The 57,671-nt window shown below is 70.9% G+C and carries 44 protein-coding genes and 7 pseudogenes (1 of these 51 running past the window's edge); 36 read left to right on the forward strand and 15 right to left on the reverse strand.

The window, feature by feature from the left end:
- Positions 1–205 precede the first annotated feature (205 nt).
- The 7 genes and pseudogenes from FU658_RS16120 to FU658_RS13075 form a co-directional block, all read left to right on the forward strand.
- A pseudogene (locus FU658_RS16120) lies at positions 206–574 on the forward strand (ABC transporter transmembrane domain-containing protein); the annotation flags it as partial.
- 314 nt (positions 575–888) lie between these two features.
- On the forward strand, positions 889–1,440 hold the full coding sequence (locus FU658_RS15605; RefSeq protein WP_255505618.1) for an ATP-binding cassette domain-containing protein: 552 nt from the start codon (positions 889–891) through the stop codon (positions 1,438–1,440).
- Entirely contained in the window at positions 1,427–3,037 is a 1,611-nt protein-coding gene (locus tag FU658_RS15610; protein ID WP_147892481.1) for an amino acid ABC transporter ATP-binding/permease protein, read from the forward strand. The genes FU658_RS15605 and FU658_RS15610 overlap by 14 nt, the downstream gene beginning before the upstream one ends.
- An 82-nt stretch (positions 3,038–3,119) precedes the next feature.
- A complete protein-coding gene (locus tag FU658_RS13060) occupies positions 3,120–4,934 on the forward strand; it encodes a S41 family peptidase (protein ID WP_187266122.1) in 1,815 nt (604 codons plus the stop codon).
- Positions 4,859–6,400 carry a PDZ domain-containing protein gene (locus FU658_RS13065; protein WP_147892483.1) on the forward strand — a complete coding sequence of 514 codons (1,542 nt, stop codon included), beginning with the start codon at positions 4,859–4,861 and terminating at the stop codon, positions 6,398–6,400. The genes FU658_RS13060 and FU658_RS13065 overlap by 76 nt, the downstream gene beginning before the upstream one ends.
- A 127-nt stretch (positions 6,401–6,527) precedes the next feature.
- Entirely contained in the window at positions 6,528–6,785 is a 258-nt protein-coding gene (locus tag FU658_RS13070; protein ID WP_147892484.1) for a YcgL domain-containing protein, read from the forward strand.
- Positions 6,772–10,107: an ankyrin repeat domain-containing protein gene (locus FU658_RS13075; protein WP_147892485.1), complete on the forward strand. Its 3,336-nt coding sequence runs from the start codon at positions 6,772–6,774 to the stop codon at positions 10,105–10,107. Before FU658_RS13070 ends, FU658_RS13075 begins: the two co-directional genes overlap by 14 nt.
- Positions 10,108–10,173: 66 nt before the next feature.
- Here FU658_RS13075 and FU658_RS13080 read toward each other — a convergent pair whose 3' ends face one another.
- Positions 10,174–12,909, reverse strand: a complete 2,736-nt coding sequence (locus FU658_RS13080; protein WP_147892486.1) for a M36 family metallopeptidase — start codon at positions 12,907–12,909, stop codon at positions 10,174–10,176.
- A gap of 224 nt (positions 12,910–13,133) precedes the next feature.
- Between FU658_RS13080 and FU658_RS13085 the strand changes: the two genes are divergently transcribed.
- Positions 13,134–13,949, forward strand: a complete 816-nt coding sequence (locus FU658_RS13085; RefSeq protein ID WP_187266123.1) for a TonB family protein — start codon at positions 13,134–13,136, stop codon at positions 13,947–13,949.
- A 721-nt stretch (positions 13,950–14,670) separates the two neighbouring features.
- Entirely contained in the window at positions 14,671–14,817 is a 147-nt protein-coding gene (locus FU658_RS14580; protein ID WP_187266124.1) for a hypothetical protein, read from the forward strand.
- Between the two features lie 77 nt (positions 14,818–14,894).
- On the opposite strand, the gene rho is transcribed toward FU658_RS14580, so the two are convergent.
- Complete coding sequence (gene rho, locus FU658_RS13090) at positions 14,895–16,706, reverse strand: transcription termination factor Rho (protein WP_425477619.1); 1,812 nt, start codon at positions 16,704–16,706, stop codon at positions 14,895–14,897.
- Positions 16,707–16,835: 129 nt separating this feature from the next.
- Positions 16,836–17,162: a thioredoxin TrxA gene (trxA, locus tag FU658_RS13095; protein WP_147892489.1), complete on the reverse strand. Its 327-nt coding sequence runs from the start codon at positions 17,160–17,162 to the stop codon at positions 16,836–16,838.
- Between the two features lie 197 nt (positions 17,163–17,359).
- Here trxA and FU658_RS16125 point away from each other — a divergent pair, with 197 nt between their 5' ends.
- The 14 genes and pseudogenes from FU658_RS16125 (at position 17,360) to rpoH (ending at position 30,921) form a co-directional block, all read left to right on the forward strand.
- A complete protein-coding gene (locus FU658_RS16125; RefSeq protein WP_425477620.1) occupies positions 17,360–18,001 on the forward strand; it encodes a DEAD/DEAH box helicase in 642 nt (213 codons plus the stop codon).
- Entirely contained in the window at positions 17,923–19,167 is a 1,245-nt protein-coding gene (rhlB, locus tag FU658_RS13100) for an ATP-dependent RNA helicase RhlB (RefSeq protein ID WP_425477621.1), read from the forward strand. The genes FU658_RS16125 and rhlB overlap by 79 nt, the downstream gene beginning before the upstream one ends.
- 143 nt (positions 19,168–19,310) lie before the next feature.
- A pseudogene (locus tag FU658_RS13110) lies at positions 19,311–20,203 on the forward strand (type II secretion system protein N).
- An 18-nt stretch (positions 20,204–20,221) separates the two neighbouring features.
- Complete coding sequence (gene gspD, locus FU658_RS13115) at positions 20,222–22,219, forward strand: type II secretion system secretin GspD (protein WP_147892492.1); 1,998 nt, start codon at positions 20,222–20,224, stop codon at positions 22,217–22,219.
- Positions 22,212–23,701: pseudogene (gene gspE / locus FU658_RS13120) on the forward strand (type II secretion system ATPase GspE). The gene gspD and the pseudogene gspE overlap by 8 nt, the downstream one beginning before the upstream one ends.
- Positions 23,702–23,758: 57 nt before the next feature.
- A complete protein-coding gene (locus FU658_RS13125; RefSeq protein WP_147892493.1) occupies positions 23,759–24,448 on the forward strand; it encodes a hypothetical protein in 690 nt (229 codons plus the stop codon).
- 89 nt (positions 24,449–24,537) lie between these two features.
- Positions 24,538–24,999: a hypothetical protein gene (locus FU658_RS13130; RefSeq protein ID WP_147892494.1), complete on the forward strand. Its 462-nt coding sequence runs from the start codon at positions 24,538–24,540 to the stop codon at positions 24,997–24,999.
- Positions 24,993–25,409, forward strand: coding sequence for a hypothetical protein (locus tag FU658_RS13135; RefSeq protein ID WP_147892495.1), 417 nt, complete (start codon positions 24,993–24,995; stop codon positions 25,407–25,409). The genes FU658_RS13130 and FU658_RS13135 overlap by 7 nt, the downstream gene beginning before the upstream one ends.
- Before the next feature lie 201 nt (positions 25,410–25,610).
- The gene (locus FU658_RS13140; protein WP_255505623.1) at positions 25,611–26,603 is read left to right on the forward strand and encodes a type II secretion system F family protein; all 993 of its coding nucleotides are present in this window, start codon (positions 25,611–25,613) and stop codon (positions 26,601–26,603) included.
- A gap of 13 nt (positions 26,604–26,616) precedes the next feature.
- Positions 26,617–27,303 carry a cell division ATP-binding protein FtsE gene (gene ftsE / locus FU658_RS13145; protein WP_147892496.1) on the forward strand — a complete coding sequence of 229 codons (687 nt, stop codon included), beginning with the start codon at positions 26,617–26,619 and terminating at the stop codon, positions 27,301–27,303.
- Positions 27,300–28,301, forward strand: coding sequence for a permease-like cell division protein FtsX (gene ftsX, locus FU658_RS13150; RefSeq protein WP_147892497.1), 1,002 nt, complete (start codon positions 27,300–27,302; stop codon positions 28,299–28,301). Before ftsE ends, ftsX begins: the two co-directional genes overlap by 4 nt.
- 14 nt (positions 28,302–28,315) lie before the next feature.
- Positions 28,316–29,164 carry a response regulator gene (locus FU658_RS13155; protein WP_147892498.1) on the forward strand — a complete coding sequence of 283 codons (849 nt, stop codon included), beginning with the start codon at positions 28,316–28,318 and terminating at the stop codon, positions 29,162–29,164.
- Position 29,165: 1 nt separating this feature from the next.
- On the forward strand, positions 29,166–29,891 hold the full coding sequence (gene ung, locus FU658_RS13160; protein ID WP_147892499.1) for a uracil-DNA glycosylase: 726 nt from the start codon (positions 29,166–29,168) through the stop codon (positions 29,889–29,891).
- A 154-nt stretch (positions 29,892–30,045) separates the two neighbouring features.
- Complete coding sequence (gene rpoH / locus FU658_RS13165) at positions 30,046–30,921, forward strand: RNA polymerase sigma factor RpoH (protein ID WP_147892500.1); 876 nt, start codon at positions 30,046–30,048, stop codon at positions 30,919–30,921.
- A 57-nt stretch (positions 30,922–30,978) separates the two neighbouring features.
- Here the strand turns inward: rpoH and FU658_RS13170 are convergent, their stop codons facing one another.
- Positions 30,979–31,602, reverse strand: coding sequence for a response regulator transcription factor (locus FU658_RS13170; protein WP_147892501.1), 624 nt, complete (start codon positions 31,600–31,602; stop codon positions 30,979–30,981).
- Positions 31,603–31,686: 84 nt separating this feature from the next.
- Between FU658_RS13170 and FU658_RS13175 the strand changes: the two genes are divergently transcribed.
- On the forward strand, positions 31,687–33,282 hold the full coding sequence (locus FU658_RS13175) for an MASE1 domain-containing protein (RefSeq protein WP_147892502.1): 1,596 nt from the start codon (positions 31,687–31,689) through the stop codon (positions 33,280–33,282).
- A 1-nt stretch (position 33,283) separates the two neighbouring features.
- Here the strand turns inward: FU658_RS13175 and FU658_RS13180 are convergent, their stop codons facing one another.
- Positions 33,284–35,509 (reverse strand): primosomal protein N', encoded by a 2,226-nt coding sequence (locus FU658_RS13180; protein ID WP_147892503.1) that lies wholly within the window; start codon positions 35,507–35,509, stop codon positions 33,284–33,286.
- Between the two features lie 457 nt (positions 35,510–35,966).
- Here FU658_RS13180 and FU658_RS13185 point away from each other — a divergent pair, with 457 nt between their 5' ends.
- The 3 genes and pseudogenes from FU658_RS13185 (at position 35,967) to FU658_RS15615 (ending at position 37,429) form a co-directional block, all read left to right on the forward strand.
- Positions 35,967–36,806, forward strand: a complete 840-nt coding sequence (locus tag FU658_RS13185; RefSeq protein WP_147892504.1) for a sigma factor-like helix-turn-helix DNA-binding protein — start codon at positions 35,967–35,969, stop codon at positions 36,804–36,806.
- 40 nt (positions 36,807–36,846) lie between these two features.
- Positions 36,847–37,086, forward strand: a pseudogene (locus tag FU658_RS16130) (DUF3106 domain-containing protein); the annotation flags it as partial.
- Between the two features lie 34 nt (positions 37,087–37,120).
- Positions 37,121–37,429 (forward strand): hypothetical protein, encoded by a 309-nt coding sequence (locus FU658_RS15615; protein ID WP_255505619.1) that lies wholly within the window; start codon positions 37,121–37,123, stop codon positions 37,427–37,429.
- 57 nt (positions 37,430–37,486) lie between these two features.
- Here FU658_RS15615 and FU658_RS13195 read toward each other — a convergent pair whose 3' ends face one another.
- Positions 37,487–37,807, reverse strand: a complete 321-nt coding sequence (locus FU658_RS13195) for a DUF4286 family protein (RefSeq protein WP_187266127.1) — start codon at positions 37,805–37,807, stop codon at positions 37,487–37,489.
- Positions 37,808–37,862: 55 nt separating this feature from the next.
- Here FU658_RS13195 and FU658_RS13200 point away from each other — a divergent pair, with 55 nt between their 5' ends.
- From FU658_RS13200 to FU658_RS13210, 3 genes are all read left to right on the forward strand, one after another.
- Complete coding sequence (locus FU658_RS13200) at positions 37,863–39,233, forward strand: MATE family efflux transporter (protein ID WP_255505620.1); 1,371 nt, start codon at positions 37,863–37,865, stop codon at positions 39,231–39,233.
- A gap of 65 nt (positions 39,234–39,298) precedes the next feature.
- Positions 39,299–41,155 (forward strand): signal peptide peptidase SppA, encoded by a 1,857-nt coding sequence (sppA, locus tag FU658_RS13205; protein WP_147892508.1) that lies wholly within the window; start codon positions 39,299–39,301, stop codon positions 41,153–41,155.
- Between the two features lie 110 nt (positions 41,156–41,265).
- The gene (locus FU658_RS13210) at positions 41,266–42,042 is read left to right on the forward strand and encodes an SDR family oxidoreductase (RefSeq protein ID WP_147892509.1); all 777 of its coding nucleotides are present in this window, start codon (positions 41,266–41,268) and stop codon (positions 42,040–42,042) included.
- A gap of 9 nt (positions 42,043–42,051) precedes the next feature.
- On the opposite strand, the gene FU658_RS13215 is transcribed toward FU658_RS13210, so the two are convergent.
- The 8 genes and pseudogenes from FU658_RS13215 to FU658_RS15635 form a co-directional block, all read right to left on the reverse strand.
- Positions 42,052–42,645 (reverse strand): DUF4124 domain-containing protein, encoded by a 594-nt coding sequence (locus FU658_RS13215; RefSeq protein WP_147892510.1) that lies wholly within the window; start codon positions 42,643–42,645, stop codon positions 42,052–42,054.
- Positions 42,646–42,701: 56 nt separating this feature from the next.
- Positions 42,702–44,462, reverse strand: a complete 1,761-nt coding sequence (locus FU658_RS13220) for a hypothetical protein (RefSeq protein WP_147892511.1) — start codon at positions 44,460–44,462, stop codon at positions 42,702–42,704.
- A 57-nt stretch (positions 44,463–44,519) separates the two neighbouring features.
- Entirely contained in the window at positions 44,520–45,095 is a 576-nt protein-coding gene (tsaC, locus tag FU658_RS13225) for an L-threonylcarbamoyladenylate synthase type 1 TsaC (protein WP_147892512.1), read from the reverse strand.
- Between the two features lie 7 nt (positions 45,096–45,102).
- Positions 45,103–47,616 (reverse strand): DNA topoisomerase I, encoded by a 2,514-nt coding sequence (locus FU658_RS13230; protein WP_147892513.1) that lies wholly within the window; start codon positions 47,614–47,616, stop codon positions 45,103–45,105.
- A gap of 160 nt (positions 47,617–47,776) precedes the next feature.
- The gene (locus tag FU658_RS13235; protein ID WP_147892514.1) at positions 47,777–48,253 is read right to left on the reverse strand and encodes a DUF494 family protein; all 477 of its coding nucleotides are present in this window, start codon (positions 48,251–48,253) and stop codon (positions 47,777–47,779) included.
- Between the two features lie 39 nt (positions 48,254–48,292).
- Positions 48,293–49,433, reverse strand: a pseudogene (gene dprA / locus FU658_RS15680) (DNA-processing protein DprA).
- An 89-nt stretch (positions 49,434–49,522) separates the two neighbouring features.
- A complete protein-coding gene (locus FU658_RS13245) occupies positions 49,523–50,677 on the reverse strand; it encodes a LysM peptidoglycan-binding domain-containing protein (protein WP_147892526.1) in 1,155 nt (384 codons plus the stop codon).
- A 78-nt stretch (positions 50,678–50,755) separates the two neighbouring features.
- Positions 50,756–50,980 carry a hypothetical protein gene (locus FU658_RS15635; protein ID WP_255505626.1) on the reverse strand — a complete coding sequence of 75 codons (225 nt, stop codon included), beginning with the start codon at positions 50,978–50,980 and terminating at the stop codon, positions 50,756–50,758.
- On the opposite strand from FU658_RS15635, the pseudogene def reads away from it, so the two are divergent.
- The 6 genes and pseudogenes from def (at position 50,876) to FU658_RS14875 (ending at position 57,535) form a co-directional block, all read left to right on the forward strand.
- Positions 50,876–51,321, forward strand: a pseudogene (gene def, locus FU658_RS13250) (peptide deformylase). The gene FU658_RS15635 and the pseudogene def sit on opposite strands and share 105 nt — an antisense overlap.
- Before the next feature lie 11 nt (positions 51,322–51,332).
- A complete protein-coding gene (gene fmt / locus FU658_RS13255; RefSeq protein WP_147892527.1) occupies positions 51,333–52,253 on the forward strand; it encodes a methionyl-tRNA formyltransferase in 921 nt (306 codons plus the stop codon).
- Complete coding sequence (gene rsmB, locus FU658_RS13260; RefSeq protein ID WP_147892515.1) at positions 52,250–53,563, forward strand: 16S rRNA (cytosine(967)-C(5))-methyltransferase RsmB; 1,314 nt, start codon at positions 52,250–52,252, stop codon at positions 53,561–53,563. The genes fmt and rsmB overlap by 4 nt, the downstream gene beginning before the upstream one ends.
- 1 nt (position 53,564) lies before the next feature.
- Positions 53,565–54,599, forward strand: coding sequence for a glycosyltransferase family 4 protein (locus FU658_RS13265; protein ID WP_147892516.1), 1,035 nt, complete (start codon positions 53,565–53,567; stop codon positions 54,597–54,599).
- A 106-nt stretch (positions 54,600–54,705) separates the two neighbouring features.
- Positions 54,706–56,085 (forward strand): Trk system potassium transporter TrkA, encoded by a 1,380-nt coding sequence (trkA, locus tag FU658_RS13270; protein WP_147892517.1) that lies wholly within the window; start codon positions 54,706–54,708, stop codon positions 56,083–56,085.
- A 152-nt stretch (positions 56,086–56,237) separates the two neighbouring features.
- Positions 56,238–57,535 (forward strand): annotated as a pseudogene (locus tag FU658_RS14875) (TrkH family potassium uptake protein).
- Here FU658_RS14875 and FU658_RS15640 read toward each other — a convergent pair.
- Positions 57,510–57,671: the 3' end of a PH domain-containing protein gene (locus tag FU658_RS15640; RefSeq protein WP_255505621.1), read on the reverse strand. Its footprint extends 228 nt past the window's final position; only the last 162 of its 390 coding nucleotides appear in the window; its start codon lies beyond the right edge, outside the window — the gene reads right to left on this strand; its stop codon occupies positions 57,510–57,512. The pseudogene FU658_RS14875 and the gene FU658_RS15640 sit on opposite strands and share 26 nt — an antisense overlap.

The following is a 57,671-nucleotide window of genomic DNA, read 5'->3' on the forward strand; positions in this document are numbered from 1 at the left end:
GGGCCGCGACGCGTGCGGGCGCGCCTGGCACAGGGCGGTGGCGCGGCGGCGTGCGCGCGGCCTGCGCGACGGGCTGGCGTCGGCGGGGCCGCATGGCCTGGACCGGTTCGGCGGCGGAGCGGCGTGGGCCAGCCGCTACCAGGCCGATGCCGATGCCCTCGGCGCCTGGTTCACCCGCTATCTCCCGGCCCGCGACGCGGTGCTGGTGGTACCGGTGCTGGTGCTGGCCGCGGTGGCCTGGCTGGACTGGCTGGCAGCCGCATTGCTGTTGTTCGCCGCGCCGCTGATCCCGCTGTTCATGGCGCTGGTGGGCATGGGCAGCCAGCAGGTGCAGGCGCGGCAACAGGCCGAGCAGCACCGCATGGCCTCGCACTTCCTCGACCGCCTGCGGGCGCTGGACCTGATCCGCCGCAGTGGCGCGCTGGGCCGGGCGGCGCGCGAGGTGGGCGCCGCCGCGGAGCGCTACCGCGTGCTGGGCATGCGCGTGCTGCGCGTCGCCTTCGTGTCCTCGGCGGTCATGGAGTTCTTCTCCGCGGTGGCCATCGGCATGGTGGCGATCTACATCGGCTTCGGCCTGCTGGGGTCGATCGACTTCGGTCCGGCGCCGGGCCTGACGCTGTTCAGCGGCCTGTTCGTGCTGCTGCTGGCGCCGGAATTCTTCCTGCCGTTGCGGCAGCTGTCGCTGGCCTGGCACGACCGGGCCGGCGCCCTGGCGGCAGCGCGGGGGTTGCAACCGCTGGTCGGGCATGGCGCCGGTGCGTCGCTGCGGATGCAGCCGCAAGCGCCTGGCGACGATGCGGTGCTGAGGCTGCGCGGGGTTCGGGTGGCCCCAGCCCAGGGCTCGCCGGACGTGCTCGAGGCCGTCGACCTCGTCGTGTCCCCGGGGAGGTGGTCGGGCTGCGGGGTTCCAGCGGTAGCGGCAAGTCCACGCTGCTGGCGCTGTGCGCTGGATTCATCACGCCGCGGGCGGGCCAGGTCGAGCGGGTGGCCGGCCTGGCCTGGCTGGGCCAGGCCGGCCACCTGTTCCACGGCAGCCTGCGCGAGAACCTGCAGTTGGCGGCCGCCGGGGAGGCCGACGACGCGCTGCTGGCCGACGCGATGGCGCTGGCGGGGCTGGGGGTGGACGACCCGGCCTTGCCGGACGGTCTGGACACCCGGATCGGTGAAGGCCGTCGCGGCCTGTCGGGTGGGCAGGCGCAGCGCGTGGCACTGGCGCGCGCGTGGTTGTCCGGGGCCCGGCTGTGGCTGCTCGACGAGCCGACCCGGGGCCTGGATCCGGACACTGCGAAGGCGGTCTGGCAGCGCGTGCGGGCGATGGCCACGGATCGCGGCGCCGGGGTCCTCGTGGCGACGCACGACCCGCTGGTGCTGGCCGGCGCGGAGCGCGTGCTCCACCTCGTCGCCAAGCGACTGCAGGAGGTCGACGATGCGGCGGCGTGAACTGGCGGCCGACCTGATGGGCGGTGGTCGCGGCTGGCTGCTGGCAACGGCCCTGCTGCTGACCCTGACCTGGATGGCCGGCGTGGCCCTGCTGGCCGTGTCGGGCTGGTTCATCACCGCCACCGCGCTGGCCGGCGCGGGATTGCTGCTTGGCCTGGACATCTTCACGCCTTCGGCCCTGATCCGGGGCGCCGCCCTGCTGCGCACCGTGGCCCGCTACGGCGAGCGGGTTGTCGGGCACGAGGCGGTGCTGAGACGGCTGGCGGCGCTGCGGCGCGACACCTTCGAGCGCATCGCCGCGCTGCCCCTGGCTGCGCAGCGCGCGCTGCGCAGCGGCGAATGGCAGTCGCGCTTGGGTGCCGACATCGACACGCTCGACGCGCTGCCGCTGCGGGTGGCCTCTCCGGTGCTTGCGGCCCTGTCCACCGTGCTGGCTGCGGTCGCGCTGGTCTCCTGGCTGGCGCCGTGGCCGGCGGCGCTTCTCGTGCTGGGCACCAGCGTCGTGGTGCTGGTGCTGTCGGCGCTGGCCGCGCGGACGGGTCGGCGCCACGGCCAGGCGCTGGTCGCCGGACGCAACCGCGAGCGCATCGCGTTGCTCGACCATGCCGGCGGACTGGCCGAGCTCCACGCGTATGGGCGATTGGCCAGCAGCGAAGCGGCCCTGGCCGCAGACGAGCAGCGTCAATCGCGACGCTTGCGCCGCCAGGAGGCGGTGGCCGGGCACGCCGAGCAGGCGGTGCAGGCTCTGGTGTGGTTCGCCGCGCTGGCGATGCTGGCGATGAGCCTTCGCTGGTTCGGCGACAGCCGCGTCGGCGCGCCGGTGGCGGTGCTGCTGCCGCTGCTGGTGCTGGGCTTGAACGAAGTGCTGTCCAGCCTGCCGGGGGCTGGCTGGCGATGGGGCGAGGCCCTGGCGGCGCTGGGACGGCTCGCCCTGCCGCGCGGGGACGTGGCCGACATCCCCGAGGCGGTAGCGGCGCAGCCCTCGGAGGCGGTGCGCATCAGCGGGCTGCAGGTCGGGTTCGATCCGGCCCGCCCGCTCCACGCGCCCTTCGACCTGCTGCTCGAGCCCGGGCTGCCGCTGGTCGTGCATGGTCCCAGCGGCTGCGGGAAATCGGCCTTGCTTGCGACGCTGGCGGGGGAGCTGCCGGCTTTGTCGGGCGCGGTAGGCCGCGGCCCGGGAATGGCCCGCCCGAAGGCCACGCTCTTGCCCCAGGAGACGGTGCTGCTCGATGCCAGCGTGTTGGCGAACCTGCGTCTGGCGCGCCGCGACATGGACGAAGCCGGGGCCGGGCAGGTCCTGCGGGCATTCGGTCTCGATGGCTTCGCGCCCGGAGGCGTGCGCGGCCCGCGTGCCCGTGTCGGCGAGGCCGCGGGGAATCTGTCGGGTGGCCAGGCACGACGGCTGCTGCTGGCGTGGCTGTCGTTGCGGGAGCCGGAACTGGCGTTGCTGGACGAGCCGTTCAGCGGGCTCGACGAGGCGGGCATGCAGCAGGCGCTGGAGGCGCTGGCGCCGTGGCTGGCGCGGCGTTGCGTCGTCATCGCCACGCACGCCCCGCAGCAGTTCCCTGCCCATTGGCCGCGCCTGCGCCTGGGCTGAGCACGGGGCGATCCCAACCGATGGCACTCCCGGTGTCCTCCAGCGCCCCCATACTGGTGCGCTGGCCCACCGTGGAATGCCCATGATCCGTCCCTGCCTGATCGCCGCCGCCCTGCTGCTGGCACCCACCCTGCACGCGCAGGCCGTCGATGCGACGAGCCCCAGCAAGCTGCTGCGCTTCCCGGACATTCATGGCGAGCGCATCGCGTTCGTGCACGCCGGCGACATCCACGTGGTGTCCGCGCGTGGCGGCACCGCACAGCGGCTGACCTCGCACGAAGGCCAGGAGCTGTACCCGAAGTTCTCGCCCGACGGCAGCCAGATCGCGTTCTCGGCCGAGTACAACGGCACCCGGCAGGTCTACGTGATGCCGTCCACCGGCGGTGAGCCGCGCCAGCTGACCTGGTACAACGACATCGGCCCGCAGCCCCCGCGCGGCGGCACCGACTACCGCGTGCTGGACTGGACGCCGGATGGGCGCCACATCCTGGTGCGCGCCAACCGCAACCCGACCGGCGACCGCGACGGCCGACCCTACCTGGTGCCCGTCGAGGGCGGCATGGAAACCCCGCTGGCGGTCCCCGAAACCGGTGGCGGCATGCTGTCGCCGGACGGCACGAAGTTCGTCTACACGCCCATCGACCGCGAGTTCCGCACCTGGAAGCGCTACCGCGGCGGCCGCGCCCAGGACGTGTGGATCTACGACCTGGCAAACGACACCTCGCAGCGCATGACCGAAACCCGCGCGACCGACCACCAGCCGATGTGGATCGGCGACACGATCTATTTCGTCTCCGACCGCGAGTACACGCTCAACCTCTATTCGATGCCGGCTGCGGGCGGCGAGGCGGTCAGGCTGACCGACTTCAGCGACTACGACGTGCTGTGGCCCAGCGCCGGGCCCGACAGCCTGGTGTTCGAGAACGGCGGCACGATCTGGCATTTCGACCCGGCCACGAACCAGGCCCGCAAGGTGCCGATTCGGGTCGCAGGCGACTTCCCGGACGCGCAGCCGCGCTTCGTCAAGGGCGCGGGCTTCGTCGAGAGCTTCGACATCGCACCCGATGGCGCGCGCGCGGTGTTCGGTGCGCGCGGTGAAGTGTTCACGCTGCCGGCGAAGCACGGCGAGCCGCGTAATGTGTCCAACACCCCCGACCACCGCGAGCATTCGGTGGCCTGGTCCCCCGATGGCCGCCTGATCGCCTACCTGTCCGACGCCACCGGAGAGTACGAGCTGTACGTTCGCGCCCAGGACGGCAGCGACGAACCGCGGCGCCTGACCTCGGGCAGCGACATCTGGAAGTTCCCGCCGGTGTGGTCGCCGGATTCCCGCGCCATTGCGTTTTCCGACAAGCGCCAGCGCCTGCGCATCGTCGATGTCGGCAGCGGACGCATCAGCGAGGTGGACGCCAGCGACCGCGAGGACCTGACCGACTACAGCTGGTCGCCGGACTCGCGCTGGCTGGCCTACGTGAAGACCGCGAATGGCCGCAATCCCTCGATCTGGGTGCACGAGCGCGCCAATGGCCGCAACCACGCGCTGACCGACGGCACCACGCCGGACCGCAACCCGGTGTTCGACCCGAAGGGCCGCTACCTGTATTTCCTGTCCGACCGCGACTACAACCTCAACTTCTCCAGCTACGAGTTCAACTGGTTGTATTCCGACGCCACCCGCATCTATGCGGCCACGCTTCTCGCCGATGGCCCCGCCTTGTTCCGGCCGAAGAGCGATGAAACCGGTAGCGCGAACGGCAATGGCAACGGCAACGGCAATGGAAATGGCAACGGCAACGGCAACGGCAACGTGCAACGCCGAACGTGCGCATCGATGTCGAGGGCTTCGCCGCGCGCGTTCAGCCGCTCAAGGCCCCCGCCGGTGGCTACGGCCGCTTGACCGCGAACGGGGAGGGTGTGTTCTACGTCGCCGGTGGCGGCCGCAACGGCGCGCCCAGCCTGCAGTTCCTGGCCACGGAGGGCGACACGCCGGCCAAGGTGGCCGATGGCGTCGGCAGCTACGCCCTGTCGGCCGACGGCAGCAAGCTGCTGCTTCGCCAGAGCAGCACGTTCGCGATCGTCGACGCCAAGCCCGACGCCAAGGTCGACGACGGCAAGCTCGACCTCGACGCCTGGGAAATCCGCATCGAGCCACGTCGCGAGTGGCGGCAGCAGTTCGTCGACGGGTGGCGCATCCTGCGCGACTGGTTCTACGACCCGGGCATGCACGGCCAGGACTGGGACGCGATCCGCGCCCGCTACGAGCGGCTGCTGCCCTACGTGAACACGCGCGCCGACCTGGACTACCTGTTCTCCGAGATCGCCGGTGAGGCCAATGCCGGCCACGTCTACGTGGAGTCCGGCGACCAGCCGGTCGTGCAGCGTCGCGCAGGTGGCCTGCTGGGCGCGGAGATCCAGGCGCACGACTCGGGTTACTTCCGCATCGCGCGGATCTTTCCCGAGGACGCCGCCGACATCGCCGCGCGCTCGCCGCTGTCGGCGCCGGGCGTGGACGTGGCCAACGGCGACTTCATCCTGGCCGTGGACGGCGTGGATGCCCGCAGCGTGCGCAACTTCTACCAGCTGCTGGAAAACAAGGCCGACCGCGTGGTGACGTTGCGCGTGAACGACCGCGCCAGCGCGCAGGGTGCGCGCGAGGTCCGGGTCACCACGATCGCCTCGGAGCACAACCTGCGCTACACCGACTGGGTGCAGCAGCGCCGGGCGATGGTCGATTCGCTCTCCGGCGGCCGCATCGGCTACATCCACGTGCCGAACACGGCGGTGGAGGGCAGCCGCGAGATGTTCAAGGGGCTGGTGGCCTATGGGGACCGCGAGGCGCTGATCATCGACGACCGCTACAACGGCGGCGGCTTCATTCCCGATCGCATGGTCGAGCTTCTCACCCGCGAGCCGCTGAACTACTGGAAGCGGCGTGGCCTGCAGCCGACCGCGACCCCGGTGCTGCACCACCGCGGGCCGAAGGCGATGCTGATCAACGGCCAATCCAGCTCCGGTGGCGATGCGCTGCCGTACTACTTCCGCAAGTTCGGCCTCGGCACGATCATCGGCACCCGCACCTGGGGTGGCCTGATCGGCATCTCCGGCAACCCGCGGCTGGCCGACAACGGCGCGATCCTGGCAGCGACCTTCAGCTTCATGGACACCGATGGCAACTGGGCGGTGGAGAACGAGGGCGTGGCGCCGGACATCGAGGTGATCGACCGGCCCGAGCTGGTGGCCGCCGGTCGCGACCCGAGCATCGAGAAGGCGGTCGAGGTGCTGCTGCGGGAGCTCGAGGACAGCCCGGTACGGCCCGTGGTGGCCCCGCCGGCGCCGACCGAATTTCCTCCCGCGGCGCGCTGATGGGCCGCGCGACACGGTGCCGCGCCGCACCGTGTCGCGCCGAGGCTGAACCCGCCGAGGTGCGGCGCTCCCGGCCGGAGCGGCGAGCCGGTATGCTTGGCGCCGTCTACGCGTCATCCGGCCGACCATGCTCGCCTTCATCTACAAGAGCGTCCGCAAGGACGACACCTACCTCTACCTGAAGCAGCGCGACGGCTTCGACGCGTTGCCTGCGCCGCTGCGCGAGCAGCTGGGTGGCCTGGAGTTCGTGTTCGAGGTCGACCTGTCGCCGCCGCGCCAGCTGGCACGTGCCGATGCGGCGAAGGTGCGGACCAGTCTGCTGGAGGCGGGCTATTACCTGCAGCTTCCGCCGCGGCATCCGGATGCGCTCGATGAGCGACGCTGAGGCGGCGGCCTGGCGACCAGGCCTGCCTGCGCTGGGGCTGCTGCTGGGTGGGGTGCTGCTGGCCTTGCTGCCCTTGCTGGCCGACACGCCCTGGCTGTGGCCGGCGCTGTGGCTGGCCCATCCGGCCATCGCGCTGGGCCTGGGCGCGCTATCGGGCCTGCGGGCGATCCGGCGTATCGAGCCGGCCGAGGCCGTCGCGCTGGCGGCGCTGCACGCGGCGGGCTACGCCGGCTTCGTGGCGTTGCTGGCCTGGCCGCTGCACCGCATCACCGTGGCCCCCGGCGCCGCCACGGTGATGCTGGCGGGCATGGCCGCCGGGCTGGGACTGTTCGTCCTGTGGCGCCATGGCATGGCCTTCGTGCATGCGGTGCGCGAAGGCGGTGGACTGCGCGCGCTGCGCGAAGCCGCGGCGTTCGAGCCACCCCGTGGCCCCGGCCTGGCCCTGGCGTTGCCGCTGGGGCTGGCCTACGCCGCGGTGGCACTGTTGGTCCTTGCCGGCCCCGGCCAGGGCATCGGCCTGCGCGCCCTTCTGGTGGTCGTGCATCTTCTCGCCGCGGTGGCGGGCGCACTGGTGGCCGCCAGGCTTGCCGGCCTGCACCTGCCCGACGCCCGGCGGCGCGATGCGGCGGCCGATGCGCCTGCGTTGCAGGAGGGCCTGGCCTTTCCCGACGAGGCCGCCGCCGTCGACGCAGCCGTGGACGCCGACGCGCATGCCGACGAGCGCTTGCTGGCGGCGGTGCGCCAGGGGCGGATCGAGGAGGCGCTGGCCGCGCTCGACGAGGGCGCAGACCCCAACGTGCTGCCGGAGCCGGATGATCGCGACCAGCGCCCGCCCGCGGTGCTGGCCTGCCTCCACTCCGACCTGTCGCTGCTGCGTGCGCTGATTGCACGCGGGGCCGACCTCAATGCCATGCATGCCGGGCTGACCCCATTGCTGGCCGCCACGCGCGACAGCTGGCATGGCCGGGTCGAGGCGGTCATGACGCTGCTGACCAATGGCGCCGACCCGCGCCAGGCCGACGCCGAGGGCCAGACCCCGCTGCACCACGCCGCGCGCAGCAGCGACGCCGCCGTCGCGGCGCTCCTGCTCGACGCCGAAGCCGGCCTGGAAGCGCTGGATGCCGAGGGATTCAGTCCGCTCGGGTCGGCCTGCGCCGCGGGCAACTGGCGGCTGGCGCGTTTCCTGGTCGAGCGTGGTGCCTCGCCGCAGCCCGAGGGTGGCCAGCCGGCGCTGCTGGCGGCCGTGGCAGGCGACGACGATCCCGCCGGCGTGCAGCTGCTTCTCAAGCACAAGGCACGCGTCGACGCCGGCAACAGTTCAGGCCGCACGGCGCTGATGATGGCCTGCAAGGCCGGCCACGCCGAGATCGTGCAGGTCCTGCTCGACGCGGGAGCCGACCGCAATGCCACGGACGAGGAGGGCCAGTCGCCCTTGCTGCTGGCCGCCGCACAAGGCCACATCGACGTGATCCGACGCCTGGTGCACCCGCGCCTGGACGCGAGCGTGCGCGACGCACAGGGACGCACTCCCCTGCTGCTCGCCTGCGCTGCCGCCGCGACCACTCCGGAACTGCTGTCCCTGTTGCTGGACCTGGGCGTAGACCGGGAGCGCGCCGACGAGTCCGGGCGCACCGCCTTGGACGTGGCGGTCGAGGCGGGCCGATGGCCCCTGGTCCAGGTGTTGCAGCCGGACTACCCGATGCCATCGAGCGTCGCGGAGGCCCTGCAGCCCCAGCGTCCGGCCCTGCCGCCGGAGCAGTTGCTCGACGAGGCGCTTCCCGAGCGCCGCTTCGAAGCGGCGCAGGCGGCGATCGAGGCGATGGCACCGGACCCGGTGGCGCTGGCGGGCAGGCTGCTGGCCTACACCCGCGATGCCGACATCGATGTCTTCGACTGGCTGCTCGCACACGGGGCGCAACCCGGTGCGTTGCTGGCGGACCGCGACACGATGGTGTTCAGCGTGCTCGATCGCGGCGGCCTGGGACTCACCGCACTGCAGCGCCTGCTGGCCCGCGGGGAAAGCGTGGGCGGCAGCGGCGGCCTGGCGCGCTGGCTGGCGGGATGCCTGGCGGCCGACACCACCTCGCGCAGCTGCGAGCAGCAGGCGCTGGACCTGCTGGAGCGCGGGGCCGATGCGTTCGGCAACGGACCGGGTGGCGAACCGCCGCTGGCGCTGGCGATCCGTTTGGGCTGGATGCGGCTGGTGTTCGGCTTGCTCGAGCGCGGGGTCGATCCCAACAGCCGCGATGCGCGCGGCCACGCCGCGCTCCACGTGGCCTGCGCCCTGGGCCGCGAGGCCGCCGTGCGGCTGCTGGTGCGCCACGGGGCTTCGCCCGAGATCCGCACGCCCGACGGCCAGACCGCCCTGGGCCTGGCCCTGGCCGCCAACCGCCGCGACCTGACCTACTGGTTGAACTGGAGCCAGTGGCGCCTGCCGGGCCGGGCCCTGCAGGATGCCGACCTGCCGGCGGCCGCGATCCCGGGCGACCTCGAGGCCGTGGAGCGGCTGCTGGACCTTGGCCTGCCGGTGGACGCAGTCGATGCGCAGGGGTGCACGGCTCTGCTCCGTGCTGCCGGAGGCGGCCACGTGGACCTGGTGGCCCTGCTGCTGGCGGCCGGGGCGGATCCGACCCTGATGGCGCGTACGGGGGCCTCCCCGCTGTCGGCGGCAGTCAGCATGCGCCATCCCGAAATCGTGCAGCGCCTGCTCAATGCCGGCGCCGCCGTCGACCAGTCCATGCCCGGGGGCGTCACCCCGTTGATGGTGGCGGCGGCACTGGGCCTGCCCGACATGTGCTCGCGCCTGCTGGCGGCGGGCGCGGACGTGGCCCTGCGTGACGAACAGGGCTATTCGGCGCTGCATTGCGCGGCGCTGTACGCGTTCGGTGCGCGCGAGCGGCAACGGGCCGTGGCCCTGCTCGATACCCTGCTGCTGGCCGGTGCCCAGGCCGATGCCCGCAGTGAAGCCGGTCACACGCCGATGCTGCTGGCGCTGGGCGCGCGCGCCGAGCCGGGCACCGCCTGCGACGAGGAGGTGGTCCTGGCGGTGCTGGATTGCCTGGCGGGGGAAGACGTGTCCCTGGCCAGCCAGGACGAGCGCGGCTTCGGGCCCTTGCACCTGGCGGCCCTGCACGGCCTGCTTCGCGTGGTGCAGCGCTTGCTGCGCTCCGGGGCCGACCCCGCCCTGCGCGACCGCCTCAATCGCACGCCCAACGAGATCGCGATCCTGCGCGGCTTCGTCGATGTGTCGGCGGAGTTCGAGCCGGTTCGTTCGAACGTGTCGCTGGCCCGGTTCCTGCGCGAACCCCACGACAAGCCCTGAGCGCCCTGACGAAGAAGGGGTGGCGGTTGCCCGCCACCCCTTCGGGTTGCCGATGGTGCCGGCCGGTCAGAAGACCATGAAGTCCAGCGTGCCGTCGTTGCCACCGGGCACGCGCACCGTGACGCGACGGCAGCTGCCCCGCCAGGAGGCGTCGGTCGTCCACTCCACCTGCAGGGCCTCGCCAACCGCCTCGATGCCGTCGTCGGAGGTGGCGATCAGCTGCGTGGCACCCAGGCTGGCGCGGGTGTTGCAGTTGATCGGCTGGCTGTCGACCAGCAGGCCTTCGTTCGGCCCGTCGACGGTGAAGCCGATATCCAGCACCTGGCCGGCGCGGATGCGGTTGCGGATGTCGTCGCGCCAGGGGGCAAGGAAGCTGCCGAACTCGCTCGACAAGGTGCACTCTGCCGGCAGGTCGAACGCCTCCACGCCGTCGGAGCGGTTGTTCGAGCTCCCCTGGCTGGCGCTCACGCCCAGGCCGCGCTTGGCGAACGCGCTCCAGATCTCGCACTGGTTGTCGCCGCCCAGCGCCACGTCGGCGGCCAGGATCGCGTCGCGGCCGTCGACGAAGCCCGGGCTGCAGGTCTGGAACTTCATGCCGTCCATGACCAGCTGCATCGCCAGGTTGTTGCCGCCGCTGTCCCAGTCACCGTAGATGTCCGGGTTGAAGCCGTGCTTGTCGATCAGGTTCCAGTACATCTCCCACAGCATCGTGTTCCACACGTAGCCGATGCCATGGGGCTGGCTGATCGCCGGATCGGCCACCCAGCCGTAGGTCGACGGGTTGACCGCCATGTCGGTGGAGTAGGGGGTCGGGCGGATGCCGCGGCCTTCGACCGGCTGGAACGTCACGTAGGTACCCACGCCGCGGACGGTGTCGCGGGTGTCGTCCGGGTGCGCGGTCAGCACGATGCCGAACCAGTCGCTCCAGCCCTCGCCCATCTGCTCGGCGTTGTTGAGGCAGCCCACGTTGGTGCGGCCGCCGGTGAGGCGGTTGGAGATGCCGTGGCCATACTCGTGCGCGATGACGCCGGCGTCGAGGTCCGAGTCACGGTTGGGGATGCCGGCCGAGGCATCGCTGAGCGTGCCGGTGGCCGGCAGGTTCGCGCGCAGCAGCTGGCCGGCCTCCAGGCGGATCATCATCGACGGGATCGTGATGCTGGCATCGGTGCCACCCATCGAGATCGGTGCGCCGGTCACGTTGTTGGCGACGATCACCGCACTGGCTCCGCCCGCCTGGGCGTTGGCGACCTTCTGGGTGAACGGGCAGTTGCCGCGGTCGACGAGCGCCACCGAACCAGCCGGAACGGTGAATGCGCTGCAGCCCTCGTGCGGCAGGGCCGTGCCGTCGTCGGCCAGCACCACGGTGCCGCCCACCGGTCCGGTGGCGGAGAGTTGCGGGCCGAAGGCCGCGCCGGAGCCCGGATACTGGCCCGCGGCAGCCGAACCGGTCACGTCGAGCACGATCGCCAGCGGATTGGTCCACTCGTACATCTGCATGCGCGGACGCTGGCCGTCGGTCGGCGTACCGAAGTTGGCGTTGTTGGTGCCGCCACCGTCCTGGGCCTCGGCGCGAACGTCGTCGTTGCCCGCGCCCCCCAGGCCGAAGTTGTTGACCTGGAAGTTTCCCGCCGCTTCGGTGAACCCGTAGCGGTAGGACACGTCGTGCATGATGTTGTTCCAGTAGAACAGGTTGGTGACGATCGCAGCCTGCGAATCCACCGGCGCGGCGCCGAGGTCGAGCGGGAAGTCGAACACCAGGCCGGGGCCACCGTCGGGGTCGCTGCCCGGGTCCGGCGTGTTGCTGGCCGAGCGGTCGGCGTACGCATGCACGTTGTTGCCGCGCGTGACCGTGTACTGGTTGGCGCCGGTGTCGTGCCAGCCCAGTCGCGAACCCAGCGGGTCGGCCACATCGGTGACCAGCTGGCGCGGCCCGTCGCTGGGGCTTTCCAGCGGCATCGGGAACACGTTGTAGCTGGCGCCATCGGTCGGCTCGAAGCCGTACGGACTGGACGCCTGCTGCGGGCCGACGTGATCGTGATGGCGATGGGCGACGATGCTGCCGTGGCCATGGTCACCGGGTGCGTCGGTCACGCCCGGACGTGCGATGCCCAGTGCGATCGCCTCGGCATTTTCCTGCACCACCAGGTTGAACATCTCCAGCGTGGTGCCGGTTTGCGCATCGACCACCGCCTGCCACCAGTGCACGCCGTCGTGCTCCTCGATCTCGAGCTCCCAGGCCAGGCGCACGCCGCCGGAAGGCTGCACGAACCACACCAGCTTCGCCTCGATCGGCTTCACGGCAAGGCCGGCGTCGGCCAGCACGGTGCGCTGGTTGCGGCCGGTGGCCGCCTGCAGGACTCGTGGCTGCGCCGCCAGCTGCAGTTGCAGTGCGTCGCTCGCCACCCGTGACAGGGCGGCGCTGGCGTCCAGGCGCGCTGTCTGGCGTGCGGCGCTGGCCGCCAGCCCGGGCACGAAGCGGTGGCCGTGGTGCAGCACTTCGCCGTTGGCGGCGACACTGACGTTGAACACGCCCCCGCGCACTTCGATGCCGCGATGGTGCTGTTGCAGGTAGACGTGGCTGACGCCGTTGTGCGCGCTGGTGAACGAGCTGGCCACCGAGGCTTCGGTGATGTCCGCCCGTGCCATGCCCAGCGCCCGGTGCTGCCGCGTCAGGTGCTCGACGGCGGCGCGCTCGGCAGCCACCCCGGCCGATCCGGCCGTGGCCGTCGCAAACGTGGCGCTCCCCAACGCCAGCGCGATCGCGCCGGCCAGCAGCAGGCGCCGTGAATTCCCCAATGTCATTTTTCCATTCCCCAGATATGCGCACGGCGCGACCCCTCTGGTCGCGCCTCCGGCAGGTTCCCTGTGTGGTTCGAATAACAGTTCGGTGCCGTGAACGTCAAACGCGTTCGCCGCGTCCAGGCCGCAGCGCTGGAATCGATGCCGTCGCGAAATATCGCTACTATCCGATCCACAACCTGGGGGGAGGCGACATGACAAGGATGATCAGGACGGTAGCGGCGGTGATGGCCGCCTGGGCGATGTTCGCACTCGCGCCCGCCAGCGCGGCGCCGGGCGATATCTTCAAGACCGATGCGAAGGCGACGATCGACATCGGCGTTGATGGCGGCGTCGAAGCCGTGCAGCTCTCCGGCGTGCCCGGCGAGGATGCCCAGCGCATCTACAGTGAACAGATCCGGCAGTGGCGCTTCGAGCCCGTACTCGAGGATGGCCAGGCGGTGCCGGCGCGTGCGTTCGCCGAGATGGACGTGTACGTGATCGAGCAGGACGACGGCTCACTCGAGCTCAGTGTCGGTCGACCCGTGTTCCGCAGTCCGCCCGGCACACCGGACCGGATCGAGTTTCGCCTGGCTTCCGGCGAGGCCGAGCCGTTCGAGGTCGTCCGCAGGCATGTGCCGCGCTATCCGACAGACCAGGCGCACCGTGGCGCCGAGGCGGAAGTGGTGCTGCTGGTGGAGGTGGGTCCGTCCGGGCAGGTCGTGCGGGCGGGCGTGGCGTCGGCAGCCTTCAAGAACGCCAACTGGAGCGGTCATGATCGAGCGATGGAGCGGTTTGCTGTCGCTGCCAAGAGGGCCGTGGAGCGTTGGCAATTCAATCCGTCGTCATTGGAGTCGCGGCGGGTATTCATACCCGTCGACTTCGCGATGCAAGGTACCGACACCAGCGCCTGGCAGCGGATCCGCCCGGTTCCCGCCGCGCGCGAAGCCTGGGTCGCCCAGGTGCTGTCACCCGAGGACGGACCCGTGGAGCGGGTCATGGATGTCAACGACCAGTCCAGTCGCTTCGTGCTGCTCAACCCGCCCGAACTGCCGTGGATGTGAACCGGCCCATGACCTGCAGGGAGCGCCTGGTGAATTTTATCGACACGATGGCCCGCCGCTTGGCACCGGCATTGGCCCTCGGCCTGATGGTCGCGATGTCCCCGCATTCCCGGGCGCACGCGGACGAGATCTACACCCTTCATGCGCAAGCAACGGTGGACGTGGCGCCGGATGGCACGGTCGAGGCGCTGGAATTTGAAACCGACCTGGGTGAGGCCGCCGCGGGCTACGAATCGATGATGCGGCAGTGGCGGTTCAATCCGATCATGACCACGGAAGGCGAGCCGGTGGAACGGACGGTGCGGGTCAGCATGCGGGTCGATCTTTATGCCACCCGGCGGGCGGACGGCGGCTTCAGCATGTCCACGGGTCGACCCTCCTTCATCCCCGTCGACGATCCGGACCATGTGCGCCGGATGCATGGCGTGGAGCACTTCCCGCCGCCACGCTACCCGGAGAAGTCGGCTGCCAGCGGATACGAGGCCTACGTGCTGATGCTGGTCCAGGTGGCGGCCGACGGCACGGTATTGCGCGTCGGGACGCGCTCTGCTGCTTTGTTGAATCGTCCGGCACTGGGGGGCGCCGGACGTCACATCCGGCCCTTCGTTCAGGAGCCAAAACAGGCCGCCGGGCGCATGCGCTTCTCACCCTCGGAACACGAACTGCGCGAAGTGACGATTCCGATCCGTTTCGCCGTGACGAGGTTGGCTGGTCGCGCATCGTGTTCCTCCCGCGGATGCGCGACGCGTGGGTGGAAGAGCGGATGGCCAGGCGCGACTCCCTCAAGTTGGAAGAGCTCGATGCCAGCGGTCAGCCCATCGATACGCGTGTCGCCCTGGCCACGCAGATCGAAGATCCCTGGCTCTGAAGGACTCCTGGCCGATCTCGCGCCCATGAAAAAGCCCCGCATCGCGGGGCTTTTTCGTACTGCTCCGAACGCCGGGCTCAGCGCTTCATCGAACCGAAGAATTCGTCGTTGGTCTTGGTGGTCTTCATCTTGTCGAGCAGGAATTCGATGGCGGACAGCTCGTCCATCGGGTGCAGCAGCTTGCGCAGGATCCACACCCGCTGCAGCGTGTCGGCCTCGATCAGCAACTCCTCGCGGCGGGTGCCGGAGCGGTTGATGTTGATCGCGGGGTAGACGCGCTTCTCTGCGATGCGGCGGTCCAGGTGCACTTCCATGTTGCCGGTGCCCTTGAACTCCTCGTAGATCACCTCGTCCATCTTGGAGCCGGTCTCGACCAGCGCGGTGGCGATGATCGACAGGCTGCCACCTTCCTCGACGTTGCGCGCGGCACCGAAGAAGCGCTTCGGGCGGTGCAGGGCGTTGGCGTCGACACCACCGGTGAGGACCTTGCCGGAGCTCGGTACGACGGTGTTGTAGGCGCGGGCCAGGCGGGTGATCGAGTCGAGCAGGATCACCACGTCCTTCTTGTGCTCGACCAGGCGCTTGGCGCGCTCGATGACCATCTCGGCCACCTGCACGTGGCGTGCGGCGGGCTCGTCGAAGGTCGAGGAGATCACCTCGCCGCGCACGGTGCGCTGCATCTCGGTGACTTCCTCGGGCCGCTCGTCGATCAGCAGCACGATCAGGTGCACGTCGGGGCTGTTGTGCATGATCGCGCTGGCGATGTTCTGCAGCAGCATCGTCTTGCCGGCCTTCGGCGGCGACACGATCAGGCCGCGCTGGCCCTTGCCGATCGGCGACATCAGGTCCATGACGCGGCCGGTGATGTCCTCGGTCGAGCCGTTGCCGCGCTCGAGCACGAAGCGCTGGCGCGGGAACAGCGGGGTCAGGTTCTCGAACAGCACCTTGCCCTTGCTGGCTTCCGGCGGCTCGCCGTTGATCGTGTCGACCTTGGCCAGGGCGACGTAGCGCTCGCCGTCCTTCGGGCTGCGGATGCGGCCGGCGATCTCGTCGCCGGTGCGCAGGTTGAAGCGGCGGATCTGGCTGGGCGAGATATAGACGTCGTCCGGGCCGGCCAGGTAGCTGGCATCGGCGGAACGCAGGAAGCCGAAGCCGTCGGGCAGGATCTCCAGCACGCCCTCGCCGGCGACGCCCTCGCCGTGGCGGGTGAGCACCTTGAGCAGGGTGAAGATGACGTCCTGCTTGCGCGCGCGGGCCACGCCCTCGTGGATGTTGAGCTGCTCGGCGATCTCCAGCAGCTTGTGCGTGGGCAGGCGCTTGAGGTCGTTGAGCGAGTAGGTCTGGAAGCCCTCGGGCAGGTTGGGCAACGGACGGTTGTCGCGCGGGCCCTCGTCGTCCTCGTCGCTGCCGCCACGCGGACCGCGGTCGTCGCGGTCGCGGTCGTTGCGGTTGCGCCGGTTGCGACGGTTGCGGTCGCGGCGGGCGCCTTCTCGCTGCGGGCCGCCGTCACGGCCGCCATCGCCGCCGCCGGAGCCGCGGTTGTCGCCGTCCTTGCCCCCGCCGTCGTCGTTGCCGCCGCCGGACTGGGACTCGTTGCCATCATTGCCGCCACCCCTCGGGGCCTCGGACGTTCCACCGCCGCCTGAAGCGTCGCCGGCATCGGCATCGGCCTTGGGCTTGGATTCGGCGCGGGCGCGCGGCTTGGCGGGGGCGGACTTGCCGCCGTCGCCTTCGGCCTTGGACGCTTCGGGCGCGGACTCGGTGGACTGGCGCGTGCGCTTCTCAGCGACGTCGCCGGTTTCGGATTCGTTATCGGACACGGAATGCACCTCGCAAGGGGCGAGTGTGAGAAAGGAGGAGTTGGATTGGCGCGGGAACGAGGGCGTCATCGCGACGCCTGCGCTGGGATAACGCTACCACCGCATTGCCGCGCGCGGCAAGCGGTGGCCCCAGCCGGTGGAACGGGCGTTCACCTGCCGGCCCGGGAAGGCCGTCCCCGGGCGGGGTCGACGGGCGCTTCAGATCGCCTTGTCGACAAACTGCGCCAGCTGGGCCTTGCCGACCGCACCCACCTGGGTGCCGGCCACCTGGCCGTCCTTGAACATCATCAGCGTCGGGATGCCACGCACCGCGTACTGGCGCGGTACGTTGGGGTTGTGGTCGATGTTGATCTTCACCACCTTGACCTTGCCGGCGTAGTTGCGCGCCAGCTCGTCGACGATCGGCGAGATCATCTTGCAGGGGCCGCACCACTCGGCCCAGAAGTCGACCAGCACGGGCTCGGAGGACTTGAGCACCTCGGCCTCGAAATCGCCGTCGCCGACGTGGATGACGTTGTCGCTCACGCGTAACTCCTAGAAAAAACGGGTATTTGGGTGGTTGCCGCGCTAAACTGGGGGGCGAAAACGAACAAATCAACCCTAAGGCCCGGCGGGGCGTCGACCCCATCTTGCGTTCGACGCGTCGGGCACGCAAGCACGGCCGGGGGCCGACGCGATCCCGCTTCGCGTCCGCCGTGAGGCCGTGCACAAGCCGAGACCCAATGACTGACAAACCGCTGACCGACGTTGCCTTCTCCAATTTCGACCTCCACCCCGAGCTGCTGGCCGGCCTCGAACGCGCCGGCTTCTCGCGCTGCACCCCGATCCAGGCGCTGACCCTTCCGGTCGCCCTGCCCGGCGGCGACGTCGCGGGCCAGGCGCAGACCGGCACCGGCAAGACGCTGGCCTTCCTGATCGCGCTGATGAACCGCCTGCTGACCCGGCCGGCGCTGGCCGACCGCAAGCCCGAGGATCCGCGCGCGCTGATCCTGGCGCCCACGCGCGAACTGGCGATCCAGATCCACAAGGACGCGGTGAAGTTCGGCTCCGAGCTGGGCATGCGCTTCAGCCTGATCTACGGCGGCGTGGACTACGACAAGCAGCGCGAGCAGCTGCGCCAGGGCACCGATGTCATCATCGCCACGCCGGGCCGCCTGATCGACTACGTGAAGCAGCACAAGGTCGTGTCGCTGCACGCCTGCGAGGTATGCGTGCTCGACGAGGCCGACCGCATGTTCGACCTCGGCTTCATCAAGGACATCCGCTTCCTCCTGCGGCGCATGCCGTGCGCACCGAGCGCCAGACCCTGCTGTTCTCGGCCACGCTCAGCCACCGCGTGCTGGAGCTGGCCTACGAGCACATGAACGAGCCGGAGAAGCTGGTCGTCGAGACCGAGACGATCACCGCCGCGCGCGTTCGCCAGCGCATGTACCTGCCGGCGATGGAGGAGAAGATCCCGCTGCTGATCGGCCTGATGTCGCGTGCGCCGGCCGACGCGCGCAGCATGGTCTTCGTCAACACCAAGGTGTGGGTCGAACGCGTGGCGCGCTCGCTGGAGAAGGCCGGCTTCCGGGTCGGCGTGCTGTCGGGCGACGTGCCGCAGAAGAAGCGCGAGACGCTGCTGGGCCGCTTCCAGAAGGGCCAGCTCGACGCGCTGGTGGCCACCGACGTGGCCGCGCGTGGCCTGCACATCGACGATGTCACCCACGTCTTCAACTACGACCTGCCGTTCGATGCCGAGGACTATGTCCATCGCATCGGCCGCACCGCGCGCCTGGGCGCCGAGGGTGATGCGATCAGCTTCGCCTGCGAGATGTACGCGATGAGCCTGCCGGACGTGGAGGCCTACATCGACCAGAAGATCCCGGTCGAGCCGGTCACGCCCGACCTGCTGGTGGCGCAGGAGCGCGCCAGGCGCGAGCCGGTCGAGGGTGAAGAGGTCGAAAGCGTCTCCAAGATCTTCCGCGAGGCACGCGAGGAGGCCGAGGCCAGTGGCCGCGGTGGCCCGCGTGGCGGCGGCGGTTCGGGTCGCGGACGCAGCGGCGGCAGGGACGGGGCGCGCTCGGGTCCGGGTTCGCGCTCGGGTTCCGGCGACCGCCCGCGTCGCAGCGAAGCCGCTGCGACCCAGGCCGACCCGGCCAAGGCGCCGGTGTCCGACGCCACGCCGGCCCCCCGCCGACGTGACGCCCACCGCAAAGCCCCGCTGCAGCGTCCAAGGACGCGGCTGGCGAGGGCGCTTCCACGGCCGACGGCGCGCCGCGCAAGCGCCGGCGCCGTGGTGGCCGCGGCCGCAAGCCGGCCGACGGCCAGGCCGCGCCGCAGGAGGACAAGGGCCAGGGCGAAGGCCAGAAGGCATCCGGCGCGGCGAAGCCGCGCGCACCGCGCAAGCCGCGGGGCGAAGGACGCGGCGAAGGGCGTGGCGATCCGCCGGCCCGGGCTGCGCGCCCGGCGCGTGCCGAGCGGGCAGCGCCCGCCCCCGCGAAGGAGAACTCGCTGCTCGGCAAGATCAAGCGCGGCCTCAGCGCCCTGATCCGGGGTGGCGACAAGTCCGGCTGAGGCCCGTCCCCGCGTCGTTCCGTGGCCGCCCGTCCCGGCGGCCCGGGGCGCCGGTGAGCGGCGGGCTCTGCTAGATTGGTCGCGTTCCGGGGGAGGGTTGCGCACACCATGACGGCCATGGCCGATTCAATCGCATCGTTGGGCGCCAACCGCGCGCTGCCGCAGGGCGTCACCCTGGTGCTGGCGGCGGTGTGCGTCGTGCTGGCGGCCCGCCTGGTGTGGCTGGTGCTGGCCGGTCCGACCTTGCCTGCGCCCGAAGCTTCATTGCCGGCAGGCGGGGGTTCGCCGACCGCCAGGCATGCCGCATCGATGCAGGGGCTGTTCGGTCCGGGCGCGACTGCCGCCCAGGCGGTCGAGACGGCACCGGCGAGCCGTTCCGGGCTGGTGCTTCGCGGCACCGTCGCGCCACCGACGCGACCCGGGGCGTGGCCTTCATCGCCGAGGGCGAAGGGGCCGCCGATCGCGCCTACCGCGCCGGCGACAGCCTTCCGGCAGGCGCGCGCCTGCGCGAAGTGCACGCCGACCGGGTATTGATCGAGCGGGGCGGCACGCTGGAGACACTGGCCCTGGCCCGCCTGGGAGGCACCGGTTCGGCCCCGCCCCGATCGGGACCCTCCGCCCGGCCCGGCGCGACGCGCGGCGCCACGGCGACCGACGCGCAGCAGGCCAGTGGTGGTTACCTGAGTGCGCCGATCAACGTGGGCCGTCCCGACCTGGCGACTGCGCGCCAGGCCGGCGCGCCGGATCTGGCCAGCCTGGTGTCGGAAGCCAACATCGTGCCGGTGCTGGAAGGCGAGCGCGTCATCGGGGTCCGGCTGCGCGTGCCCGACCCGGCCCTGCTCGAACGGCTGGGGCTTTCGGGCGAGGATGTGATCACCCAGGTCAACGGCATCCCGCTCGACGGCCCGCAACGCCGGAGCGAACTCGAACAATCGCTGCAGCGCGGAGGGCCGGTCCAGTTGACCGTGCGCCGCGACGGCATCGACCGCCAGCTCACCATCGGCCTGTAGGCCGGAGAACGACAAACCATGCTGCCACGCCTGATCCGCTGCACCCTCCTCACGGTGGCCCTGGCCACCGCCGCACCGCTGTCGGCCCAGGCCGTGGGTTCGGATGCCGCAGGGCGCCACACGCTGAACCTGACCTCGGCCGACATCGGCGTGCTGATCCAGACGGTCAGCGAGATCACCGGACGCAACTTCATCGTCGACCCCGCCGTCGAGGGACGGGTGACCGTCATTTCCGGACAACCCCAGGGGCCCGAGGAGATCTGGCGCACCTTCGAGTCGGTGCTCAGGGTGCACGGCTACGCGGTGGTCCCGTCGGGCAGCATGTGGAAGGTGCTGCCCGAGGCCGCGGCGCTGCGCGATGCCGGCGCCGGCATCGCCGCCGTCGGCGTGGACCGGCCCGATGCGATGGTGACGCGGGTGATCGAGATCGGCCAGGTGCCGGCGGCGGAACTCGCGGCGCTGCTGCGCCCGCTGGTGTCGCCCTCGGCGCAGCTGGCCGCCCAGGGCAACACGCTCGTGGTGACCGACCGCGCCGGCAACGTCGAGCGCATCGCACAGCTGGTGCGGCGCATCGACACCGTGTCGGACAACGAGGTCGAGGTGATCCCGTTGCGCCATGCGAACGCCTCGGAGATGGCGCGCACGCTGACCCAGCTCGAGCCGCAGGCCCAGGGCCTGGCGCTGGCCGGCAGCGGGCGCATGATCGCCGACTCGCGCACCAACTCCATGCTGGTTTCCGGCGACCGGGCCGCACGCCTGCGCCTGCGCACGCTGGTGGCCCACCTGGACACCCCGCTCTCGGACGGCGACGCCACCCAGGTGGTGTACCTGCGCTATGCCGACGGTGCCATGCTGCTGCCGGTGCTCGAAGGCATCGCCAACACGCTGACCGGCACCGCCAGCGACGACGAAGGCGCGCGTAGCGCGACGATCCACCACCATGCCGAAACCAATGCGCTGGTCATCACCGCGGTGCCCTCGGTGTACCGCGAGCTGGCCGCCGTGGTGCGCTCGCTGGACGTGCGCCGCGCGCAGGTGATGGTGGAGGCGGTGATCGCGGAGGTCAGCGACGAGCTGGCCGACGAGTTGGGGGTGCAGTGGCAGGCGACCGACATTCGCGACGACGGTGCCGGCGGCCTCACCCGCGGCGTGATCGGCGGTACCAACCTGCCCGGCAGCGGCAGGGGCATCATCGGCTTCGATCCGACCCAGGGCGTGGGCCCGGGCCTGAACCTGGGTTTCCTCGAGCGCGTGCTGACCCTGCCGGGCTCGGATCAACCGATCTTCCAGCTCGGCATCCTGGTCAAGGCGCTGCGCGGCGATGGCCGCGCCAACGTGCTGTCGCAACCGACGCTGGTGATGCTCGACCACCAGGAGGCCGAGTTCAAGGTCGGCCAGGAGGTGCCCTTCATCACCGGCCAGTTCACCAACACCGGCGCCGGCGCGGGACCCAGCCGCCAGAACCCGTTCCAGACCATCGAGCGCCGCGACGTCGGCCTGACGCTGCGCGTGACCCCGCACGTGAACGAGGGCGACAGCGTGCGGCTGGAGATCTTCCAGGAAATCTCCAGCCTGTCGCCGACCCAGCTTGCAGGCGCTGCCGACCTGATCACCACGAAGCGCGAGATCCGCACCTCGGTGCTGGTGCCCGATGGCGGCCTGCTGGTGCTCGGCGGCCTGAGTTCGGAGGACGTCAACGAGCAGATCCAGGGCGTGCCGGGCCTGAGCCGCATCCCCGGCATCGGTGCGCTGTTCCGCAACCGCCAGACCTCGCGCTCGCAGCGCAACCTGATGATCTTCATGCGCCCGGTGATCCTGCGCGACGGCATCAGCGAGGCGGCGGTGTCGAGCGAGAAGTACAACTTCCTGCGCTCGGAGCAGTTGCAGATGCGCGAGCGCTTCGAGGGCCGGGTCCGCGGCGGCGACCTGCCAGTGCTGCCGGCCGATCCGCAGGACCTGTTCCGCAACCCGCCGCCGCTTCAGCCGGCGCCGGGCGAGGTGCCGCGCGGTGACTGAAGCGGCCCCGGTGCGGCCGTCCTACGGCTTCGCCCGGCGGCAGGGCGCGACGATCGCCGGTGTCGACGACGGCCACGCCCTGGTCTGGCACCGGCCCGGTGTCGGTCCGGAGGTGCTGTTCGAATTGCGCCGACTGTGCGGCCTGCCGCTGCGGCCGGTCGAGCTCGACGCGGCGGCCTACGAGGACGCGCTGCGCAGGTTGTACGGCGAAGGCGACACCGGCGGTGGCAGCGCCGCGGTCGACCTGGGCGGCGAGGACCTCTCCAGCCTGGCCGATGCGCTGCCCGAGCCCGAGGACCTGCTGGAGAGCGACGACGACGCACCGATCATCCGCCTGATCAATGCGCTGCTGACCGAAGCGGTCAAGGAGAACGCGTCGGACATCCACATCGAGCCGTTCGAAAGCCGGCTGGTGGTGCGCTTCCGCGTCGACGGCGTGTTGCGCGAGGTGCTCAGCCCGCGCAAGGCGGTGGCCGCCGCGGTGGTCAGCCGGATCAAGGTGATGGCGCGGCTGGACATCGCCGAGCGCCGGCTGCCGCAGGACGGCCGCATCGGCCTTCGCATCGCCGGCCGCCCGGTGGACGTGCGCGTGAGCACGATCCCGGTCGGTGGCGAGGGCGGTTCCGAGCGCGTGGTGCTGCGCCTGCTCGACAAGCAGGCCGGGCGCTGGACCTGGCCGAGGTCGGCATGGACGCGGCCACGCGCGAGCGGCTGGACACCTTGATCCACCGGCCGCACGGCATCCTGCTGGTGACCGGCCCGACCGGTTCGGGCAAGACCACGACGCTGTATGCCGCGCTGCAGCGCCTCAACGACGCCAGCCGCAACCTGCTCACCGTCGAGGACCCGATCGAGTACCGTCTCGACGGCATCGGCCAGACCCAGGTCAACAGCAAGGTCGACATGAGCTTCGCCCGCGGCCTCAGGGCGATCCTGCGCCAGGACCCCGACGTGGTCATGGTCGGCGAGATCCGCGACCTGGAGACCGCCGAGGTGGCGGTGCAGGCCAGCCTCACCGGCCATCTGGTGCTGTCCACGCTGCATACCAATTCCGCGGTCGGCGCGATGACGCGCCTGCGCGACATGGGAGTCGAGCAGTTCCTCCTCTCGGCCTCGCTGATCGGTGTGCTGGCGCAGCGGCTGGTGCGCGTGCTGGATCCGGAGCTCAGCGAGGAGTACGCGCCCACCGAGGCCGAATGCGCGGCGCTGGGTGGACGCTTCAGCCCCGGGCTGCGCTTCCGCCGTCCACGGGCCGATGCCACCGGACGCAGCGGCGGCTATCGCGGGCGCACCGGCATCTATGAGCTGGTGGTGGTCGACGAGGGAATGCGCCGGCTGATCCATGACGGTGCCGCCGAGCAGGCGTTGCACGCGCATGCCCGGACGACGTCGGCGCCCCTGCTCGCCGATGGCTGGGCCAAGGTGTGCGCCGGCATCACCTCGGTCGAGGAAGTGCTGCGGGTCACGCGGCAGGACGAATGAGGGCCGGGCACGCCAGGCCGGTCCAGCACGAAGACATCTGAACCAGGGGGATCCATGATGGGGCGTCGACTATTGTTCGTGTTGGTTTTGTGCGCGCTGTGGGGCGTGCTGGCGGGCTGTGCGCCGGGCATGCCGAACACGCGGCTGGATCGGCCGGATAAATTGCCGGACCGGTACGGCATCGTCGCAGTGCAGGTGGTCTCCAACACGAACCGTCTCGCGCCGTTCCTCGACAACTGGACATCGGTGTACGTCGTCGACCTCGAGGACACCAGCAAGCGCTACCAGCTCGAGGCCAAGGGCACCGGGCTGCTCAACAGTCGCGTCTTCATCGGCGCGCTGCCGCCGGGCCACTACGGGCTGGCGATGCTCCAGAGCTTGATGCACGGCTCAGACGCGACCTATTGGATCAATGCGCGGGTGCCACGCAGCGTCGGGACCTTCCACGTCGACGAGAACCACTTCACCAGCTTGGGGACGCTGGCCTACCAGCCGTTCCCGGCACCCGGGGGCGAGTCGGGTGCGGGCCGCAAGCCCTTCGTCGTGACCCGGATGGAGGACAGGCAGGACCTCGCGGAGTTCGTCGCCGATGCCTATCCCGACTTCCACGCACGCCTCCGGCCGATGGCGTGCAGGGGTGGGACCAGGACCATGGCGATGCCCAGAGGCTCGACCTCGCTTCGCGGATCCGCTCCTTTGCCCTGGCACGCCATCCGCATCGCGTCGGGCCGGAGGGTGTCGCGCTGAGCGGGGTCCTCGGACAGATCCTTTGGCGCCGGGGGGATGGGGACTGGCAACGCGCCGACACCGGCTATACAAACGAACTCGGCGCGCTCGTGGCCTACGACGGGGGATACATTGCCGCTGGCGAGCGGGGGCTGGTGCTGCGCGCGGAGTCCCTTGAGGGTCCGTGGGAGCGGGTCGGGGGGCCTGACACGCGATCGGCGGTCTACTGGATGGACGCCGCCCGCGACGGCCGCTTCCACGCGCTGGCCCGATCAGACACGCAGGTCACCTTCTACGAGGCCAGCCCCGACCTTTCGGAGTGGACCGCGCTGCACACCTTCGCCCATCGCGGCAACCTGCTTTTCCCGGGCTGGAACGAGGTCTACGCCTTCCATGACGAACACCAGCGCATCGTGCTCGTGGGTGGCGGTGAGCGGGTCGTCTACGATCCTGCCAGCCGCAGCACGACACCCGGGCGCTCCACCGATTTCGTCGTGCTGGCACAGCAGCCCGACGGGGTCGTCGTGGGCGTTCCCGGGCGGCCTGGGGAAGCGCGGGGCGGCCCATGCTGAGCCACTCGGCGGGCCGCGACTGGAACCGGCTCCAGCCGGTGATCGGGCAGGAGGTGTGGAGCCGGGTGGTCCACAGCCCGCCGATCCGACTGGAGGACGATCGCCTGTTGGTCGTCGCCCACCAGCAGGGCCGCGACCCGGTGTCCGGGCGACGCTTCCCGCTGGACGACCTGCACGTGCGTATCGGCAGCGAGTCCGAGGGCGTGACCGGGTGGGGCGAGGCGCTCGAGCCGGGATGCGAGCTCCTGCTGCCCTCCATCTCCAGCGCCGAGCTGATCTTCGCGATGTGCGAGGACGGGCGCCTCAAGAGCAGCCGCGATCTGGGCCGGGAGTGGGTCGTCGACCGGGATCCGGTGCTGGACCTCGAGCAGATGCCCGGTGAACTTCGCGGGGCTGGCGTGGAGGCCTGATTCCATGCCCGCCTTCCACTTCGAGGCCCTGGATCCGGCCGGCCGCACCGAGAGGGGCGTGCTGCAGGCCGACACCGCGCGCGCGGCGCGCGGGCAGCTGCGCGAGCGCGGGCTGGCGCCGCTGGAGGTGCGCGAGGTCGAAGGCGTGGTGACGCGCCGCTCCGGCGTGCCCGCCGCGCGCGGGTCACGATCACGCGGCAACTGGCCACGCTGGTCGCGGCTGGCCTGCCGCTGGAGGAGTCGCTGGCGGCGCTTGCCGATGGCGCGGAGCCGCGCGTGCGCGCGCTGGCGCTCGGGTTGCGGGCCCGGGTCATGGAGGGTGCGACGCTGGCCCAGGCCCTGGGCGAGTTCCCCGGCACCTTCGATGCGCTGTACCGCTCCACGGTGCAGGCCGGGGAGCAGAGCGGCCGACTGGACCGGGTGCTGCTGCGGCTCGCCGACCACCTGGAATCGCGCGACGCGCTGCGCCGACGACTGATCGGGGCGCTGGCCTATCCGGTGCTGCTGCTGACGGTGGCGCTGGCGGTGGTGGCCGGCCTGCTGTGGTTCGTGGTGCCCGAGGTGACCGGCGTGTTCGTGCGCAGCGGCCAGGCCCTGCCCTGGCCGACCCGGGTCCTGATGGCCATCACCGGTGGCCTGCGCAGCCACGGCTGGTGGCTGTTTCCGGTGCTGGCGGTGGCGACGGCGATCGGCGTGGCGCTGTGGCGTCGCCCGGCAAGCGCGCTGCTGCGCGACCGGTTGTGGCTGCGCCTGCCCTTCGTCGGCCGACTGGTGGTCGCGTTGGACACCGCGCGCTTCGCGCGCACCCTGGCGATGCTGGGTGCCAGCGCGGTGCCGTTGCTGGAGGCCCTGGGGCTGGCGACGGCGACCGTGCAGAATTCCGTATTGCGCGAAGCCCTGGCCGGCGTGGCAGGGCGCGTCCGCGAGGGCGCCTCGCTGGCCCAGGCACTGGCCGCCACCGGTCACTTCCCGGCCGTCGCGGTGCGCCTGATCGCCAGCGGCGAGCGCGCCGGGCGGCTCGACGCGATGCTCGACGAGGCCGCCTCGCAGCTCGAGCGCGAACTCGACACCGTCATGGCCGTGGCGACCGCGGCATTGGGTCCGGCGGTGATCCTGGGCGTCGGTGGGGTCGTATTGTTCATCGTGCTGGCGATACTGTTGCCGATCTTCCAGATGAACCAGTTGATCCGATGACGGGAACCGCGACGTGAGCCTGCTGCGCTTCGACAATGTCTCCAAGCGCTACGCCGGCGGGCACGAGGCGCTGAGCGAGGTGAGCTTTTCCATGGCCGAGGGCGAGATGCTGTTCGTCACCGGGCATTCCGGTGCCGGCAAGAGCACGCTGCTGCGCCTGATCCACCTGAGCGAGCGGCCCAGCCGCGGCGCGGTGCTGATCAACGAGCGCAACCTCAACAAGGTGCGCGGCCGCGGTGTCGCGCTGCAGCGGCGCAGGGTCGGGATCGTGTTCCAGGACCACCGCCTGCTGACCGACCGCAGCGTGTTCGAGAACGTGGCGATGCCGCTGGTGATCGCCGGGGTGCCGCGCGCGGAGATCGACAAGCGGGTGCGCGTGGTGCTGGAGAAGGTGGGCCTTGGCGAGCGCGAGAAGGCGACGCCGCTGGAGCTGAGCTCCGGCGAGCAGCAGCGCGTGGGAATCGCGCGCGCGGTCGTCGGCCGGCCGGCGCTGCTGGTGGCCGACGAGCCGACCGGCAACCTGGACCCGCAACTGGCGGCCGAGGTCATGCAGCTGTTCGCATCCCTGCCCGCGGCGGGCACGTCGGTGCTGGTGGCCAGCCACGACCTGGCCCTGGTCAAGCGCATGCGCAAGCGGGTGCTGGTGCTCGACCATGGCCGGCTGGTCGACGACATCTCGCCCGAGGACCTGGCGGCATGAGCGGCGAGCGCACCGAACCGGAGGGCCAGGGCACCCGCCGCGCCGCGGCCGAGCGCCGCCAGCGCGGTGGCATCGGCGACCGCGTGCAGGCCTGGCGCGAGCTGCAGCTCTACAGTTTTGTATCAAGCTTCGGACGCATCGCTGCCCGCCCCTGGGCGACGCTTCTCACCGTGGGTGTCATGGCGATCGCGCTGGCGCTGCCGTTGGGGCTGTGGCTGGGACTGGCGACGCTGGAGCAGTTCTCGGGCAACGTGCGCGAATCCCGCGAGATCGGGGTGTTCCTGCAGGCCGAGGTGGCCGCCGAGCGCGCCGGCACACTGGCCGAGGAGCTGCGCGCGCGTCCCGACATCGCCGCCGTGGTGTTGCGCACCCCGGAGGAGGGACTGGCGGAGTTCCGCGAGATGAGCGACCTCGCCGAGGCCCTCGACCTGCTGGAGCACAACCCGCTGCCCTTCGTGCTGGTGGTGGACCCGGTGCCGGCCCCGGCCGAGGCCGAATCGGCATTGGCCGCGGCGCTGCAGGCGCTGCCCGAGGTCGATGTCGTCCAGCACGATGCGCTGTGGCGCGAGCGCCTCGGCGCCTGGCTCGACTTCGGCGAGCGTGCGGCCTGGGTGATCGCGGTGTTGCTGGGCCTGGGCGCGCTGCTGGTGGTCGGCAACACGGTGCGCCTGGACATCCAGGGGCGTGCCGCGGAGATCGGCATCCTGCAGCAGCTGGGCGCCACCGACGGCTTCATTCGCCGACCGTTCCTCTACCTGGGCTTCTGGTACGGGCTGGCCTCCGGCCTGTTCGCGCTGCTGATGCTGGCCGCGGCCGGCTGGGCGTTGCAGGGGCCGCTGTCGAAACTGATCGCCAGCTACGGCAGCACCTTTGCGCTGCAGGGGCCGGGCCTGCTGGGTGCCCTCAAGGTGCTGGCCGGGGCGGCGCTGCTGGGATGGGTGGGCGCATGGCTTGCGACCGGGCATCATCTGCGGCTGACCCGGCCGGTCGAGCAGTGAGTTAATCTGGACCGATGAGCATGACCAGTTTCCGCCACGTCGACAGCGCCGCGCCCCGCATCATGGTTGTCGATGGTTCGCGCGTGGTGCGCCGGATGATCGAACAGATGCTGGCCAAGGAGATGCCCGAGGCGCAGCTGGTGGCGTGCGAGACCGGCGAGCAGGCCCGTGCCGCACTGCAATCGGGCTCGGTCGACCTGGTGACCACGGCGCTGTCGCTGCCGGACATGGACGGCCTGGAGCTGGCCCACTACATCCGCGAGCACACGCCGCAGGCCTATATCCCGATCATCGTCGTCTCCGGCGAGGTCGAGCACCGGCTGGTCGCGCGCAGCTTCACCGACGATGTCACCGACTACTTCGACAAGGGCCTGGGCTTCCACGCGCTGGCCGCCTTCATCCGTGGCTACGTGCACCCCGAGGACGAGCCTGGCGGCGAGGTGCTCTACGTCGAGGACAGTCGCGTGGTGGCGCTGGCCACCCGGCGCATGCTGGAGAAGCACGGCCTGAAGGTCACCCACGCACCCAGCGTCGAGGATGCGCTGGCGCACCTGGACACGGCCAAGGCCCAGGGCAACCAGCCGGGTCCGGACATCGTGCTGACCGACGTCTACCTCAAGGGCGAGCTGAGCGGCAACGACCTGGTGCGGATGATCCGCAACGATTACGGCTATGCCCGCGGCCAGTTGCCGGTGCTGGTGATGACCGGCGATGCGAACCCCGCCAACCAGAGCGAGCTGATCCGGTTGGGTGCGAACGACCTCGTGGAAAAGCCGATCGAGGAGCGCCTGCTGGTGACCAAGCTGCTGTTCCAGCTGCGCGTGGGGCGGATGCTGCGCGAAAAGGTCGTCGGCGCGGCCTGAGGTGGAGGCGGCGTCGCGCATCCGGCTGCACCCGTCCTGGAGACAGCGCGTGGGCGGGCACCTGCTGCGCGAGGACATGCGGGCGCTGGCGGAGTTCCTGCGCCAGGAGAAGGCCCGCGGCAAGCCGGTGTTCCCCCCCGGGTCGCAGATGTTCGCGGCACTCGACGCCACCCCGTTCGACCAGGTCAAGGTGGTGATCCTCGGCCAGGATCCCTATCACGGCCCGGGCCAGGCCCATGGCCTGAGCTTCTCCGTGCGGCCCGGCGTGCCGGTGCCCCCCTCGCTGGGCAACATCTACAAGGAACTTCGCAGCGACCTGGGCCTGGAGCCGCCGGACCATGGCTGCCTGCTGCCATGGGCCCGGCAGGGCGTCCTGCTGCTCAACGCGGTGCTCAGCGTGGAGTCCGGACGCCCCGGCAGCCACCAGGGGCGAGGCTGGGAAGGCTTCACCGATGCCGTGGTGGAGTCGCTGTCGAGCGAGCGCGAGGGGCTGGTGTTCATGTTGTGGGGCAGCTACGCGCAGAAGAAGGGCCAGGTCATCGACCGCGGCCGCCATTGCGTGCTGCGGGCCCCCCACCCCTCGCCGCTGTCGGCCCACCGCGGCTTTCTTGGCTGTGGCCACTTTTCCAAGGCAAACCGTTATCTGCAGGGGCGTGGTGCCGTGCCGATCGACTGGTCCTTGCCCGCGCGCGCGGAACTGGAACCGGAGCTGAGCCCGGCCCCTTGATGCAGGAACCTGCAGGCCCCATAGCGGTCTGAACGTCCCGACGCGCGCTCCTGCGCCTGTCGAGGGTCCGGTGGCGGCAGCGTTGCATGAATGGAACGGACAAACCTGAAACCCCGTTTAGCACTCACGGGGGTCGAGTGCTAAAATCGATGACATGACCGAGGACACGATGAATACGGCTCTTGTTGCGAACAACCTGCCGGTGCCCAGCGCGCTGGGATCGCTGGACGCCTACATCACCGCGGTGAACCGCATCCCGGTGCTCAGCGTCGACGACGAACAGCAGCTGGCGCGGGAATACCGCGACGGCGAGGACCTCGACGCGGCCAAGCAGCTGGTGCTCTCGCACCTGCGCTTCGTCGTGCACGTGGCGCGTGGATACCAGGGCTACGGGCTGGGCATGGGCGACCTGATCCAGGAAGGCAACATCGGCCTGATGAAGGCGGTCAAGCGCTTCGACCCCGACCAGGGGGTGCGCCTGGTCAGCTTCGCGGTGCACTGGATCCGCGCCGAGATGCACGAGTTCATCCTGCGCAACTGGCGCATCGTCAAGGTCGCCACGACCAAGGCGCAGCGCAAGCTGTTCTTCAACCTGCGCCGCTCCAAGAAGCGCCTGGGCTGGCTCAACGCCGCCGAGGTCAGCGCGGTGGCCGCCGACCTGAACGTGCCCGAGGCCCAGGTGCGCGAGATGGAGTCGCGCCTGTCCGGCCGCGACATCGGCTTCGATGCGCCGGTCGACGACAGCGACGACACCCCACCGGCACCGGCGGCCTACCTGGTCGACCACGCCGATGACCCGTCGCTGGCCTACGAGCGCGAGAGCGAGGAGGACCAGCAGCTGGAGCTGCTGCGTGACGGCCTGTCCGAGCTCGACGAGCGCTCGCGCGACATCGTCGCCCGCCGCTGGCTGGACGACGGCAACAAGGCGACGCTGCAGGAACTGGCCGATGAATACGGCGTTTCCGCCGAGCGCATCCGCCAGATCGAGGCGAGTGCCCTGAAGAAGATGCGCGCGCTGTTCGTGGCCTGAGCACGACGGCGTGGACGGGAAAAGGGCGGCCTGCGGGCCGCCTTTTTGCGTTCCGGTTCAGAAGTTCTGCAAACCCTCGACCAGGCCGAGTTCCACGGCCCGGCGACGCAGGTCGATGTCGTTGCGGGCATCGAGTTTCTGCATCAGGTTGGAGCGGTGGAAGTACAGCGTCTTGTCGCTGATGCCCAGTTGCCCCGCCGCGGCCTTGGCCGGCGTGCCGGTGGCCAGCAACTCCAGCACCTCGCGCTCGCGGGCGGAAAGCGGGGGGGCGCGGTGACGCTGGCGGGCGACCCGGATGTCGCTGGACACGAACACGCTGCCCCCGAGCACGGCGCGGATGCCCGGGATGAGCTCGTTCGCGGCCGCGGCCTTGGTGATGTAGCCGTGCACCCCGCACTCCATCGCCTTGCTCACGATGCCGGGGTTGTCGTGCATGCTCAGCACCAGCAGGCGTGCCTCCGGCAGTTCCGTGTGCAGCTTCGGGATCAGCGCGAAGCCGCCGCCTTCGGGCAGGTTGAGGTCGACCACGACCAGGTGCGGCTGCAGCCCGGCGACCAGCCGGAGCGCCTCGGAGGGGCGCTCGCACTCCCCCACGACGTCGAGGTCCGCCTCGCGGCTGATGAGCAGCTTGAAGCCCTCGCGCACGATGGCGTGGTCGTCGACGAGTACGATCCTGATCATTGCCGCAAGGGTGCCACCGACGCGCATCCGGCGTTCAAGAAAATTTCTTGGTCGAGTCCGCCGGCCACGCGATAGGCTGCGGCGATGACCTCCCTGCTGACACGCCAGCTTCCCCTGCTGCTGCTGACCGCGGCGGTGTACTACCTGGCGGCGGAACCCTCCCACCTGCACTGGTACCTGCCCAGCGGCCTGCTGTTCGCGGCCTTGTGGTTGCTGCCGCCGCGCTACCGCGCGGCACTGGTCCTGGGCGGGATCGCCGCACGCACGCTGCGCGGCCATCTGGCGGGCGGCTGGGAAAGCGTCCCGGAGTTCGTTCTGGGCAACGTGCCACAACCGCTGATCTGCCTGATGGGCGTGCTGCTGCTGCTGCACTGGCGGGTGGCCCCGCAGATGCTGGGCACCTTGCAGGGAATGGCCCGCCTGCTCGTGGTGGCGGTGGCGACGGCCGCGCTCATCACGGCCGGGAACATCGCCTTCATGCTCGTGCACCCGGTCTGGTCGCCGTCCCTGGAGTACGCGATGACCGTGACGCTGGGCGACTTCCTCGGCATCCTCCTCGTTGCGCCGCTGGCCGCCTGGCTGGTGTCCCCGGACAACCGGAGCGGCTCGGCGCGCATTCCAGCCGAAGTGCTTGTCTGGATCGTGCCGGTGGTGATCACCTTCGTGCTGCTGGCGCGCTGGCAGGACGGCACCGCGGTCGGCGAGATGTTGCGCTTGCTGCTGCTGGGTGCCCTGGTGCTCAGCGCGATGCGCCATGGATGGCGCGGGGCCGCGCTTTCGGCGGCCATGGTCAGCACCGCCGTGGCGCTGGAGCGACCGCTGGATGCTTGGACCGACAACACCGTCTGGATGCAGTTGTTCGTCGCGGTGGCCGGCAGCATGGCGCTGTTGCTGGGCGCTTCGGTGGACAGCCTGCGCCGCCACGCGCGTGAGCTCGAGGACAGGCAGGTGGCCCTGCAGCGTGCGCATGGCAAGCAGCAGGAGCTGGTGCGCGAGGTGCGCCTGGCCTCGGAACGCAACCTGCGCGCGGAAGAACGCGCCCGACGCGAAGTGGCCCACGAGTTGCACGACGAGGTCGGTCAGACGCTGACCGCGCTGCAGACCCACGTGAAACTGATCGAACCGGTGTTCGCCCAGGTCGACCGCATTGACATGGCCAGGCGCATCGCGGACCTGACCGTGGCGATGCGGCGCTCGCTGGGCGGGCTGTTGGAGACGCTGCAGCCGGTCGCCCTGGACGAGCTGGGCCTGTACGGCGCGATCGACAGCGGTCCGATCCGCGCGATGATGGAGGATGCCGGCGTCGACTTCGAGCTGCAGCTGCAAGGCGAGGCCCGCCTGATCGGGCAGCTCGACGAACTGGTGCGCACCGCGGTCTATCGGGTCGTTCAGGAGGCGACGACGAATGTCGTGCGCCATGCGCGTGCCAGCCGTTGCCTGGTCCGCCTGCGCCTGGGGCGCCGCGACGAGCAGCTGTGGCTGTTCCTGGACATCCGCGACGACGGGCGCGGCTTCCCCGCGCCGCTGCGGCGCGGCCTCGGCCTGCAGGGCATGCAGGATCGCTATCGCGCGCTCGGCGGCGTCCTGCTCATCGCCAGCTCCAGCGCCGGCATGCGGCTGCACGGCCTGTTGCGGCAGCCGCTGGGCGAGGAGCCGGCCCTGGAGGGCCTGCCCGACTGACTCAGTACAGGTCGACCGGATCCACGTCGATGGACCATCGCACCTTGCGCGACTGGGGCAGGTCGTACAGACGCGGGACGGCCTCGGCCAGGCAGGCCTGCAATGCCGGGCGCGAGGGGCTGGACACGAGCAGTTGTGCGCGCACGCGGCCGGCCCGTCGCGGCATCGGGGCGGGCAGTGGCCCGAGGATGCCGATGCGCTGTCCGCCCGGTCGCCCGGCAGCATCCCGGGCCGGCCCTTCCAGGCAGGTCCGCGCAGCATTGAGGAAGCCCTGCAGTGCGGCTTCCTGGGCCGCATCGGCGCGCAGCAGCGCCAGGTGGGCGAACGGGGGGAACCCGGCGAGCTCGCGCTCTTCCAGCGCAAGGCGGGCGAAGGCGGGGTAGCCACCCTGCAACAGGGTGGCCAGCAGCGGGTGTTCGGGGTGGTGGGTCTGCAGCAGCACCTCGCCGGGCACCTCCGCCCGACCCGCGCGGCCGGACACCTGGATGAGCAACTGCGCGAGGCGTTCGGGGGCCCGGAAGTCCGCGCTGAAGAGTCCTTCGTCGATGCCCACCACGCACACCAGGCTAAGCCGCGCCAGATCGTGGCCCTTGGCCAGCATCTGGGTGCCGACGAGGATGCCTGCGCCATCGCCGAGCTTTTGCAGTTGCCGGGACAGGCCGTCGCGCTGGCGGGTCGACTCGCGGTCCACGCGCACCAGGTTCGCTTCGGGAAAGCGCTCGGCCAGGGCGTCCTCGATGCGTTCGGTGCCGGCCCCCTGCGGCTGCAGGCCCAGGCTGCCACAGTCCGGGCAGGCCGTCGGTGGGCGGCGGCGGGCGCCGCAGTGGTGGCAGATCAGCTGCCGGCCGCGACCGTGCACGGTCATGCGCGCATCGCAGCGGGGACACTCCGCGCTCCAGCCGCAGTCGTGGCACAGCAGGACCGGGGCGTACCCGCGGCGGTTGCGGAACACCAGGGCCTGTTCGCCACGCGCCAGGCACGCAGCGATCGCATCGAGCATGTCACCCGACAGCCCGGATTCCAGCCGGCGCTTGCGTACATCCAGCACGCGCACCGGCGGCGCCCTGCCGGCGCCCGCGCGCTGGCTCAGCCCGAGGTGCCGGTACAGGCCCCGACCGGCCTGGGCCAGCGATTCCAGCGACGGCGTGGCGCTGCCCAGCACCACCGGTACGGACAATGCACGGGCCCGCACCAGGGCGAGGTCGCGCGCCGAGTAGCGCACGCCGTCCTGCTGCTTGTACGACGCGTCGTGTTCCTCGTCGACCACGATCAGGCCGGGCCGCGGCAGTGGCGAGAAGATGGCCGAGCGGGTGCCGACGACGACCTGCGCCTCGCCACGCGCCATCGCCGTCCAGGTCCGGGCGCGCTCGCCGTCGGCCAGGTTGGAGTGCAGCGCGTGCACGCGGATCCCCAGCCCGCGTTCGAAGCGTTGCAGCGTCTGCGGCGTCAGCCCGATCTCGGGCACCAGCACCAGGGCCTGGCGACCCTGCGCCAGGCAGGCGCGGATCGCATCGAGGTAGACCTCGGTCTTGCCACTGCCGGTGACGCCCTCCAGCAGCACCGGGTGGAAGCGGCCCAGGCCCTCGACGATGGCCTGGGCGGCCGTCGCCTGTTCGCCATTGAGGGTCACGCCGCCGGGCTCGAGCGGCATCGCAGGCACCGCCTGCAGGGCCTGGCGAACGACTAGCCCGCGCTGTTGCAGGCTGCGCATCGCCTCACGCCAGGGCGTCGCCTCCAACTCGAGCGTGTCCTCGGCGATCGCACCGGCTTGCAAGCGCTCGGCCAGCTGCCGCGGGCGTGCGCCGCGTCGCAGCCGTTCCAGCCCGGTCGCGCCAGCTTCGCTGAGCGCCCAGGCGAAGCGCCCGGTGTCGGGCAGCGGCGCACCCTGGCGCAGGTCGGCGGGCAGGGCGGTCGCCAGGACCTCGCCCAGGGGCGCATGGTAGTAGCCCGACACCCAGCGCAGCGTCGCCAGCAGCTCCTCCGGCAGCAGTGGCTTGGCGTCGATGCGCTCGAGCACGGGCTTGAGGGATTCCGAAGGCACCCCGCCGGACACCGCGACCGCTTCGACCAGGCCGACGAGCTCGCGACGACCGAAGCCGACCCGCACGCGGCAGCCCACCCAGCCCTCGTCGACCTCGAGCCCGGGGGGAGGCAGGTAGTCGAACACGCGCGGCAGCGGCACGGGCAAGGCAACGCGCAGGCAGCGCGCAGGCGGATTCACGAGCATGCCGCGGAGTCTAGCAGCGGCTTTGCCCGCCGGTTCCGGTGAAGCCTTCGCTTACGGCCGGTTACTGGAATCCTCCTCACGAACCAGCGGCAAAGTGATGAAAGCCAAGAGGAATCGGCCTTATCCACACAGCCTGTGGATAAGTCTGTGGAAGGGCACCGGGCAAAGTGCGTGAAGGGTTGTTAAACCGTGGCAGTCGCCGGGTTGGCGACTTTTTAACCATCTCGTCATATATCTTCGTAATCAATGGGTTGCGGGTGTCATGCGGGCGTCATGCAGCGCGGGAGGGCTGTGACGACCGCGTCAACACGTGACTTCGACGGCTTGTGTACAAGTGATCTGCGCCAAGACCCTTGCAGGACGCACGAGAGCAGATCCGCAGCGCTTGTCAAGCATTGATTTCGACGTTGGGGGGTGCCCCAAACCCCGCTAGAATCAGTCCAGCCAGAGCCTGCCGATGCCCATAGCCACGACCGACGCTTCCCCTGCTTCCCCCGCTGCCCTCGACGCCTTCCTCAAGGGTGTCGAGCGGCGTGCCTGGGTGCTGGCCCACGCCCAGTGCGGCGACGCGCGGGCGGCCGAGCTGGCCCTCGCGGTGACGCTGATGCGCTTCCGCCATGGTGCCGGGGACCTGCCCATGGCGCACTGGCCGCTCAGGTTCTGGGCGCTGTTGCTGGCGCGGCCGGAAATGCGCCAGGCGGGCGGCCCGGAAGTGCCGGAGGCGCTGCGCGGGCTGTCCGGGGGGCCGCGTGCGATCCTGTTGCTGCGCCTCGTCGCCGGCTTGGAGGAGGACGCCATCGCCGAGGTGCTGGGCGTGTCGCGGGCGGCGGTGCGCATGTCGCTGGTGCGGGCGATGAAGTCGCTGCCGACGCCTGCCGAGCAGACGCTCGCCGGGCTGCACGAAGCCCTCAGGAAGCGCGTGCGCGAGCTGCCGGCGGACCGGGTCGAGCGGCTGGCGGCGTTGCGGCGCGTCTCGACCAGTGGCGCTTCGGCCGGGCTGGGGCTGCCGCGGTCGCGACCGCGATGGCTCATGCTTGGGTTATGGCTGGCGTTGGCGGCAGTGCTTGCCGCCTTCGTCGCGACCTTCTTCCTGCCCCCGCGCGAACCGCCGCTGGCGCCCGGGGAGCAGCGCGAGTTGCCGCTGGCGCTGCCGACCACCCTATCCCCGGAGTCGGCCGCGCTGGCCAGTCCCGATTTCGACGCCGTCCTGGAGGCCGATCCGGATGAGGTGCTCGACGACCTCCTGTTCTACTCATGGTTGGCCGGACAGGCGCAGGAGGACGGAAATGGCGACTGAGCGCCGGGGTCGGGGTGCCTTCGTAGCCGCTGTCCTCGGCATGGCCCTGGCGACCGCCGGGGCGTTCGTGCACGCGGCGGACGCATCTCGCCCGCAGCCGGAGCTGGCGGAGCTGCTGGCCCCCTGGGCCGGCCAGTGGTCGCACCTCGACCTGGCCACCCGCGCCCGGCTGGAGGCCAACGCCCGGCGCTGGCTGGCGCTGGATCCACCCGAGCGCGCCGCACTGATGCTGCGCCTGGCCGAGCTGGAATCGATGCCACCGGCGCAGCGCGCGGCAAAGCGCGCCACCCGGCAGGCCTGGGCGACGCTTTCGGATGCCGACCGCGACGCCATCCGGGGGGGCGGCACAGCGCTACGGCGACGCCAGCGAAGAACAACGCGCGCGGTGGCGCGAAGCATTCGACGCGCAGGATCTGGGAGCGCAGCGAAGCTGGGCGCTCGGGCCCGAGCGCGCCGGTTGGCTGCAGTCGGTGCGGCCGCTGTTCGCGTTCGTGCCGGTGGAGGAGCGCGAGGCCAGCCTTGCCCTGCTGGCATCGCTCGAGCCGTCCGCGCGAGAAGACCTGCGCCGGCTGGTGCCACGACTGCGCCGGCGGAGCGCGAAAGCTTCCGGCGTCGCCTGCTAGACACGCCGCCGGCCCAACGCGCGGCCGTGATCCGGCAGCGGCTGGAGGGCTAGCCGCTCAGCCCGGGTAGCGGGCGTGTGGCGCGAGGATCCGGCGCTCGGCGCGGAACCTGTCGCCAAAACGGTCGATGCCGTCCTGGCGCAAGCGCGGTGCATGCCGGGCCAGGTATTCCTCGAGTGCGGCCTGGTCGCGCATCAGGTACTTCACGCACCAGCAACGCTGCCCCGCCGGGGCGGTCGGTTCCAGCACCTCGAACACGGTGGCGCCAAGCACGCCCGGCAGTGCGGTGATCTCGCGTACATGGGCGTCGAGCCAGGCGAGCCAGGTCTCGGCTATCGCCCGGTCGACCCACAGATTGACTTCATAGACCCTGCTCATTCGCAGGCTAAGATAGCCGCCCGGCGAGCAGCCGCGCCAGTGCACCGCCTTTGCGATGAGCCGATCCCAGACCCGACCCGAACGACTGCGCCGCGAAATGCGCGTCACCGGCGTGCTGGCGTTTCCGGTCGTCGCCGGCCTGCTCTCGGCAATGGGCATGAACGTCGTGGATGCGGTGATCGCCGGTCGACATGGCCCGTTGACGCTGGCATCGGTGGCGATGGGCACCGCGGTGTGGTCGGTCGTGGTGCTTGTGTTGATCGGCGTGCTGATGGCGGTGCCCCCGTTCGTGGCTCAGCTCAACGGCCGCCAGCGCCGGGCCGAGATCGGTGCGCTGTTCCGCCAGGCGTTGTGGCTGGCGCTGGTACTGGGCCTGGTGCTGATGGTGCTGGTCCGGCAGGGCGGCCTGCTGCTGGACGTGATGGGCGTGGCCGAGGAGGTCAGGCCCGGTGCGGTGGCCTTCCTGCACGGCATCAGCTGGGGCGCCCCGGCGCTGGCGATGTTCTTCTGCTTCCGCTACCTCAGCGAAGGGGTGTCGTGGACCGTCCCGACCATGGTCATGGGCGTCGCCGGCCTGCTGGCGCTGCTGCCGATCGGCTACGCCCTGGCCTTCGGCCTCTGGGGCGCCCCGGAACTGGGGGCGGCGGGCCTGGGCTACGCGACGGCGATCGTGCTGTGGGGGCAGGCGCTGGGTTTCGCGGCCTACCTCGCGCGGGCCCGACGCTACGCGGACCTGGGCCTGTTCGAGCGCTTCGATCCGCCGCGCTGGCCGCCGATCCGCGACCTGTTGCGGGTCGGCCTGCCGATGGGCGTCATGGTGTTCATGGAGGGCAGCCTGTTCGTGGCCACCGCACTGGTGATCGGCCGGCTGGGGACGACCGCGATCGCGGCCCACCAGATCGCGCTCAACGTGGCCAGCGTGGCCTTCATGGTGCCGCTGGGCGTGGCGATGGCGACCACGGTGAGGGTCGGGCACGCGGTCGGGGCCGGTGACGCGCCGGCGGTGCGCTGGGCGGCCGCCTCGGGGTATTCGATCGCGGTGCTGGCGCAAGTGGTGTCGGCCACGATCATGGTGGCCGGAGGCACCTGGATCGCCACCCTCTACACCAACGACACCCAGGTCGTGGCGCTGGCCGGGACGCTGCTGCTGTTCGCCGCCGCCTTCCAGCTGGTCGACGGGGTGCAGGCCATGTCCGCCGGTGCCTTGCGCGGGCTCAAGGACGCGCGCATTCCGATGCTGCTGGCAGGCGTCTCCTACTGGGCAGTCGGCATGCCGGTGGGCGTGTGGCTGAGCCTGGGCCTGGACTGGGGTGCCCAGGGCATGTGGACCGGCCTGATCGTCGGCCTGAGCGTGGCGGCGGTGCTGTTGAGCGTGCGCTTCGTGAGGCTGGCGCGGAACCCGCCCGGCATACCAGCGGTCGCATGACCAGTGGCTGATGCCCGGGCCGCGGCATCGGGCTATGCTCGAGAGCTATTTTCCAGGAGTCCCCGATGAACAATCCCCAGCGCCCCGGCCTGTTGCGACGCCTGGCCGGCGGCACCTGGCAGGCGATCAATTTCTCGCGCCGCCTCGTGCTCAACCTGATCTTCGTTCTGGTGCTGGTGTGGCTGTTCGCCGTGCTGATGGCGCCGCGTGCCAGCCTGGACGAGCGCACCGCGCTGGTGATCGCGCCGCAGGGCGAACTGGTCGAGCAGTACACCGTGGATCCGACCTCCAGGGCCGCCGGCCGGTTGCTGGGCCAGGCGACCGAGCAGGTGCAGCTGCGCGACCTGCTGCGCGCCATCGAGCATGCGCGGGAGGACGACCGCATCGAACGCATCGTCCTGCGCACCGACGGCATGTACGGCATCGGCTTCGCCGCGATGCACGAGCTGGCGGACGCACTGGGCGATTTCCGTGCCTCGGGCAAGCAGGTGGTCGCCTATGCCAACGGCATGGAGCAGCGTCAGTACTACATCGCCGCACATGCCGACGAGATCTACCTGCATCCGGGTGGCGCCGTGCTGATCGAGGGCCTGGCCCGCTACCGGCCGTACTACCGCGAGGCGCTCGAGGACAAGCTGGGCGTCGACGTGCACCTGTTCCGCGTGGGCGAGTACAAGTCGGCGGCCGAGCCCTACATCCGCGACTCCGCCTCGGAGGAGGACCGCGCCGCCAACCTGTTCTGGATGAACGACATCTGGCAGCGCATGCTGGCCGGCATCGCCAGCGCGAGGGGGCTCGAGGCCGCGGAGCTGGAGGCTCGCGTGAACCGCCTGCCCGACGAGGTCGAGGCCGCCGGGGGCGACCTGGGGCAGATGGCGTTGCGCCAGAACCTCGTGGACGGACTGATGACCGCCGACGAGGTGCGCGCGCTGCTGACCGAGCGTGGCGTGGCCGACGAGAAGAACAACACGTTCCGCCAGGTGTCGCTGGACGACTACCTGGAGTTCGTCGATCGCGACGGCCCGCGCCTGGGGCGCCAGTCGAAGGTGGCGGTGGTCGTGGCGCAGGGCGCGATCATGGGCGGCGACCAACCGCCCGGCGTGGTCGGCGGCGAGTCGACGTCGTGGCTGATCCGGCAGGCGCGCGAGGACGACGCCGTCAAGGCGCTGGTGCTGCGCGTGGATTCCCCGGGCGGCGGCGTGTTCCCGTCCGAGCAGATCCGGCGCGAGGTCGAGTTGACCCGGGCCGCCGGCAAGCCGGTGGTGGTGTCGATGGCCAATGTCGCCGCCTCGGGTGGCTACTGGATCTCGATGGATGCGAACGAGATCATCGCCGATCCATCGACGATCACCGGCTCGATCGGCATCTTCGGGCTGTGGCTGTCGGCACCCGATACGCTGGAGAAGATCGGCGTGCGCGTGGATGGCGTCGGCACGACGCGGTTCGCGGGGGCATTCGACCCGTCGCGTCCGCTGGACCCCGAGGTCGGCCGGACCATCCAGTCGATCATCGACCACGGCTACCGGGACTTCATCGCCAAGGTGGCGCAGGCGCGTGGCAAGAGTCCGGCGGCCGTCGACAAGGTCGCGCGGGGCCGGGTGTGGAGCGGGGCGCAGGCCCACGAGTACGGCCTGGTCGACCGCCTGGGTGGCCTGCGCGATGCCTCGGCGCGTGCCGCAGGCCTGGCCGGCCTCGGCGACGATTACGCCCTGGTCTACGTCGAGCGGCCCAGCAACCTGTTCGAGCGCTTCCTCACCAGCCTCGCCGGGGGTGCCCGCGTACAGGCGCTGGCCCAGTGGGTCGGCCTGGGGGCGGTGTTCACCGGTGCGCAGGCGGAAACGATGGCGCGCGACCTCGCCTGGCTGCGCGCGCACCAGGGCGAACCGCTACGGGCGGTGGCGCACTGCTTCTGCGAGTTCTGACAGGCAACGCCCGACTGGACACGACGACGCCCGGCCTGTCCGGGCGCGCCGCATCTGCGGCGCGCTATCCTAGGCCGGTGCCGATCCGGCGCCAGCAGCAGGAGCACTCCATGGACCCCCAACGTTGGCGCCTGGACCGCCAGGTCGCGCTGGTCACCGGGGCCAGTGCCGGCATCGGCCGGGCGATCTCGGCCGAACTCGCGGGCCTCGGCGCCACGGTGCTGATGGTGGCGCGCGACGGGGACCACCTGGAGGCCGCGCGGGTGGAGGTGGCCGAGGAGCACCCGGACGTGCCGGTGCTGGGCTTCGCCGCCGACGTGGCCGACGACGAGGACCGCGACGACCTGTTCGACTGGCTCGAGGACCAGCGCCTGGGCCTCAACATCCTGGTCAACAACGTCGGCACCAACCAGGCCCGGGCGACGCTGGACTACGAGGAGGACGAATGGCGCGAGCTGTTCGAGGTGAACCTGTTCTCCGCCTTCGAGATGTGCCGCGCCGCGCACGGCATGCTCACCGAGCACCCGGCATCGAGCATCGTCAACGTCGGCTCGGTCTCCGGGCTGACCCACGTGCGCACCGGGTCGCCCTACGGCATGACCAAGGCGGCGCTGCACCAGCTCACCCGCAACCTGGCGTGTGAATGGGCCGAGGACGGGGTGCGCGTCAACGCGGTGGCGCCGTGGTACATCCGCACCCGCCGCACCTCGCCGATGCTGGCCCAGCCCGACTACTACGACGAGGTGGTCGAGCGCACGCCGATGGGGCGGGTGGGCGAGCCCGAGGAAGTGGCGGCGGCCGTGGCCTTCCTGTGCCTGCCGGCGGCCAGCTACGTCACCGGCGAGTGCATCGCGGTGGACGGCGGCTTCCTGCGCTACGGTTTCTGAACAGGCGGCTCAGCGCGCGCAGGCGCTGTCGCGGATCGCGCTGATCCGGTCCAGGTCCTCGCGGACCTGGGCCAGCGTGTCGCTGAAGGCCTCGCGCTCGGCCCGGACCGCCTCGCGGTGCAGGCGCTGCCAGCCGGCGCAGGCGGCTTCGGGCTCCAGGCGGGTGCACTCGTCGACCACCCACTCGCAGGCGCTGGCGGCACCCGGCAGCGGTCCCGACCCGATGCGGCTGATCGACAGGGGCACGCAGCGGCGGTTGCCGTCGCCGCGCTCGCTGAAATAGGTCTGTGCATCGAACGTGCGGCACTCGAACAGCGCCGGCACCACCACCAGCGGATCCGCCCCGCCCCGGGCTTCCACGGCATTCCCGCCCTCGTCGGGTTCGACCGGCGCCGGGGTCGCCACCGGGGGTGGGTCGTCGCGCGGCGGCGGATCGACGGGGCGTTCGTAGCGCCGCTCGGCCTGGACCTGTCCGCTGGCACAGGGGAAGTCCTGCAGCGTCAGTCCGCCGTCCTCGCCGGTGCAACGATAGATCACCACCTCGTCGGCCAGCGTCGGGGCGGCCAACGACAGGGCCAGCAGCAGGGGCAGCAGGATGCGCATGCCCCGGATTCTGCGGTGCGCGCGGGCGCCGCGCCAGTGCGCCCGCGTGCTCGCGTTCAGCGCAGTTGCATGCGCTGCTTCATCTCCAGGCCATGTTCGCTGGCCGTCACTTCGATCTGCAGCCGCTGGAACATCCGCGAATAGACCTCGCCCATCATCACGGCTTCGCGCTCCAGGCGCTCGCTCTCGGCCCGCAATGCCTCCAGCTCGCGACGACCGTCCTCGTCCATCCCCGCCAGCACCTCGGGATCGATGTCGGCGAGCTGGGCCAGCTGCGCCTGCATGACCTGGGCGAAGTGTTCGTAAAGGCGACCGTCCATGGCGAGATGGAACATCGGCTGCTCGGCCTCCCCGACAACGAGGGCGCTGGGCAGGCGCTGCACGGCGGCTTCACCCACGGCCACGGCCAGCGCTGTCTCCGACATGGCGACCTCGGCCGGCATGTCCACGCCGTAGGCGCCCAGCGACAACGCGCGTGGTTGCCGATCGGTCGCCAGCCCGGAGGAGGCCAGCTGCGGCAGGAAGGCCTGGCCCATCGCGACCAGCGAAGCCGGGTTCTCCGACCCGATCGCCAGGATGCCGGAAACGTCCGGCATGCCGTCGCCGGTCGTCGACCCGGCATACTCGTCCACGCTCAGGTACAGGCTCTGCAGCAGGCCCGCGGCCATGAACAGGCCCGGATTGGACATCTGCTGGTGCGATTGTGCGAACGCCTCGTTGAGCCCCTGCAGCGACTCGCACTGCCAGGGCTGCGCGCGCACGGCGTCGGCATAGCGGTTCACCAGTGCCGGCAGCTTGTCCAGGCGCAGCGCCAGGCCGATGTCCAGCAGGCTGTCCTCGGCACGGGCGGCCGGGCCGGGCATCGGGGCGCGCAGCTCCACGAGGGCCTCGGCGATGTCCTTGCGGGCTTCCGCCACGAACCGGACCTCCTGCACCTTCGCGTCCAGGCGCGTGTAGCCCATCGTCAGGCGCGGCCACGCTTCGGCCAGGGCCTCGAACTCGGCGCGGCACGCCGGGCTCGGCTCGGGCTTTTCGACCTCCAGCGCCGCCAGGAATCCCTCCTCGATCGGGGTTGCCGGGGCCATGATCTGGGCCGCGAGCTGGCGCAGGTCGAGGAAGCCGCTGTAGTGGGGCTGGTAGCTGTAGGTCCTGTGGAGGCGGCGCAGGTCCCCGGTGTCGGCCAGCGAGCGCTCCGGTGCGCGGATGCCGAACAGGGATTCCAGCGCCTCCGGGCCCGCCTCGCGCGGTGCCAGGGTGGCGACAAGCTGGTCGTCCAGGATGCCCACCAGGACGTCCACCGGCAGCTCGCCCAGGGTGACGCGCCGCACCTGGTGGCCACCCACCATGATGCGGGGCGGCAGCTCGCCGGAGGCGGCTTCGAGTCGATCGAGGAAGGCGTCGAAGCGCTCGGCGTCGGCCAGCACGACGCGCAGCACCGGCACCAGCCCATGGCCGAAGAGCACCATCTGCGGCGCGATGTCCAGGCCGATGCGTTCGTAGCCCGCCAACACATCGCCATCCCCGAACTCGGCATGCAGGGCGTCGACGAGTCCGACCAGGCGCGGGTCGTCGACGTCGGCGTCGAGGGCGTCGCGCGCATCCTGCAGCATCGACTGGTACACCGGCGCGAGCCCGTGGAACATATCGCGCCATGCCTGCAGCACCTGCTCGGGAAGCGGCTGCGTGTTCGCCACGACCCAGGGCGTGTCCGCCGGGACGTATGCCAGCAGTCCGCTGCGGTCGCCACGGTGGCTGAAGAACCAGAAGGCGCCGATCGCCAGGATGACGACGACGATGGCCGGGACGAGCTTGCGCATGGGCGGAGTGCCTGCCGAAAGGAGGCGGGAATGCTAACAGTCCCGCCGGAGGCTGTCTCAGCTGCGCAGGATTTCACCGCTGCGGGCATCGCGGATCGGCGTGGGTGCCGCCAGTCCGCCGGTCCGCCCCTCCACCAGGGCATCGACGTCGGCGAGCAGCCGGGGGTCGAGTGCGGCCTCCTCGAACGCCGGCGGCTCGCCGGCGCGGTTGGCCGAGGTGGACACCAGGGCGCCACCGAAGGCCGCACACAGTGCGCGCACCACGGGGTGGGCGCTGACGCGCACCGCCAGCGTGTCGTGGTCGCCACACAGCATGCGGGGTGCATCGGCCGTGGCCGGCAGGGTCCAGGTGTTCGGTCCGGGCCAGCTCGCCAACACCGCCTCGCGGCGCGGCGCCGGCAGCGCGTCCAGGTCGACCCAGTCGGCCACGCGCGCCAGGGTGTCGCACACGACGATCATTCCCTTGGCCACCGGGCGTTGCTTGATATCCAGCAGCCGCTGCACCGCACCGGGGTGGCCGGGGTCGCAGCCGATGCCCCAGACCGCCTCGGTGGGATAGACCAGCACGCCGCCCTGGCGCAGCAGCACCCCGGCCCGGGCCGGATCGATCCTGCGCGGTCCCGTCCCGGCCATCGCGATGTCAGCCCGGGGTGGAGCCGGAGGCCTTGGTCGCCGCGGACTTCCGGGCCGTGCCCTTGCTGGCGGCCTTCTTCCCGGTCGACTTCTTCGCCGTCTTCCCGGCGGCCTTCTTCGCGGCCTTCTTGGCAGGCGCTTTCTTCGCCGCCTTCTTCGCTGCCTTCTTGGCGGGTGCCTTCTTGGCCGGAGCCTTCTTGGCGGCGGTCTTCTTGCCGAAGCGCCGCTTCACCGGCTTGCCGGTCTCCTCCAGGATCTGCCGGCACTCCTCCAGGCTCAGCGACGCCGGCTCGCGATCCTTGGGGATCTTGCCGTTCTTCTCGCCGTCGGTGATGTAGGGGCCGAAACGGCCGTTGAGCACCTGCATCGTGGTGTCGGGGAACTCGCGGATGATCCGGTTCGCCTCGGCCTCGCGCTTCTCCTTCAACAACTCCACGCCGCGATCGAAGCTGATCTCGTACGGGTCGTCGTCCTTCTTCAGCGAGGCGTACATCTTGCCGTGCTTGACGAAGGGCCCGAATCGACCGACGCCGACGGTCAGGTCCTCGCCCTCGAACTCGCCCAGCGTGCGCGGCAGGCGGAACAGGTCGAGCGCCTCCTCGGCGGTGATCGTGTGCAGGCTCTGCCCCGGACGCAGGCTGGCGAAGCGGGGCTTCTCCTCGTCGTCCTTGGTGCCGATCTGCGCGAACGCACCGAAGCGGCCCAGGCGGACGCTCAACGGCTTGCCCGACTTCGGATCGGTGCCGAGCTCGCGCGCGCCGGAGGCCTCGCTGCGGTCGACGTTCTCCATCTTGTCCTCGACCATGGCCTTGAACGGGCCCCAGAAGCGCTCCAGCAACGGCACCCACTCGTCTTCGCCGCGCGAGACCGCATCAAGCTCGTCCTCGAGCTTTGCGGTGAAGTCGTAGTCGACGTAGCGGGTGAAGTGCTCGCCGAGGAAGTTCGCCACCGCCCGGCCCTTGTCGGTCGGGTGGAAACGGCGGCTCTCCAGCGTCACGTACTCGCGCGCCAGCAGCACGCCGATGATGCTGGCGTAGGTGGACGGACGGCCAATGCCGTACTCCTCCAGCGTCTTCACCAGGCTGGCTTCGGAGAACCGCGGCGGCGGCTCGGTGAAGTGCTGGTTGATGCCGATCGCGGCCAGCGGGACGGCGTCGCCGGGCTTCATCGGCGGCAGCTTGCGGCCATCGTCGTCCTCGTCGGCGGCCTTGCTGTCCTTGCCTTCCTCGTAGACGGCCAGGAAGCCGGGATCGACGACGGTGGTGCCGGTGGCACGGAAGGCGTGCTCGGAACCGCAGGCCAGTTCGATCGACACCGTGTTGAGCGTGGCCGGCACCATCTGCGAGGCCACCGAGCGCTTCCAGATCAGTTCGTACAGGCGGCGTTCGTCGTCGCCCAGGTACTTCGCCACCGAGGCCGGCGTGCGCAGGGCCGAAGTCGGGCGGATCGCCTCGTGGGCCTCCTGCGCGTTCTTGGACTTGCTGGCATACGTGTTGGGCTTGTCCGGCAGCGCCTTGGTGCCGAAGTCGCGCGCGATCACGTCGCGCAACTCGGCGACGGCCTCCTGCGACAGGTTCACCGAGTCGGTTCGCATGTAGGAGATCAGGCCGATCGTGCCTTCCTCGCCCAGCGCGAAACCCTCGTAGAGCTTCTGCGCCGCGCTCATCGTGCGCTTGGCCGAGAAGCCCAGCTTCCGGGACGCCTCCTGCTGCAGCGTGGACGTGATGAACGGCGGGGCCGGGCGCCGGCGGCGCTCCTTGGACTGCACGTCGGTGACGCGCAGGCTGCCCTGGGCCGCGGCGAGCAGGCGCTTGCGCGCGCCCTCCGCGGTCTCCGCGTCGGTGATCGTGAACTGTTCGAACTTCTGTCCGTCCAGCTTCACCAGGCGCGCGGCGAAGGGCTGCACGCTGTGCTGGCAGTCCGCGGCGACGCTCCAGTACTCGCGCGACTGAAACGCCTCGATCTCCTTCTCGCGCTCCACGATCATGCGCAGCGCCGGCGACTGCACGCGGCCGGCCGACAGCCCGGCCTGCACCTTGCGCCACAGCACCGGGGAGAGGTTGAAGCCGACCAGGTAATCGAGCGCGCGGCGGGCCTGCTGCGCGTTCACCAGCGGGGCCAGGACCTGGCGCGGGTTCGCCATCGCCTCCTTGATCGCCCGCGGGGTGATCTCGGAGAACACCACCCGGTGCAGTTCGCGGTCGTCGAGCAGGCCGCGCTCGCGCAGCAGCTCGGCGATGTGCCAGCTGATCGCTTCCCCCTCGCGATCCGGATCGGTTGCCAGATACAGGGCCTGCGCCCCCTTGGCGGCCTTGGCGATCGCATCGACGTGCTTCTTGCTGCGCTCGTCGATGACGCCGTAGTTCATGTGGAAGCCGTTGTCGGGGTCGACCGCGCCCTCCTTGGGCACCAGGTCGCGCACGTGCCCGTAGGACGCCAGGACCTGGAAGTCCTTGCCGAGGTACTTGTTGATCGTCTTCGCTTTCGCCGGCGACTCGACGATGAGCAGGTTCTTGGCCATGCGCTGGAATGCTCCGCCACCGTGGTGAACACGGCGCAAACGAGGGGTGACGCCGGACCGTCTGGCCCGGCGGGTTCTTTTTTCAGTGGATGCACAGCCCGGAACGGGCTGTCAAGCATGGGGCTTCCGGCCGCCTGCGCAGCCGCCCCCCGGGCGCGCCTCAGTGCAGCGGCTCGGGCTCGTCCTCGAACAGCTGGCTCTCCATCCAGGCGTAGGCCGCCTCGGAGCCGGGCTGGTTGAACAGCACCATCAGCACGACCCATTTCAGGTCGTCGAGGTCCACCTCGTCCTGGTCCAGCGCCATGACCCGGTCGAGCACCAGTTCGCGCTGGTCCTCGTCGAGGATGCCGTGTTCCTCCAGGAACATCAGGAAGCCGCGGCATTCGGCATCCAGCCGGGCCGCCTCGGCCTCGGCATAGACCCGGACCGGGCCCCGGTCGGTGCGCACGGTGGCCGCGCTCGGGCGCTGGTTGGCCAGGGCGTCGAGCCAGTCGAAGGCCTTGGAAATCTCCGTGGGGCTGAATCCGGCCTGGATCAGGCCGTTCTGGAGGGAGTCGCGATCACGGACGGCATCGGGGTCGTCGGCGAAATAGTGTTCGAACAGGAAAAGCAGTACGTCGAGAATGGTTTCTTTCATTACCTCTGGCCTGCGACGCCACGCGACGCGGTGTGAACTTCAGTGGCGGCGGGCGTAGCGCCCGTGTTCGGCGCTGACGCTGCCCTGGAGCTCCATGAGCAGCAGCATGGAGGACAGCTCCGGGACCGTCAATCCCGTGCGGATCGACAGATGGTCGAGGTCCACCGGGTCGTCGCCCAGCGCCTCCCACACCTGGCGCTGCGCCGGATCGATGGGGCCCTGTCGGGGGCCGTCCAGGGCCTCGCCTTGTCCTTGGATGGGGGCATCCAGGCGTCGGCGCAAGGCCTGGGCCAGGCCGGCGGCCACCGGGGCGAGGGCCTCCAGGATCTCCGTTGGGCGTTCCACCAGGGCTGCGCCCTGGCGGATCAGCCGGTGGCAGCCGCGGGCCATCGGGTTGCGGATCGAGCCGGGCAGGGCGAACACCTCGCGCCCGGCATCGGCCGCCAGGCGGGCGCTGATCAGCGCCCCGGAGCGCTCGGCGGCCTCCACGACCAGCGTGCCCAGCGACAGTCCAGCCACGATCCGGTTGCGGCTGGGAAACTGCTGGGGCCGGGCCGGCGTGCCCGGCGGGTGCTCGCTGACCAGCACGCCTTCGGCCTCGATGCGGCGCGCCAGGTCGCGGTTGCAGCGTGGATAGCACTGGTCCGGGCCGGTGGCGACGACCGCCACGGTGCCGGCGCCGGAATCCAGGGCCGCTAGGTGCGCGGCGGCGTCGATGCCGGCGGCGAGGCCGCTGGTCGTCACCAGCCCGTGCCGGCCCAGTGCCCGGGCGAAGCTGGCGGCATGGTCGCGCCCGGCCGGGGTGGCGCTGCGGCTGCCGACAATGGCCAGTTGCGGGTGCCACAGCAACGCCACCCGGCCACTGGTGAACAGCGCGGCCGGGGGGCGAGGCGATCTCGCGCAGCAGGGCCGGGTAATCGGGGTGGTTCCAGCCCAGCACGCGGTGGCCGGGCGATCCCAGCCAGTCGAGGTCGGCGGGTTCCGGTGCCGGGTCGCGGGCAGTCAGTCTTTCGCGCGTGGTGGCCTTGAGCCCGCCCGCTTCCCACGCCCGCGGGCCGGCGGCCAGGACCGCTCGGGCCCCATCGTGGTGGTCCACCAGGCGGCGCAGGGCGGCAGCTCCGGCACCGCTACGCAGCAGCCGGCACCAGGCCAGCGCCTCTTCCAGGTCGTCATCGTGCATCGGCGTCCATCCTTGGTCGCGGGTGTTGGGGTCCTCAACGCAACGGGGGCGCCCGTGGGCGCCCCCGTGCGGGTGTTGCAGGCGCGTGATCAGCGGGTCGCGTCGGGGTGCTTGGCCAGCGCGCCGACCTTGACCGGGCGCACGCCGTCCATGACCAGCGCGTAGCTCACGTTGTTGAAGGTGCGGAACACCATCGCGTGGCCGGCAAAGTCATCGGGCAGGCGCACGGCGCTGGCGCTCGCGCGCAGCGGGTTGCGGGTGCGCACGTTGTCCGGCACGTGGCGGCCGCCGTTCCACAGCGAGAACACGGTGCCGTTGTCGATGCCGTCGGCGGAGCCGACCGACAGCGCCACGACCGAGCGTGGGCCACCGGCGCGGTAGCCGTCGGCCACCGAGAGCACGACGGCGCGGCCGTAGTCGGCGACTTCGGCCGGGGCGTGCGGCATGAACTGCAGGTCGAACGGCTGCGGCTCCACGCGCACCAGGCGATCGCCGGCGCGGACCTCGCGGCCCTCGTCGGTGACCAGCAGGCTGGTGACCTCGATGCCGCCCACCGCGCCACGGGTGACCGTGGCGGTGGTGATGTCCATCAGCTCGATGCCCAGGTCCACCCGGTCGCGGCCGTAGTAGTTCACGTCCGACCAGTAGGCCTCCCAGTCCCGGCGCTCCTCGAGGCCGCGGAAGTCCAGGTCGATCGAACGGGCCGAGTAGTTGCCGCGTTCACGCCCCTGGCGACGGCTGATGCTGTACATCTGCGTCGGGCGCACGATCGCGTACATGGCGCCCGGCTCCGCGTCCTCGATGCCGCGGGCGTAGGCCAGCTGCCCGGAGGCCGCGCGCATGCGCTCCTCCTCGAGGGCGACGATGTAGGGCAGGCCCTCGAGGCTGTCGACCACGCGCAGGCGGCGCAGGAACGGCTCGATGTCCGAGAGCGGGACCGTGTCGATGTAGTCCTCGGTGCGCGGACCGGCCCGGGTCTCCAGGCGCGGCTCGCCACGCAGGTAGGCCAGGCTGATCACGTCACCCGGGTAGATCAGGTGAGGATTCGCGATCTGCGGGTTCGCCTGCCAGATTTCCGGCCACAGCCAGGGCTGCGACAGGAAGCGACCGGCGATGTCCCACAGCGTGTCCCCACGCTGTACGACGTAGGTGTCGGGATGGTCACCCCGCAGCTGGGCCGAGACGGCGAAGCTGGCGAACGTGAACAGCGCGATGGCTCCAATTGCAAGGAGCCGATGAAAGATGGTGGCCATGTACCTGATTCCCCGAGCAGGTTTTACGGACTATAGCCCAACTGTTTTCGGTAAAGAAAGCAAGCCCAATCATTGTAAAATGAACCAAATCCCCCACATACGCGTGTTTCGCACCCCCCGGAAGGCACCATGGCCAAGCTCGAAATCCTCGAATTCCCCGATCCGCGCCTGCGGACGCTGGCCGCGCCGGTGGAGCAGGTCGACGACGAACTGCGTGCGCTGATCGACGACATGTTCGAGACGATGTACGAGGCGCCGGGCATCGGCCTGGCCGCCTCCCAGGTCGATGTGCACAAGCGCCTGCTGGTGCTGGACGTGTCCGAGGAGAAGGACGCGCCGCTGGTGCTGATCAATCCCGAGATCCTGGAGCGCTCGGCGAGCAGGTGTGCCAGGAGGGCTGCCTGTCGGTCCCGGGCGTCTATGCCGAGGTCAGCCGGGCCGACACGATCCGGGTGCGCGCGCTCGACCGCAACGGCGAGAGTTTCGAGCTGCAGGCCGACGGCCTGCTGGCGGTGTGCATCCAGCACGAGATGGACCACCTCGACGGCAAGCTGTTCGTCGACCACCTCTCGATGCTCAAGCGCGAGATGCTGAAGAAGAAACTGGCCAAGATCCGCCGGACGACCGCGGCCTGATGGCGGCGCCGCTGCGGCTGGTCTTCGCCGGCACCCCCGAGTTCGCCGTTCCCTGCCTGCAGGCGGCTGTCGCCGCAGGCGAGGTGCTGGCCGTCTACACGCAGCCCGACCGCCCCGCCGGCCGGGGCCGCCAGCTGCAGCCCTCGCCGGTGAAGCGTGCCGCCCTCGAGCACAGCATCGAGGTGCGCCAGCCGCTCTCGCTGCGCACCGCCGAGTCCAAGGCGGCCCTGCGTGCGCTGGCGCCGGACCTGATGGTGGTGGTGGCCTACGGCCTGATCCTGCCGCAGTCGGTGCTCGACATCCCCACGCACGGGTGTTGGAACGTGCACGCCTCGCTGCTGCCACGCTGGCGCGGCGCGGCCCCGATCCAGCGCGCGATCGAGGCCGGCGATCCGGTCTCGGGCGTGTGCCTGATGCAGATGGAGCGCGGGCTGGACACGGGCCCGGTGCTGCTGCGTCGGGAACTGGCGCTGGCGGCGGACGAAACCGGCGGCAGCCTGCATGAACGCCTGGCGGTACTGGGTGCGCAGGTGCTTGCCGACGGCCTGGCACGACTGGCCGCCGACGGGTCGCTGCCGGCAACGCCGCAGCCCGAGGCGGGCGTGACCTACGCCCACAAGCTCGACAAGGCCGAGGCACGGCTGGACTGGGCGCAGCCGGCCGCGGTGCTGGCGCGACGCGTGCGTGCGTTCAATCCCTGGCCGATCGCCGAGGCGCAACTGGCCGGTGAGCGCCTGCGCGTGCACGCCGCCGAGCCGGTCGACGGCCCGGCCGGCGCGCCACCCGGGGACGTCGTCGCCGCCAGCCGGGACGGCCTCGTGGTGGCCTGCGGCGAGGGTGCACTGAGGCTGCTGCAGGTGCAGCGCGACGGCGGACGGCCGATGGCGATCGCCGACTACCTCAATGCGCGGCCGCAGTTGAAAAGCGCATGAACGCACCGGCCCCGGGCGCGCCCGCCCGTGCGATCGCCGCGCGGGTGATCTGCGCGGTCATCGACGAGGGACGCTCGCTCAAGGCCGAGCTGGCTCGCCAGCTGCCGGCGCTGCGCGACAGCCGCGACCGTGCACTGGTCGAAGCGATGTGCTTCGAGGCGCTGCGCTGGCGACGGCCCTACGAGCATGCGTTGACGCAATGGATGAGCCGCCCGCTGCCTGCCCGCGAGCGGCGCGTGCACGCGCTGCTGCTGGCCGGCCTGGCGCAGCTGCATGCGATGAAGCTGCCGCCGCACGCGGCCCTGTCGGCCACCGCCGAGGCGGCCCGCCTGGTGGGCGGCGGCAAGCTGGTCGGCCTGGTCAACGCCTTGCTGCGGCGGGCCACCCGGGAAGCGCTGCCGGTCGCGGATTCCGACGCGGTGCGCAGCAGCCATCCGGACTGGCTGCATGCGCGCCTGGCCGCGGACTGGCCCGCGGATGCCGCGCGCATCCTCGAGGCCAACAACACCGCCGCGCCGATGTGGCTGCGGGTCAATGCACGGCGCGGCGCGCGCGAGGACTACGCGCGGCAGCTCGAGCAGGCCGGCATCGGCCATGGCTTGCCCGGGTTTCCCGCCTGTGCGGTCCGCCTCGACGCCCAGGTCTCGCCGACGACCTTGCCCGGGTGGAGCGAGGGTGCCGTGTCGGTGCAGGACCTCTCCGCGCAGCTGGCGGTGCTGGCGCTGGCGCCCACCGACGGCGAGCGCGTGCTCGATGCCTGCGCGGCGCCCGGCGGCAAGACGGCGCACCTGGTCGAGGCTGCCTCCGGGCTGCAGTTGCTGGCGCTGGACCGCGACCCGGATCGCCTGGCGCGGGTCGCCGACTCGCTCGCACGGCTTGGCCTCGATGCGGATGTCGAACGCAAGGCCGCCGATGCCGCCGACACACCGACCTGGTGGGACGGCCGCGCATTCGACGCGATCCTGCTCGACGCGCCGTGCTCGGCCACCGGCATCATCCGTCGCCAGCCCGACATCAAGTGGCACCGGCGCGAGGACGACATTGGCGCGCTGGCCCGGCAGCAGGCGCGCCTGCTCGATGCGCTGTGGCCGACGCTGCGGCCCGGTGGCCGGCTGCTGTACGCCACCTGTTCAATCCTGCGCGAGGAGAACGCGATGCAGGTCGAAGGCTTCCTCTCACGAACCGGTGATGCGCGCGCACTGGCGCTGCCCGATGCGTTCGGTCGCGCCGAAGGGCCCGGTCGCCAGCGCCTGCCCGGCGAGGGCGGCGGCGACGGCTTCTTCTACGCCCTGATCGGGAAGCAGGCCTGACATGCGAATCGCCCACCTGTTGCTGACCAGCCGTTTCGCCGGCAGCGAGCGCCACGCGCTGGAACTGGCCGCCGCCCAGGCCGAGGCCGGCCACGAGGTCCGCCTGGTGATCCGGCGCAAGGCCGCGCAGGACCGGCCCGACGCGATCGCCCACCGCGTCGACCCGAAGGTCGGCGTGGAGGTGGTCGACGACTGGCTGGCGCGCTGGCCGGCCAAGCGCCAGGCGGCGAAGTTCGTGCGCTCCTGGAAGCCCGACGTGGCGCACGCGCACCTGGGTTCGGCCTGCAAGTCGCTGCGCGGTCTGGACGGCACCTGCCTGCGCGTCTCGACGCTGCACATCGAGTACAAGCCGCAGCACCACGCGCACCTGGACGGCCTCATCGCGATCGCCCCGTGGCAGCTGCAGGCGATCCCGGCCGCGTTGCGCGCCAACAGCGTGCAGATCGACAACTGGACGGTGCCGGTGGCGCCGTCGCCCGGCGCGCGCGAGCGCATCCGTGCCGGGCACGGCATCGCCGCCGACGCGTTCGTGTTCGGGGCGCTGGGCAGGGTCGAGCACAGCAAGGGGCTGGACGTGCTGGTGGAGGCGTTCAAGCGCGCGGACATCCCCGGGGCGCGCCTGGTCATCGTCGGCCAGGGCAAGGCCTTCGATGCGGTCCGCGCAGCCGCGCCCGACGGCGTGGTGATGCCCGGGTTCACCGACCGCGCCCATGACTGGCTGGCCAGCTTCGACGTGTTCGTCAGTGCCGCGCGCTCGGAACCGTTCGGACTGGTCTTCCTGGAGGCGATGTCGCACGGGTTGCCGGTGGTGGCGAGTGCCAGCCAGGGGGGAAGCTACCTGGCACCCCTGTTCGGCCGGCCGCCGGTGCCGGTCGGAGACGCCGCGGCCCTGGCCCAGGCGCTGGTGGAGGTGCATGCCGCCGGCCGGCGCCGGGTCGACTACCCGATGCAGCGCTTCGACCGCGCCGCGCGGGTGGACGAGGTCGAGGCCTTCTACCGCGCGGGCATCGCGCGGGTGCGGCACGCGGCCGGCTGACGGCAAGCGGGCATCCGGGCGCTACAATGCCGGCGACGGCTCGCGCCGGCCCGGGAGGGCTGCGTGGCGCGGGACGTCCCCGACCTTGGGCGATGCTGGGGAGCGCATGAAAATCCTGATTCTCGGAGCCGGCCAGGTCGGTTCTTCGGTCGCCGCGGCGCTGTCCTCGGAAAACAACGACATCACCGTCGTCGACACCGACACCGCCCGCCTGCGCGACCTCGCCGAACGCCTCGACATCCGCACGGTGGTCGGCCACGCCTCGCTGCCGCGGGTGATGGAGCAGGCCGGTGCCGACGATGCGGAGATGATCGTCGCGGTCACCTCCAGCGACGAGGTCAACCTGGTGGCCTGCCAGGTGGCCAACCGCCATTTCCGGACGCCGACGCGCGTGGCGCGCGTGCGCGAGGCCAGCTATCTCGACATTCCCGGGCTGACCTCGGGCGACGACGCCGCCGTGACCGCCGCGATCAGCCCCGAACAGCTGGTCTGTCGCCACGTCGAGCGGCTTATCGAGCATCCGGGCGCACTCCAGGTGCTCGACTTCGCCGACGGCCGTGCCCAGCTGGTGGGCGTGCGCGCGGTGCCCGGTGGCGCCCTGGTCGGCCACCAGATCAAGGAACTGCGCGGACACCTTCCAGCCAACGTCGACGCCCGCGTGGCGGCGATCTTCCGCGGCGGGCGGGCGATCAAGCCCGAGGGCACGACGGTCATCGAGGCCGAGGACGAGGTGTTCTTCCTCGCTGCGCGGCAGGACATCCTGACCGTGATGAGCGAGATGCGGCACGTGGACACCAAGCGCACCCGGCGCGTGTTCATCACCGGTGGCGGCAACATCGGCCGGGCGCTGGCGCATTCGCTGGAGAACCGCTATTCGGTCAAGGTGCTGGAGCGCTCGCGCGACCGTGCCAAGTACATCGCCGAGGACCTGGTGAACACGATCGTGCTGGTCGGCGAGGCGGCCGACGAGGACCTGCTGCGCGAGGAGAACATCGACCAGACCGACATCTACTGCGGCCTGACCAACGACGACGAGGCCAACATCCTCTCGGCGATGCTGGCCAAGCGCCTGGGCTGCCCGCGCGTGCTGTCGCTGGTGAACCGCGCCGGCTACGCCGACCTGATCGAGGGCGGTCCGATCGACATCGCGATCAGCCCCTCGCAGGTCACGCTGGGCGCGCTCCTGGCGCACATCCGCGAGGGTGCGCCGGCGCGGGTCCACTCGCTGCGCCGCGGTGCCGCCGAGGCGATCGAAGCGGTGGCGCGTGGCGACCGCCGTACCTCGAAGATCATCGGCCGCAGCGTCGACGACCTCAACCTGCCCGAGACCGCCACGATCGGGGGCATCGTGCGCGGCGACCGGCTGGTCATCGCCCACCACGACGTGCTGATCGAGCCCGACGACCACCTCATCGTGTTCCTGATGGACAAGCGCCAGCTGCCCCAGGTCAACGCCTTGTTCCAAGCCGAGGCGACCTGGCTGTGAACCTGCGGTTCCACGCGATCCAGCGCGTGCTGGGCATCATCGTGATGCTGTCGTCGCTGTCGAAGCTGCCGCCGGTCGGCGTGGCGCTGTTCTACGGCGAGGGGGCCTGGTGGGTGTTCCTGTCGAGCTTCCTCGTCTCCTTCGCGATCGGCATGGCGCTGTGGCACCCGGTGCGCAACATCGAGTACCAGCTGCGGCTGCGCGACGGCTTCCTCATCGTCACCGCGGCCTGGGTGGTGGCCAGCATCGTGTCCGCGCTGCCGTTCATGCACGCGCCGCCCTACCTGAGTTTCACCGCGGCGATGTTCGAGGCGACCTCTGGCCTCACCACCACCGGCGCCACGATCATCACCGGCCTGGACGAGCTGCCGCGCAGCGTGCTGTTCTACCGCCAGCTGCTGCAGTTCGTCGGCGGCATGGGCATCGTCATCCTGGCCGTGGCGATCCTGCCGATGCTCAAGATCGGTGGCACGCAGCTGTTCCGGGCCGAGTCCGCCGGCCTCACCCGCGACACCAAGCTGACCCCGCGCATCGCCGAGACCGCCAAGCGCTGTGGGCGGTGTACTTCGCGCTGACGTTCCTGTGCGCGGCGTCGTACTGGGTGGCCGGCATGGACCTGTTCGACGCGATCTGCCATTCACTCACCACCGTGTCCACGGCTGGCTTCTCCACCTATGACGCCAGCATGGGGCACTTCGACAACCCGGTCATCGAGTGGGTGGCGATCGTCTTCATGGTGCTGGGTGGCATGAACTTCGGCCTGCACTTCGTGGCCTGGCGGCGCGCGACGATGAGCGCCTACTACGGTGACGCCGAACTGCGCGCCTACCTGCGCATCCTCCTCGTCGCCTCGGTGCTGATCGCATTGATCATCTGGATCGGCGGGACTTTCGGTAGCTTTGTCGAAGCGTTCCGGCACGCAAGTTTCCACGTCGTGTCCAGCATGACCACCACGGGCTTCGGCCTCGACGACTACAGCTCGTGGGCGGGCATCGCCCCGTTGCTGTTGGTCCTCCTGGCGGTCATTGGCGGCACTTCGGGTTCGACGGCCTCGGGAATCAAGGTTGCGCGCGTGGTGATGCTGGTCCGGCAGGGCCTGCGCGAGGTGATCCAGCTGGTACACCCGAAGGGTCAGTTCCTGGTCAAGATGGGCGGCAAGCGGGTGTCGGAAAGTGTCGTCCTGTCGGTCAGTGGCTTCATCGCGATCTGGGCGCTTTGCTTCATGGCTGTCGTGATCGGAATGAACGCCACCGGCCTGGACCTGGAAAGCGCGTTCGGCGCAACCATCGCGACATTCACGAACCTCGGGCCGGGGTTGGGCGAAGTGGCCTCGAACTTCTCCACCGTGTCCACGGCCGCGGTGTGGCTGGGCACCGTGGCGATGGTGTTCGGGCGACTGGAAGTGTTCGCCGTGCTGGTGCTGTTCACCCCCGCCTTCTGGCGCGAATAGGGCCCGCCATCCGTCGAGGCGGGCTACCAGTTGAGCCGGCTGGCCGCGATGCGCGCGCCGATCTCGCCGGCCAGCGCCGGGCGTCGGCCTCGGGCAGGTAGCGTGCGGCGAGGCTGGGCTCCAGGGGGTTGGCGCC

The organism is Alkalisalibacterium limincola (assembly GCF_008017755.1).
GTDB lineage: Bacteria > Pseudomonadota > Gammaproteobacteria > Xanthomonadales > Xanthomonadaceae > Alkalisalibacterium > Alkalisalibacterium limincola.

What these genes read in the sequence shown, in the direction of transcription:
- gspD (WP_147892492.1), top strand. Translation starts at nt 20,222, where the DNA reads ATGCTGCCACGCCTGATCCGCTGCACCCTCCTCACGGTGGCCCTGGCC.
- FU658_RS13265 (WP_147892516.1), top strand. Translation starts at nt 53,565, where the DNA reads ATGCGAATCGCCCACCTGTTGCTGACCAGCCGTTTCGCCGGCAGCGAG.
- FU658_RS13070 (WP_147892484.1), top strand. Translation starts at nt 6,528, where the DNA reads ATGCTCGCCTTCATCTACAAGAGCGTCCGCAAGGACGACACCTACCTC.
- FU658_RS15615 (WP_255505619.1), top strand. Translation starts at nt 37,121, where the DNA reads ATGCCGACCGCGACGCCATCCGGGGGGGCGGCACAGCGCTACGGCGAC.
- FU658_RS15610 (WP_147892481.1), top strand. Translation starts at nt 1,427, where the DNA reads ATGCGGCGGCGTGAACTGGCGGCCGACCTGATGGGCGGTGGTCGCGGC.
- FU658_RS13180 (WP_147892503.1), bottom strand. Translation starts at nt 35,509, where the DNA reads ATGCTCGTGAATCCGCCTGCGCGCTGCCTGCGCGTTGCCTTGCCCGTG.
- rho (WP_425477619.1), bottom strand. Translation starts at nt 16,706, where the DNA reads ATGACGCCCTCGTTCCCGCGCCAATCCAACTCCTCCTTTCTCACACTC.
- FU658_RS13085 (WP_187266123.1), top strand. Translation starts at nt 13,134, where the DNA reads ATGGCCGCCTGGGCGATGTTCGCACTCGCGCCCGCCAGCGCGGCGCCG.
- FU658_RS13155 (WP_147892498.1), top strand. Translation starts at nt 28,316, where the DNA reads ATGAGCATGACCAGTTTCCGCCACGTCGACAGCGCCGCGCCCCGCATC.
- trkA (WP_147892517.1), top strand. Translation starts at nt 54,706, where the DNA reads ATGAAAATCCTGATTCTCGGAGCCGGCCAGGTCGGTTCTTCGGTCGCC.
- FU658_RS13235 (WP_147892514.1), bottom strand. Translation starts at nt 48,253, where the DNA reads ATGAAAGAAACCATTCTCGACGTACTGCTTTTCCTGTTCGAACACTAT.
- FU658_RS13075 (WP_147892485.1), top strand. Translation starts at nt 6,772, where the DNA reads ATGAGCGACGCTGAGGCGGCGGCCTGGCGACCAGGCCTGCCTGCGCTG.
- FU658_RS13170 (WP_147892501.1), bottom strand. Translation starts at nt 31,602, where the DNA reads ATGATCAGGATCGTACTCGTCGACGACCACGCCATCGTGCGCGAGGGC.
- FU658_RS13060 (WP_187266122.1), top strand. Translation starts at nt 3,120, where the DNA reads ATGATCCGTCCCTGCCTGATCGCCGCCGCCCTGCTGCTGGCACCCACC.
- FU658_RS13135 (WP_147892495.1), top strand. Translation starts at nt 24,993, where the DNA reads ATGCTGAGCCACTCGGCGGGCCGCGACTGGAACCGGCTCCAGCCGGTG.
- FU658_RS13185 (WP_147892504.1), top strand. Translation starts at nt 35,967, where the DNA reads ATGCCCATAGCCACGACCGACGCTTCCCCTGCTTCCCCCGCTGCCCTC.
- tsaC (WP_147892512.1), bottom strand. Translation starts at nt 45,095, where the DNA reads ATGGCCGGGACGGGACCGCGCAGGATCGATCCGGCCCGGGCCGGGGTG.
- FU658_RS13080 (WP_147892486.1), bottom strand. Translation starts at nt 12,909, where the DNA reads ATGACATTGGGGAATTCACGGCGCCTGCTGCTGGCCGGCGCGATCGCG.
- FU658_RS13195 (WP_187266127.1), bottom strand. Translation starts at nt 37,807, where the DNA reads ATGAGCAGGGTCTATGAAGTCAATCTGTGGGTCGACCGGGCGATAGCC.
- FU658_RS13210 (WP_147892509.1), top strand. Translation starts at nt 41,266, where the DNA reads ATGGACCCCCAACGTTGGCGCCTGGACCGCCAGGTCGCGCTGGTCACC.
- FU658_RS13175 (WP_147892502.1), top strand. Translation starts at nt 31,687, where the DNA reads ATGACCTCCCTGCTGACACGCCAGCTTCCCCTGCTGCTGCTGACCGCG.
- sppA (WP_147892508.1), top strand. Translation starts at nt 39,299, where the DNA reads ATGAACAATCCCCAGCGCCCCGGCCTGTTGCGACGCCTGGCCGGCGGC.
- ftsX (WP_147892497.1), top strand. Translation starts at nt 27,300, where the DNA reads ATGAGCGGCGAGCGCACCGAACCGGAGGGCCAGGGCACCCGCCGCGCC.
- FU658_RS16125 (WP_425477620.1), top strand. Translation starts at nt 17,360, where the DNA reads ATGACTGACAAACCGCTGACCGACGTTGCCTTCTCCAATTTCGACCTC.
- FU658_RS13200 (WP_255505620.1), top strand. Translation starts at nt 37,863, where the DNA reads ATGAGCCGATCCCAGACCCGACCCGAACGACTGCGCCGCGAAATGCGC.
- FU658_RS13125 (WP_147892493.1), top strand. Translation starts at nt 23,759, where the DNA reads ATGGGGCGTCGACTATTGTTCGTGTTGGTTTTGTGCGCGCTGTGGGGC.
- FU658_RS13215 (WP_147892510.1), bottom strand. Translation starts at nt 42,645, where the DNA reads ATGCGCATCCTGCTGCCCCTGCTGCTGGCCCTGTCGTTGGCCGCCCCG.
- FU658_RS13220 (WP_147892511.1), bottom strand. Translation starts at nt 44,462, where the DNA reads ATGCGCAAGCTCGTCCCGGCCATCGTCGTCGTCATCCTGGCGATCGGC.
- rsmB (WP_147892515.1), top strand. Translation starts at nt 52,250, where the DNA reads ATGAACGCACCGGCCCCGGGCGCGCCCGCCCGTGCGATCGCCGCGCGG.
- FU658_RS13230 (WP_147892513.1), bottom strand. Translation starts at nt 47,616, where the DNA reads ATGGCCAAGAACCTGCTCATCGTCGAGTCGCCGGCGAAAGCGAAGACG.
- rpoH (WP_147892500.1), top strand. Translation starts at nt 30,046, where the DNA reads ATGACCGAGGACACGATGAATACGGCTCTTGTTGCGAACAACCTGCCG.